This is a genomic window from Ruegeria sp. CJ2, assembly GCF_056536745.1.
Map to the genome: position 1 here is coordinate 171,716 of NZ_JBQFQF010000002.1, position 56,447 is coordinate 228,162.

Consider the following 56,447-nt stretch of genomic DNA (forward strand, 5'->3'; position numbering starts at 1 on the left):
GTCGGACGCTCGCAACCTGCTCGCTGATCGTTTGGACCGGGCCCAACGTCAGGTTCGCGGCTTGTGCCAGCTGTTCGGCCTTGGCGGTCGCTTCGGCCACGGCCTTGGCCCGCGCTTCGGCCTCAAGGGGTTTCGGGTCTTTGACACCGAAACTGAGGCCGCCAAAGTCGTTGGCCCCATCCTGTATGACGGCATCCATAAGCGACCCAAGCTGCGACAGGTCCTGAACCCGTACAATCACCCGGTTTGAGGCAACAAATCCCGTGATCTCAGGCTTGTCTGCGTTTTGATTGCCGCGTCCCGACCAAACCGGCGACAAAGAGATGTCGCGCGTTTGCACGTCCCGCGCTTCGACGCCCAGTTCTTCCAGACGTTTCAGGATTTGAGATACCGCGTCCGACGTGGCCTGCATCGCGGTTGACGCCTGCACATCCTCATTCGTGACACCCAGATTGATCGTCGCCATATCAGGGGCCGCATGAACGGTGCCAGCCGCAGCGACTGAGATGCGACGTTCTTCCGCATGGGCCAGACTCGTGGTGGTCATGGCCAGCACAGCGGCCAGAAAAGCAAGTTTCTTCAAGGTCTTCCCTCCAAATTCGTTTGTATCAAGATGGGGTGGCAACGGTCTGCCGAACAAGGGGAAGGATTGGCTTTTTCTTTCCCTCGGCGGGATCCTGCTTTAATGTCGGTCTGCGGACGAGACATCGCTCGCTTTGATGATGACAAATATGGTTCCTCCGGAATATGAAACCCGCCTTTGCGCTGTCTTTTTCTTCTGACGGAATATCTTTGCACCACTTCGCGGACGATGAATGGTTCTGCGTCGGTGAAGTTCCTGTCGATGCAGAGGACCTGAACGCGCAGATCGAAGACCTGCGTAACAAGGGTTTCGCGCTTGAAAACGACCTGAGCTGCAAGCTGATCCTTCCAACTGATCAGGTCAGATTCCTTTCGGTCGAAACCGATGTGTCCGATCCCACCGGGACGGAACAGCGCGTTCGAACAGCTTTGTCCGAGGCAACCCCTTACGAACTGGACGAATTGGCGTTCGACACCGTCAACAGCGGCTCAACGACTTATATCGCAGCGGTCGCCAAGCAGACGCTGAAAGAGGCACAGTCATTTGCCGCCGATCATGGGTTCATCCCGATAGCGTTCACAACGCCAGTGGACGGTCAGGACTACCCCGCTGACCCGCAGTTTTCCTTGGCAGACCAGCCGATTGCGCAACCTGCCGCCACCATTACTCCGAAGGAAACAGATGGCCCGCCGGTTCACGCCATAGCTGCATCGTCTACCCCGGCTGAGTTCCGCTCGGCCCCGTCGCAAGCGACCGGTGGGCAAGGTCCCGCTTCAGCAGTCGGATTGCCCCGAGGTCTTGCGATGCCAATGGCCGCCGCTGCGGTGATTGCCTTGGTTTTGATCGGTTGGGGCGTATTTGGATCCGACGACGACGCACCGCTCGAAGAGGATGTCACTGACGTTCAGGAAGAACTGGTCGAGCCTGCGCCGCTTCCTACGCAAACGGAAGCGCTGACAGATAGTGAAACGGACTCGGCCAGCGCCGCCCCTCCGGAACCCGGAGCCGCACAAACGGATGAAGGCCTAGAGGATGAGATTTCACCGACGGACGCCGCGATTCTTGAGGCGCTGAACAGCACGCCGACGGATGCCGCAATTCTGGAAGCACTAAAGATCGCTCCAACGGTCGTTGAAGATGTCGCAACAGACCCTGCTGAGCCGGAGCCCGTCGTGCAGACACATGCCGGTGCGCGGATCATTGTCCCGGCCCAATTGCCCGATCCCGATCCCGCCATAGCCGAGACGATCTATCTGACGTCTATCGACAAGTCCGACCTGTCGCGGGATGCCATCGCCCTGCCGGATGTCGGCAGCTTTGATACAGACAGTCCGTTTGACCAGATCGCCGACCCGAGCAAGCCCGGTACGCGTTTCGATCTGGATGACCGGGGGCTTGTGACGGCCACCGTGGACGGCACATTAAATCCCGATGGCGTGGTCATCTATCTAGGGCGTCCCGCAAAAGTGCCACCTGACGTTCCGGTGCGTTTTGAACAGGAACCCATAGTCGAAGACCCGGCCTCACGCTTGGCAGAGCTGCGCCCCAAACCCCGCCCCAGTGATTTGATCGAGCGTTTTGAGCGCCAGCAACTGGGCGGACGAACGCGCGAAGAACTGGCCAGCGTCAGGCCAAAGCTGCGGCCAAAATCCGTTCAAGAGCGACCACAGGTTGATCACACACCGACAGCGCTGGCGGTGGTACGCGTGCCGCGTCCCAAAACGCGCCCCGCAGGGCTTGCGCAGAAACCTGAGACCAAGACGGCCAACTTGGGGTCAGCCGCAGCCGTGCCGAAGAACAACAATGAACCCGGTTCTTTCCAGGCGCGGGCCGTTGCACCGAAGATTCCGTCCTCTGCATCGGTTGCGCGTCAGGCGACAATCGACAATGCGATTAACCTACGCAAACTCAATCTGATAGGCGTGTATGGCTCCCCGGCAAACAGGCGCGCGCTGGTGCGGCTTCCCAGTGGCCGCTACAAAAAGCTGAAGGTCGGTGATCGGCTGGATGGTGGAAATGTCATCGCGATCAGTGACAGCGAGTTGCGCTATCAAAAACGCGGTCAGAACGTGACCCTTCGAATGCCACGAAGCTGACGAAAAGGCTCAGAGGCTGGGTTACACCCTCTGAGCCTTACGTTAGCCAGTCCTTTTAAGCCGCGGAAATCTCGCCGCTTTCGATCTGCTCACGCTCGATGGATTCGAACAGGGCCTGGAAATTGCCTTCGCCAAATCCGTCGTCGCCTTTGCGCTGAATGAACTCGAAGAAGATCGGACCGATGACGGTTTTTGAGAATATCTGAAGCAGAATGCGGGTCTCGCCCCCGTCCAGAACACCCTCACCGTCGATCAGGATTCCGTGTTTCATCATCCGGTCCAACGGTTCTTCGTGATCAGCGACCCGATCCGTAGACATCTTATAATAGGCTTCGTTCGGACCGGGCATGAATTTCAAACCCTTTTCCGCGATCGCGTCAGTCGATGCGTAGATATCTTCGCTGCCCACGGCGATATGCTGAATGCCTTCGCCCTTGTACTTTTTCAGGTACGACACGATCTGGCCGGTTTCCCCGCGATCTTCATTGATCGGAATACGAATGCGTCCGCAGGGCGACGTCAATGCGCGGCTGAAAAGGCCCGTGAACTTGCCCTGAATGTCAAAGAAACGAATTTCGCGAAAGTTGAACAGGTCACCGTAGAACTTGAACCATTTGTCCATGTTGCCCTTGTAGACATTGTGCGTCAGGTGATCGAGGTAATAAAACCCGTCGCCGCGTGGCTTTGATTGCTTGGTCCAGGTGAATTCCTCGTTATAGGGCGAGGTATCGTAATACTGATCAATGAAATAGATCAGCGACCCGCCAATTCCCTTGATGGCCGGGACGTTCATTGTCTTGTCGTCGGCGTCATAAGGCTCTGCCCCTTTGGACACAGCGTGCTCATACGCTTTTTGGGCATCCACCACTCGCCACCCCATCGAAGGGGCGCAAGGGCCGTGCTCGGCGACAAATTTTGCGGCAAAGCTATTTTCGTCTGCGTTCAGGATATATGTCACATCCCCCTGCTGCCACAATTCAACCGCTGGACTGTCCTTGTGATGCCCAACCAGTTCGAACCCCATTTTGCCAAACAGATCACGCAGCTCCTGAGGATCAGGATGTGCGAACTCAACAAATTCGAACCCGTCGGTTCCGGCGGGATTTTCAGAGCTGATGACAGATTTCGGGGCGTTGTGCGGGAAAGGACCCATGGCGCGTCTCCGTAAATGACAGGAATTTCTTTGCTGATTCCAAAATACGCCTTATCCAATGCTTTTTCTGCGCATTGTTTTCGTGTAACCTAACAGAGAACGCGCGATTTGCGCATCATTTAGGAATATTTTAGAGATTTTCCGCATATGCTGGACTCCACCGACACACGCCTATTGTCCGAGCTGCAGAAAAACGCCCATCTGACTGCGCATCAGCTGGGGGAAATGTTGAACCTGTCGCCCAGTCAGGCAGGGCGGCGACGGCAAAGGCTTGAGGCAGAAGGCTACATCACAGGCTATGCTGCCCGGCTGGATCCACTGAAATTAGGGCTTCAGGTGCAGGGGTTCATTCAGGTCCATCTCGGCACCCACGGCCCCGAGCAATCCGATAGCTTTTCCCGCATGGTCGACACCCGGCCTGAGATCACCAGCGCGTGGACGATGACTGGAGAAGCGGATTATCTGCTCCATGTTTATTGCGACGATCTTTCTGCCCTGAACCGCTTGCTTCACCAGGTGATACTGCCGCATCCTGCGGTGGCCAGAGTGCAAAGTCAGATTGTAATGGACCAGCTCAAGCGCGACGCGCCTCTGCCCACCTGACCCGAACGAAAGGACCAACATGGACGACTTCCTTTATCAGGCGACAATCTATCTGGCCGCCGCGGTGATTGCCGTGCCTTTGTCGGCCCGTCTGGGTTTGGGATCTGTTCTTGGATATCTTGCGGCCGGCATTGTGATCGGCCCCATGTTCGGCCTTGTCGGGGCCGAAACAGAAAGCCTGCAGCACGTTGCAGAATTCGGTGTCGTCATGATGCTGTTCTTGATCGGGCTAGAGCTTGAGCCGCGCGCCCTTTGGGATATGCGGGACAGGTTGTTGGGTTTGGGTGGCTTGCAGGTCCTGTTATCGACAGCCGTAATCGCAGGCGTTGCTATCTATGCAAACCATCCGTGGTCTGTCGCCCTGGCCGTTGGGTTGACCTTGTCTTTGTCTTCAACGGCGATCGTCTTGCAAACCCTTTCGGAAAAGGGGCTGATGCAAACAAACGGGGGGCGTGCCACCTTCTCGGTGCTGTTGACGCAGGATATCGCGGTTATCCCGATTTTGGCGTTACTGCCGCTCTTGGCAATGCCTGCCACACCTCATTTCGAAGATGACGGCTCTATCGACCGTGGCGTGAAGGACCTTCACGATACCGCGCATCACAGTTTGTCGCTGGTTGAAGGGCTGCCGGGTTGGGCCGTGACGCTTGTCACCATCGGCGCGGTTGCATTTGTCATTCTTGCCGGGATCTACCTGACGCGCCCCTTGTTCCGCTTTATCCACGCGACCCGCCTGCGCGAAATGTACACGGCGCTTGCGCTCATGATCGTTGTCGGCATTTCCTTCCTGATGACCCTTGTGGGCCTGTCCCCTGCCCTTGGTGCGTTTCTGGCCGGCGTGGTTCTGGCCAGCTCGGAATTCCGTCACGAGATGGAAAGCGATCTGGAGCCCTTCAAAGGCCTGTTTCTTGGCCTGTTCTTCATCACGGTCGGCGCGGGAATTGATATCGCCTATTTCTTCAATGACCCGTTTGATCTGATCGGGCTGGCTTTGCTGGTCATCCTGGCCAAGGGGATCATCCTGTTTCTGGTTGGCCGCGCCTTCAAGCTGCGGGGACGGGATCACTGGCTGTTCACTCTGGGTCTGGCGCAAGCTGGAGAATTTGGCTTTGTACTTCTGGCCTTCTCGACCCAACAGAACGTGATACCCCCGGACCTGTCGCAAAAGCTGTTGATGATCATCGCGTTGACGATGTTGATTACACCGCTCTTGTTTATCATTTTCGACCTGCTCTCGCGGCATATCGGCGAGGGCACACCAACCCCGGAACCGGATGAGATCGACGAGAAAGGCCCTGTGATCATTGCTGGTATCGGGCGCTTTGGTCAGATCGTGAACCGTTTGGTGCGCGCCAGCGGCTTCAAGACGATCGTTTTGGACCACGACATCGAAACGATCCAGCTTATGCGCCGCTTCGGGGTCAAGGGGTTCCTGGGCGATCCCACCCGGCCAGAGCTTCTGCGGGCTGCGGGGCTTGAGAAAGCAGCAGTTCTGGTTGCGGCGATGGACGATGCAAGGACGGTTACGCGACTTGTCAGTTTTGCACGCCGCCAGCGCCCCGACCTGCACATCATCGCGCGCGCGCATGATCGCACCCATGTGTACGAACTGTATCAGGCCGGCGCGAACGATATTGTGCGCGAGATGTTCGACGGATCACTGCGCGCGGGCCGCTATGTGCTCGAAAATATCGGGCTCAGCGAGTATGAGGCGGCTCAGGCCGAGCAAACCTTTTATCACCACGATCGGATGTCCGTCCGTGAGCTTGCCGAACTTTGGGTTCCCGGAATGCCAACGGCAGAAAACAAGAAATACATCGAACGCGCACAGCAACTGGAAAAAGACCTTGAGACCGAGCTGCTGGAGCTTTCGGAAAAGCACGCGAAAAAGTCTGCCTGATCCGTCATGGATCAGGCTGCTTTGATCACCCGTCCGACACGCCGGCCTCGGCAAATGTCGCCATTCCCGAATGGCAGGCCACGGCGCTTTTCAGAATATTGATTGCCAGAGCGCCCCCAGAGCCTTCGCCAAGGCGCAAGCCAAGGTTCAAGAGCGGCTCTTTACCCAGCTTTGCCAAAACAGCCCCATGCGCGCCTTCGGCACTTTGATGACCTGCCACGGTATGGTCCAAGGCGCCTTTGACCGTCTCAGCCAGACATGCTGCGGCGGAAGAGCAGATGAACCCATCCAAAATGACAGGAATGCGCAATACACGGGCGGCAGCGATCGCTCCGGCCATGGCCGCGATTTCCCGCCCCCCAAGGCGGCGCAGAATTTCCAGACCATCGCCCGTGCCTGCGTGCAGGGACACACCTTCGGCAACGACCCGCGTCTTGTTTGCCAGACCCGCATCGTCGACGCCCGTTCCACGCCCGGTCCAATCGGAGGCCTCGCCACCGAACAACGCACACGCAATCGCAGCCGCCGGAGTGGTATTGCCGATCCCCATCTCCCCCACGACTAACAGGTCGGCCCCGGGGTTCACAGAGCTCCACCCGGTCTGCAACGCCTGCAGCAGCTCATCTTCGGACATGGCTGGTCCGGTTGTGAAATCCGTTGTGGGCACATCCAGATTCAGCGCGTGCACATCCATGGTCGCACCTGCGGCCTTAGCCAATTGGTTGATCGCCGCGCCGCCATGTTCAAAATTCGCAACCATCTGAACGGTCACTTCGGGCGGAAAAGCTGATACACCCTGCGCGGTGACCCCGTGATTGCCAGCAAATACGATGACCTGAGGCGCCACGATCTGAGGGCGCGCGTCCTGGCGCCAACCGGCATACCAGATCGCCAGATCTTCCAACCGACCCAACGCTCCCGGAGGTTTTGTCAATTGGCCATTGCGATCAGCCGCACCTTGCGCGGCGTCGCCGTCAGGACCGGGTGCCGCGTTAAGGGCTTGGCGGAAGGAATTCAGGTCGCTCAGTTCGGGCAGCATTCAAAGCCTCGTTGCATCAGAGTGGTCCTGTGTGTTTAACCAAAGCGATCAATCCGGCAAGACCCAGAAAGGCGTGGGAGTGCAAAAAACCGACACCAACCTTATTTCCAGATGGGATATTCCTGTGGCGCTGGTTCTTTTGTCACGGCTGCCACTTCCGCGACTACCTGAACATGTCTTTGGACGTCAGGCAGGTGCGGCATGGGCCTTCCCGGTTGTTGGGCTGGTCGTTGGCCTAATTGCCTGCGCTGTCGGGTGGGCCTGCGTTGCCATGAACCTACCGGCCCTGGCTGGTGGGATACTCGTCGTTGCCGCTCTGATACTCTGCACAGGCGCGATGCACGAAGACGGCCTTGCGGACACGGCCGATGGGTTCTGGGGCGGTTTCACGCCTGAGCGCCGACTTGAAATCATGAAGGACAGTCAGATCGGAACCTACGGAGTTCTGGCTCTGTTGACGTCGCAAAGCTTGCGCGTCGTATTGGTGGCCGCGCTTCTGTCCCAGAACGGCTTTGCAGACATCCTGGCGGCATGCGTCGTATCGCGCGCCGCGATGCCGGTCTTGATGGCTGCACTTCCAAATGCACGGCACGCGGGCCTCAGCCACTCGGTCGGGGCACCAGGTGCCGCTACGGTTGCCTTGGGCCTATGTGCCGCATTGGTGCTTGCACTGCTATTGATCGGCACCCCAGCTTTGATCGCAATGCTCATCACCACCATGTGCCTGTTCATTATTGCCGCAGTCGCGAAAGCCAAGATCGGCGGCCAGACCGGAGACGTTCTGGGCGCAACCCAGCAAATGTCCGAGATCGCCTTTCTATTGGTCCTGGTCGCGATGACTTAGGAGGCACCTCCGGTTTCGATCTTAAGAACCTCGCCGCAATGCTTGCAATGCACGGCGTCGGGATCATGGCGGAACAGACCGCAACTTGGGCATTTGTGGCGTACTTTCTGCGGCATGAAGATCGCTTGCGCCAATCGAACGAACAGCGCAACGCCAACGACCATGATGAACACGGAAAACAGCTTCCCTCCCGGTGTGGCCAAGGTGATATCGCCGAACCCGGTGGTCGTCAGCGTTGCCATCGTAAAGTACAGCGCGTCGATATAGGCCGTCTGACTGTCTTCGGGGATAAAAAAGACCAGAACTGCGGTCGAGGTGACGAAGACGAACACCAACAGGTTAATGGCCGCGATCACGGCGTCTTCGTGGGTTCGGAAGAACTCGCTGTCCCGGCGCAAGTCCCTGAGCAGGTGATACGAGTGGATCAGCCGCAACGCGCGCAGAATACGCAGAAACGCCAGATTGCCGGAGATGAACGGATCCAGCATCAACGAAATGATCACGACCAGATCGGCAAGCGTGTAGACCTTGAAAAATAGCTTCCAGCGGTCCTTTGAGATCCACAGCCGCGCCGAGAAATCGAACAGGATCAACAGCCCAATGAACATGCTCAGAAGTGTCAGACCCGGCCCGTGCGGAATATGTGCGGTGGCGACAAAGAACACGATCGTCACCAGATCAAACAGGATCAGCCCATAGCGGAACCAGACAGAAACCGGGTCATGCCCTATATATAAATACTTGAGGGTCTGCTTTACCTTGGCCATGTACCCGCCTCTGTTTACAGGGAAATTACCCGCAATCGGGCAATTCACCAAGCACTCGGCCACGAAAAAGGCCGCCCTGTCACCAGATCGGCCTCAAATCGGTATTCTGCGGTATCAGGCGGCGGCAGCGGCGCGAGAGGTCAGAACTTCGTCCACTTGCTTGGCGGCAGACACTTCTCCGGCACCGGAAACGGCAGCAACTTCACGGGTCAGACGCTCTAGCGCGGCTTCGTAAAGCTGACGCTCGGAATAGCTCTGCTCACGCTGGTCGTCCGTGCGGTGCAGGTCACGAACCACCTCGGCGATCGAGATCAGATCGCCCGAGTTGATCTTTTGTTCGTATTCCTGCGCGCGACGCGACCACATGGCCCGCTTTACCTTGGCCTTGCCCTTGAGGGTTTTCATCGCCTGACTGATGACATCCGGCGAACTCAGCGACCGCAGACCGGATTCGTTAACCTTGTTGGTCGGGACCCGCAGGGTCATCTTGTCTTTTTCAAAAGAGATGACGAACAGCTCAAGCGAGTATCCCGCGACTTCCTGCTCTTCGATCGAGATGATCTGACCCACGCCATGCGCGGGGTAAACAACGTAATCGTTCGGGCGGAACTCAAGCTTTTTCGACTTAGACATACAGGTTCATCCTTGTTTTCAGAGCGAAGGACAGACAAAACAACACACCAGCCCGCGCCATATTCGGCCCGGTCAGGCGGTGAATTTGTCAATAAATCAGAACTCCAAAGCGTACATACTTACGGAGCACATCCCCAACTCAGTCATCATTCAGTTACCTAGTATATCACAAAACTGAGACATACGAAAGCAGAACGGTGCAAATGCCTGACAAAACTCTTTGCACGCAATGACTTAGTCAATATTTTTGCTTTTGACCGACCGATTAATAAAACCGAATCGGTTAGCCACCCTCGCCCGGTGCTTCGGAGAAATATTTCTCCATTTTGCCCTCTTCACCGTCGCGTTCTTCAGCTTCGGGCAGCGGGTCTTTCTTGGTCACGATCACCGGCCACATTTCGGAATATTTCCGGTTGAATTCGACCCATTCATCCATGCCCGGCTCGGTATCGGGGCGGATCGCGTCGGCGGGGCATTCGGGTTCACACACGCCGCAGTCGATGCATTCATCGGGGTGGATGACCAACGTGTTCTCACCTTCGTAGAAACAATCCACCGGGCACACTTCGACACAGTCGGTGTATTTGCAGCCAATGCAGTTTTCAGTGACAACGTAGGTCATGGTCGGATTCCCGTTTGCGCTTTGGACGTCTAGCTAAATCAGTCTGGCGTCGGCTTCAAGATAGGATCAGCTATCTTGGTTGCGAGAAAGATCAAGCGCGCGCCGATCTTTCTTGGTTGGACGACCTTTTCCCTCGAACCCGGGATTTCGCGGAGGCGCGTCCTGTTTTTTGGTCAAATCCGTAAATAGCGTTTGGGCTTCGGTCGCTGGTCCGCGCCGTTCGCCCAGTTTTTCGACCTTCACAACACGCACGATGCGGCCCTGAGGGAAGGTCAGAACGTCGCCGCGGCTGATGGCTGTCGCCGGTTTCAGCACCCGGTTGCCGTTCACGCGCACGTGGCCGCCGCTGACCTGTTTGGCCGACAGGCTGCGGGTCTTGAAGAACCGCGCCTGCCACAGCCATTTGTCGATCCGCAGCTTGGCCTCGGACATCCGCGCTTAGTTGCCGTCCTTCAGCCCCATCAGCGCAGCGGCGAAGGGGTTATCGGGATCAATGGCTTTTTCTTTCTTGGGCGGACGGGCCGAGAAGGATTTTGTGCCCTGCGGCTTGCCACCCTTTTTACCCTGCGGCTTACCACGACCGTCCTGAGGCTTGCCACGCGGCTTGCCCTTGCCCTGCCCCTGCTCGCGGCGCGGGCCACGGTTCTGCTGACGCTGACGGCCCCATGTGAAGGTATAGAAGACCTCAACTTCGGGTTCGTCAGTGACGGGTTCCGCAGCCGGGGCCTCGGCTGCCGCCTCGGTGCTGTCGGTGGCCTCGGCTGGCGCCTCGGCGGGTGCGGTCACATCGTCTGTCGCTACTGCGTCAGCCGGAGTGTCTTCGGCGGCAGGTTGCTCTGGCGCTTCTGCCGCAGGCTGTTCCGCAGGTGCGGCTTTGACCTTTTCACGCTCCCCACGCTCGGCCTTGTAGCCCAAGCCCTGCATCAGGTCGGCGAATTGTTCCAGCGTCATACCGGTGATCGAGAGCATGTCGGGCTTGGCTTCAAACCCGCCCCGGCTGTCCTCGGACCGCAGCATGTCGGCCAGACGTTCCAGCATGTCGATACGGATCGACCGCTCACCCGCATCGCGGTAGCCGCACATGGTGTCATAGCCGTGCGGCGCGTCCTTGGCGACAGGCACCGTGACCAGACCCGGAGGCGGTGCCTCGGGGAATTCCTGCAAACCGCTGGACAATGCCCACAGAACCAGACGCAGGCGCGTGGGTGCGGGCTTCAGCAGCAGCGGCATGAAGATGGTGAACTGGCCAAACCGGATGCCATGCTTGCGCAGCGCGCCGCGGGCGTCCTGATCCAGATCCTTGACCTCTTGCGCGACCTGCGCGCGGGGCAGCACGCCCAATGCCTCGACCATGCGGAAGGCAAAGCCCTTGGCGAGGCCGCTGAGTTCTTCGTCCCGCGACAGGTTCAGCAGCGGTTCAAACAGCGCGGCCACCTTGCGGTCGATGAAGTGCTGCAACCGGCGCTGCACCTTTTGTTCAACGTCGGGGCCTGCGGCTTCGTCCACGAAAACCTCGACCATCGGTTTGAGCGGTTCTGCACCGGCAACCAGCTTGCCGACGGCATATTCGCCCCACATCAGGCCACCTTGTTCGGTGAAATCAATTTCGGTATCGGGCGCGTTGTAGAAGCGGTCGGCACGCAGATGGAATTGCGGCGCGAGAGCCTGCAAGGACGCCGATTTCAAAGCTTTCGCCTCGGTCCCTTGCGCGGCTTTGTCCGGGATAAACCGGAACCCTTCCAGACGACCGACGAATTCGCCTTCGACGGTCACTTCACCCTTGTCATTTACTTCGGCCAAAAGGGCCTCCTTCTGTTTGAGCCGGCGGAGCAATACAGAAGTACGCCGGTCCACAAATCGTTGGGTCAGACGGTCATGCAGAGCGTCCGACAGCCTGTCTTCTACAGTGCGCGTTTCGCCGCGCCAATGGGATTCGTCACGAACCCACCCGTTTCGTTGCGCAACATATGTCCAGGTGCGAATATATGCCAGCCGTTTGGACAGCGCATCAATATCCCCGTCTGTGCGGTCAATCCGGCGGATTTGCCGCGCCATGAAGTCATCAGGGATCGACTGGCGTTCGTGCAGATGGCCGTAGATCACCTCAAGCAGGCTGGCATGTTCAGCGTGGCTGATACCGCGAAAATCGGGGATTCGGCACACATCCCACAGCAGACGGATGGATTGCGGATCGCTGGCGCGGGCCATGACCTCAGTCACTTGCGAGAGCGATTTCAGCACGTTCAGGTCGTCGGCGGGCCGCGCTTTGAGCAGGTTTTCATTGTCGGGGCTTACTTCAAGCGACGTGATCAGCGCCTCGATCGAGCCGAACCGCAAAGCGGCATTCCGCCAGTTCAACTTTTTCATCGGCGTGAAGCGGCTGTCCATGATGGCCTGTGCCACACCGTCATCCAGCGGTGGGGCCTCGCCTGTGACGCCAAACGTGCCATCCGACATGCCGCGCCCGGCCCGGCCAGCGATCTGGGCCAGTTCATTTGGCGCAAGGGGCCGCATCCGCCGACCGTCAAACTTGGTCAGCGATGAAAACGCGACATGGTTCACATCAAGGTTCAGACCCATGCCGATGGCATCGGTGGCGACCAGATAGTCGACCTCACCATTCTGATAGAGGTCCACTTGCGCGTTCCGCGTGCGCGGACTGAGCGCCCCCATGACGACCGCCGCCCCGCCCTTTTGACGGCGCAGCAGTTCTGCGATGGCATAGACATTATCCACCGAGAACCCGACGATGGCGCTGCGCGGGGGCATCCGGCTGATCTTTTTCGACCCGGCATAGACCAGTTGAGACATACGTTCGCGTCGCACGAACTGCGCCTCGGGCACCAGCGCCGCGATGGGGCCGCGCATGGTGTCCGAGCCCAGAAACAGTGTCTCGCTGGTGCCGCGCGACCGCAGCAGACGGTCAGTAAACACGTGGCCGCGCTCGGGGTCGGTACAGAGCTGAATTTCGTCGATGGCCACGAAGTCGGCCCCCATGCCTTCGGGCATCGCCTCGACCGTGCAGACCCAGTATTGGGTGCGCGGCGGAACGATCCGTTCCTCGCCCGTAACAAGCGCCACGACGGACGGCCCGCGAATAGCGACGATCTTGTCATAAACCTCGCGCGCCAGCAGACGCAGCGGCAGGCCGATGACGCCGGTGCGGTAGCCCAGCATCCGCTCGATCGCGTAGTGGGTTTTGCCTGTATTCGTCGGGCCCAGTACGGCCACGATTCGGGATGACCCGCTCACTCTTGCCCCCTGCCCCTTAGAGGGCCGACCCCTCGACTTGGGGTTTCAGTCGATTCACCGCATTGGTTACTTCTTCGTGATGGGGATGTATAGCCAGCGCGCGCTCGTAAGCGGCAAGCGCCTTGTCGGGCTGGCCGACGACCTCGAATATCAGGCCCAAACCATAAATGGCCTCGTAGTTGTTTGGGTTCAAAGCGAGGGCTTGCTCCAGATCGGCTGCCGCCATGCCAAAGCGTTCGATACCGAAGAACGCCGACGCGCGAACATGCCAGCCCTCTGCGAAATCAGGCGCGTGGTCGGTTAGGGCCGTCAAATGGTCAATCGCGGCCTTTGTATCACCGTCGTTCAACGCCTCGCGTCCGCGTTCCAACAACAGGTCCGCCGACGCAGACCCAGACAAAGCCCACAACGCCTTGAGTTGGCGGTCCAGTCCCAACGCCTGTTCCGGCGTGGATATCGCCAGTTGCGCAAGCAATTCGGTTTCGTCCCTGGAATCTGCGGTCTGCGCGACACAAGGAATGGAAAACGTGACTAGCATTGCGGTTGCCGCAACGATACCTTTGAGATTTGTGTACGTAGTGCCCATAACAACGTTCAGTGTAGCGTAGCGCAGAAGGATGTCCATTCCTCGCGCTCAAATCAAAGTGAGGAGAATCATGAGCGACACTCTGGAGAAAGCCGCAGCAGCGCTGAACGAAAAACTGGCCGACAGCGGTTTTGGCGCATCGGCCAAATTTGCCATCGAAGACCTTGGTTCGATTGTTCTGGACGGCAGCGGCGCACGCGTCAGCGATGAAGATGCCGACGTCACCATGAGCGCGGATGCCGAGACGTTCGAACAAATTCTCAGCGGCGAGCTGAACCCGACCGGCGCATTCATGTCCGGCAAGCTTACGGTAGACGGCGACATGGGGATCGCCATGCAGTTGGCATCGGCCTTGGCCTGATGAAAATGTCGCCGGCCCCCTTGTTTGAAGATGTGGCCGGCGCACCTTCCGGCGGTCAGGCCCACTGGCTGGACACCAAAGATGGCGTGCGCATTCGCGCCGCCCATTGGATGCCCGAAGGCGAGGCCTGCGGAACAGTGCTGATGTTTCCGGGCCGCACCGAATATATCGAAAAATATGGCGATGCCGCGTCCGAGTTCGTGGGACGTGGGTTTGCTTTTCTGTCGGTCGACTGGCGTGGTCAGGGGCTGGCGGATCGTCTGCTGGACGACCCTCGGGTTGGCCATGTCGACAAGTTTACCGATTATCAACACGACGTAAGGGCCGTTCTTGATCTTGCACAGCGTCAGAACCTGCCAGAGCCTTGGCATGTCATCGGTCATTCGATGGGCGGCGCCATTGGTCTGCGGGCTGTGCTGGAAAATGACTGCTTTGCCGCCTGTGCGTTTACCGGGCCGATGTGGGGAATTTTCTTTACACCCCTGATGAAGCCTCTCAGCCGATTGACGGCCTATTGGGGGCCGCGTTTTGGCCTTGGGGAAAAGACGCCTCCAACCACGTCGTTGGAAAGCTATGTTCTGTCCCAACCCTTTGACGGCAATGTTCTGACCCGCGATCCTGACATGTACAAGATGATGCAGGATCAACTGGTCGCGCATCCTGAGCTGACCTTGGGCGCGCCTTCGACCATCTGGCTGCGTGAGGCGCTGGATGAGTGTTCTTGGCTGATGGCGCAGACCGCTCCAGCCACGCCATGCCTGACCTTCCTTGGCAGCCATGAGCAGATCGTCGACCGCAAGGCGATCCGTGCGCGTATGGCGAACTGGCCGAGTGGCACTCTGGTCGAAATTCCAGACGGTGAGCACGAAGTGATGATGGAAGCACCCGATGTCCGGGGGCCCGTGTTTGAACATCTCGCAGCCCATTTCAGCGCGGCCAGCGCCGACCCTGAACCAAAAGCGGCCCTGTCGAGCTAAGACCCCGCTTGTGATCCTTGAGCGTCGCGCCTAGATGTTTGCAGATGCAGATTTTCGAGGTGAACCATGCGCGACCTTCCCTTTCCCGTCCGTGATGCAAATGCAGTCGGAGGTGCCGACAATCTTGGCGACCTGCCGGAATGGGACCTGACGGACCTTTACAGCTCTGAGGACGCGCCTGAACTGGCTGCCGATCTGGAATGGCTGGAAGGGGAATGTGCCTCTTTTGCCGCCGATTACGAAGGCAAGCTGGCCGATTTGGATGCCGACGGCTTGCTGCACTGTGTGTTGCGCAACGAAAAGATCAACGCGATTGCCGGGCGGATCATGTCCTTTGCCGGTCTGCGCTATTACCAACTGACCACGGATGCCGAGCGCGCAAAGTTCCTGTCGGACATGCAGGAAAAGATCACGATCTTTACCACCCCGCTGGTTTTCTTCACGCTGGAAATCAACCGGATCGACGACGATGTGCTGAAGACGCATTTTGGATCGAACGCTGATCTGGCCCGGTACGAGCCCGTCTTCCGCCGTATCCGCGCGATGAAACCCTACCAACTGTCTGATGAACTGGAAAAATTCCTGCATGACCTCGGTGTCGTCGGCGACGCGTGGGAACGTCTTTTCGACGAAACCATCGCCGGATTGACCTTTACGGTCGATGGCGAAGAACTGAACATCGAAGGCACCCTGAACTTCCTGACCGAGCAGGACCGCAGCAAGCGCGAAGCCGCCGCACGTGAACTAGCCTCGGTCTTTCAGGACAACATCAAGACCTTTGCCCGCGTCCACAACACGCAGGCTAAGGAAAAAGAGATCGTGGACCGCTGGCGCAACATGCCAACCGCCCAGACCGGCCGCCACCTGTCGAATGATGTCGAGCCCGAGGTGGTCGAAGCGCTGCGCGAGGCGGTCGTGACCGCCTATCCCAAGCTGAGCCATCGCTATTACGAGCTAAAACGCAAATGGCTGGGGCTGGACGTGATGCAGGTCTGGGACCGCAACGCGCCGCTGCCAATGGAAGACACCCGTGTCGTGGGCTGGGACGAAGCCGAGAAAACGGTGATGGATGCCTACAACGCCTTCGATCCGCGCATGGGCGAGATCGCAGCGCCCTTCTTCTCGAAAGGCTGGATTGATGCGGCGGTGAAACCGGGCAAAGCGCCGGGCGCGTTCGCGCATCCCACCGTGACCGACGTCCACCCCTACGTGATGCTGAACTATCTGGGCAAACCGCGCGACGTGATGACGCTTGCGCATGAGTTGGGCCACGGCGTGCATCAGGTACTGGCCGCAGATCAGGGTGAGATGCTGTCTTCGACCCCGCTGACCCTGGCCGAGACAGCGTCGGTGTTTGGCGAAATGCTGACCTTCCGCAAAATGCTGGATCAGGCCGAAACGCCGGAACAGCGCAAGGTTCTGCTGGCCGGAAAAGTCGAGGACATGATCAACACGGTCGTCCGCCAGATCGCGTTTTACGATTTTGAATGCAAACTCCACGCAGCCCGCCGCGAAGGTGAGCTAACGCCCGACGACATCAACGCCCTATGGATGAGCGTTCAGGCCGAAAGCCTTGGGCCCGCGTTTGAATTCATGGACGGGTATGAAACCTTCTGGGCCTATATCCCGCACTTCGTCCACTCGCCCTTCTATGTCTATGCCTATGCGTTTGGCGACGGTTTGGTAAACGCGCTCTATTCGGTCTACGAAAGCGGCTTGGACGGGTTCGAGGACAAGTATTTTGAGATGCTGCGCGCAGGCGGGTCAAAGCATCACAAAGACTTGCTGGCCCCGTTCGGTCTGGACGCAAGCGATCCCAAGTTCTGGGACAAAGGGCTCAGCATGATCTCGGGCTTCATCGACGAATTGGAGGCGATGGAAGGCTGATCACGTCTGATTCTTAGTGGTCAAAAAGACGGCTACCACGATCAGCACAGCACCTGCGGCCGCGATTGGAGTAATCGCGGCCCCCAGAAAAATCGCCGCATTGATGAAGGTGAACACGACCGAGGCCGCAAACATGAGTGTCGCGGTCAGGGTCGAAACGCGTGCTGCGGCCTCGTACCAAAGGTAATAAGCCAACGCCGTTGGCAGAACGCCAAGAAGGATCAGGAACAGCAGGTCCGTCGCTGTCGGCACTTGCAATGACAAAGCCGCCAAAGGCAGCAACAGAACACCCGAGCACAGGAAAATCCCGAACAGAAAGTTCAGACGCTCGCCTGTTGATTTCGAGTTTCGCATTGCCCGGCTGCTTGCGATCAGGAATACCGCCCAGCTCAGGCCCGCGCCGATTTCAAGGATATCCCCGAACAAGGGTTCCCCACCGCCCTGGAAATCCCGAAAGACGGTCAGAAACACACCCAAAATCGCCAAGCACGTTGCCAGAACATCGGTTCGGGTAACAGGTGTTTCGGCGAAAAAATACAGAAAAACCAAAACGAAGAATGGTGCCGTGTTCTCGAGCACCATGGCATTTGCGGCCCCGGTATGCTCTAGCCCGATGTGAAAGAGGATGTAGTTGATAACGGTCGACAAAACTGCAAGCAGAAAATAGCGGTCACGCCATCGAACCGACACCGGGACTTTCAAAACACGAAGCAGGCCGTAGATCGCCAGCGCCGCAATAAACAGGCGCGACACCGCGATCTGCATTCCGCCAAGATCGTTGGTCAGAAACCGTACGATGACACTGTGCGTGCCCCACAGGAACGCCGCCATGAACCCCAGAACCAGCCCGTTTTGCCATATAGACTGCTGCGTACGGGTGTTGGTCAAACTACTGCTCCGGAACTATTTAAGTTGGCTGTCTTTCGACCCGCGCCGATTGATCCCGGCGCGCGATTTGTAAGACCCGTCACGCTCCTGCTGACAATCCAGACACAGTTTCACGCCCGGTAAGGCGACCCGCCGCTTTTCAGGGATCGGCTCTTCGCACTCGGCGCAATGGGTCAGGCTTTGTCCCACAGGGCGCTTTTGGGCCTGCATGCGGGCAAGCTCGTCTGAAATCGACGCCTCGATCTGTTCACTCACCGCGCCATCGCGCGCCCAGCCGCCAGCCATTTGCACTCTCCTGATCCGGTATCCGGCAGGTTAGTCCAGTTGGGCGGCGGCGTGCAAGTCAGAGGGGTTCCGCACCTGCGAAAACGCGGTCGATAACCTCTTGCGTGCCGCGCGAGAATTCAAGTGGGCATGGGTAATCGGCGCCGTCACGGACTGATCGGCAGAACGCTTCGACCTGCAGCTTGTAGTGATCATCGCCGGGAAAACGCGTGACCTGCACTTCAAGACCGGGGCGATGCAATTCCAAACGCGCCTCGCCAAACACCCGCGCATTGAAGGGGGCGGTCAGGCGGATTACACCCCCTTCGCCGTGAAATACCATCTCTTGGTGTGGGTGCATTCGGATGGAGACATAGCTGGAATAAGTGAAATCCGGGAACTGCGCCCGAATTTCGGTAAAGGCATCAATGCCGTCTTCCCAGCGGATCGCGGACTTAACTGAAACGGGTTCCTGCCCCGTTGCAAACCGCGCACTTCCAATCACGTAAACGCCGATATCACGCAGTCCACCCCCGCCTGTCTCTGCCCGATTTCGGATATTTCCAGTGTCGGTGCGATTGTCGAAACTGAATGCGCCAGTCACATGCGCCAGCTTCCCGATTGCGCCCTCCGCAATGAGCTTTCGCGTGAACTGCCACTGGGGGTGGTGCACGATCATATACGCCTCTGCCGCCAGCAGCCCAGTTTGGTCACGCTTGGCGATCAACCTATCGAATTCAGCGGCCTGCATCGTCATCGGCTTTTCACACAGCACGTGCTTACCAGCCTCAAGCGCCTTCAGGCTCCATTCCACGTGCAGATGATTGGGCAGCGGGATATAGACAGCCTCGATGTCAGGGTCCCCCAACAACGCCTCATAGTCGTCATAGACCTTCAGATCGGGGCAAAACGCCTGAAACGGTTCGGCCTTTTCCGCGCTGGACGTGGCAAGCCCCGCCAAACGCGAGCCATCCGCTGCATGGATCGCCGGAGCCATATAACGACGCGCGAAGTTGGCGGCGCCCAGAACGCCCCATTGAACAGGTTTTTGCATATGTCTCCTCCCAACCCAGTCTCTGCCGGCCAGTGCCGCCCTGACCTCTTTATCAACCAGTGGACGCTAAGTCAGGCTTTTCTCTGCAGGCATTCTCCGTAACCTAGCCGCCAATAAGGAGAGGGAGAGCAAATGCGCGGTTTTTTGAAATGGGTCGGTATCCTGATCGCCGTCACGGTGGTCGTGGGGGCATTGGTTTTCTTCGTGTTCCTGCCACCTTACATCGAAGCGGAACGCAACAACGTCATCGCGCACGCCCCTTACGATGTGACGGATGATGCCGCCGCGTTGCACGAGACCCTCATCGTCGGTGACCTTCACGCCGACCCCTTGCTGTGGAGCCGGGACCTGACCGAGCGTGGCACGCGCGGACAGGTCGACATCCCGCGCCTTATTGAAGGAAACGTGGCCTTGCAGGTTTTCACCGCTGTGACGAAATCTCCGGCAGGTCAGAATTACGATGCCAATTCTGCGGACTCGTTTGACAACATCACCCTTCTGGCCGTCGGTCAGTTGTGGCCGCTGCGCACCTGGAACAGTCTGAAAGAACGCGCGATTTATCAGGCAGAAAAGCTCCACCAGTTCGAGGCCGCGTCCGACGGCCGGCTCAAAGTCGTCAAAACTCGCGATGATCTGGAAGGCGTCCTTGCGGCGCGTGCCAACGGTGAACCGATCGTGGGCGGCATTCTGGGCATCGAAGGCGGTCACCCATTGGAAGGTGACCTGACCAATCTGGCAGAGATTTTTGACGCCGGGCATCGGGTGTTCGGGCTTCACCACTTTTTCGATAACGAACTGGGCGCCTCGCTTCACGGTCAGACAAATACCGGGTTGTCAGATTTCGGGCGCGAGGTCGTGGCAGAATTGGCGGCGATGCCCGTGGTGATCGACCTTGCCCATTCCAGCCCACAGGTCGCGCGGGACGTGATCGCAATGACGGACGTCCCCCTGATCGTCAGCCACGGCGGGTTGCACGGGTTCTGCCCCGTCAAACGGAACTATCCTGACGATCTGATGCTGGACATTGCCGCAACCGGGGGTGTCATTGGTATGGGATATTGGGCGGACGTCACCTGTGGGGACATCACACCAACCGGGATCGCCAAGATGATCAAAGCCGCCGTTGAAACGGTTGGCGAAGACCATGTTTCACTTGGGTCAGATTACGACGGATCGGTCGAGACCGCATTTGACACATCCGAACTGGCGGCCCTGACCTCGGCGCTTTTGACCGAGGGGTTGACCGAGGATCAAATCCGCAAGGTGATGGGCGGGAACATGGTGCGCGTGTTCAGGCAGCAGCTTGCCCAGTAACGAAAAAATCCCGCCAAATTCGGCGGGCTTTTCAATAATTTGGGTGGTTTAAACCGTTCCCAACATTCCCTTTTCACGCGCGAGATCGCGCATCTTTTTCTGCAGCTTTTCAAACGCGCGCACCTCAATCTGACGAATGCGTTCGCGGCTGACATTGTACTGCGTGCTCAGCTCTTCCAGCGTGACAACCTGATCCATCAGACGGCGCTGGGTCAGAATGTCCTTCTCACGGTCATTCAGAACTTCCAAGGCAGCGGCCAGCAGTTCACGGCGCGCGTCCAGCTCATCCCGCGCCTCATAGTCGCCAGCTTGGTCGGCGTCTTCGTCCTCAAGCCAGTCCTGCCACTGCATGGTACCTTCGCCTTCGGACCCGACGGTCGCATTCAGCGAGGCATCGCCACCGGACATCCGGCGGTTCATGCTGATCACTTCCTCTTCGGTCACGCCCAGATCATTGGCGATCTGCGTTACGTTTTCGGGACGCAAGTCGCCCTCTTCCAACGCGCCAATGCGGGCTTTGGCCTTGCGCAGGTTAAAGAACAACTTTTTCTGCGCCGAGGTCGTGCCCAGTTTCACCAGCGACCATGACCGCAGGATATATTCCTGGATCGAAGCGCGGATCCACCACATCGCATAGGTCGCCAGACGGAAGCCCTTTTCAGGGTCAAACCGCTTGACCGCCTGCATCAGACCCACATTCGCCTCTGAGATCACCTCAGCCTGCGGCAAGCCATAGCCGCGATAACCCATGGCGATCTTGGCCGCCAGACGCAAGTGCGACGTGACCATTTTATGTGCAGATTCAGTATCTTGCTCTTCCACCCAACGCTTGGCGAGCATGTATTCTTCTTCCGGCTCCAGCAGGGGAAACTTGCGAATTTCCTGCATATAGCGGTTCAGTCCGCCTTCCGGCGTCGGCGCGGGGAGATTTGCGTAATTTGCCATGATTCATGTCCCTCCGACAAATGTTTAGTTCGTTAACATAGGATATGGGAGGTCATCCCGATCCATTCAAGAGGTACCGTTAACAGTTTGGAATTAACGATCGATAAAGGAAAGATAAGAACGCGTTACTCACAATGGTTTGCACATTATGACAGTGGCGCGCGAAGTCGATCAATCAGATTCTCCATGTCTTCGGGCAAATTTGCCTCAAACCGCATGGATTCGCCTGTGACCGGGTGCTCAAAACCCAAAACAGCAGCGTGAAGCGCCTGTCTGGGAAAGGCGCGCACTGCTTCAGCGGTTTCCGGAAGAAAGGCTTTTGCAGCCAGCTTGCGCTTGCCTCCGTAGACCGGGTCGCCGACCAGACCGTGCCCCGCATGCGCCATATGGACCCGGATTTGATGCGTGCGCCCCGTTTCCAGCCAGCATTCGATCAAGGCCAACCCCACAGGAGTGCCAAAGGTTTCAACGACGCGCGCCCGTGTCACCGCATGCCGGCCACCATGAAACAACACGGCCTGCCTTTGGCGATCCGTCTTGTGGCGGGCGAGTTGCGTGGTCAGGCGCATGACGTTTCCGGGCTCAAAACTGACCCCTTTGACCCCGCGCAATCTAGGGTCATTCGCGTCTGGCACACCGTAACAGATGGCGCGATAATACCTTTCGACCGTATGCGCCTCAAACTGGGCGGCCAAACCGTGATGCGCCGCATCTGATTTAGCAACGACCAGCAAGCCACTGGTTTCTTTATCTATTCGGTGAACAATACCGGGGCGCTTCACACCGCCGACGCCAGACAGATCCGATCCGCAATGATGCAGCAGCGCGTTCACAAGCGTCCCGTTCGGAGACCCCGGCGCCGGATGGACCACCATCCCTGCCGGTTTATTGATGACGATCAGATCGTCGTCCTCATACACAACATCCAAGGGAATATCTTCGGGTCCGATATGGCTGTCCTCGCCTTCTGCAACGGTGACTACGACCATGGCTCCTTCTGTGACCCTCGCCTTTGGGTCCGTGACCCGAGTACCGTCCACCAGAACAGCGCCGTCTTCGATCAAACGCCCCAATCGGGTACGCGAAAGGCTTTCCTCGGCTGGCACATCACGCGAAAGCGCCTTATCAAGGCGTGACGGCGGATCAGCCGCAATGTGAAATTCAATCTGGCGAGTGCCCATGACTGTCCCTTCCGACCCCCAAGAACCGCTGGAAACGCCGCAGATCAGATTGCTGCGGCGGATGGTCATGCTGCTGACCGCGGTGATGATTGGCGGCGTTCTAGTGACATTCGCCCTGATTGTCATCCGGCTATCGGACCGGACGCCCACCCTGCCCGATCAGGTTGAACTGCCGGACGGTGCAAAAGCGCAAGCGGTGACGATTGGCAATAACTGGTATGCGGTCGTGACCGACGACAATCGTATCCTTATCTTTGACAAAACAACCGGCAAACTGCGCAGCGAGGTTCAAGTCGAGTAACGCCTTAGATAGACGGGATGTGTTCTGCTTGGTCCGGCGTCACCAGATCGACCAATTGGGCATCCTTTCCAGTATGCGGTGCAGCTTGAACCATCAGCTTCCTTTTGGAAGTTCAAAAATATCCGTTCCGTCCCGAATGTGGAATTTAACTTGCACATTGAATTTGCTACAAAATGTCCGTGACCTTCACCATGCCCGAAATGCCTCGAACGTCCTGGATTGCGGAAATCCCTTGTAAGACCTGACAATCGCCGAAACAAAAGGCGCGGAGACCTAATGCCCAAACACCGTTTCACGATCATGTCCATGATGAAGGACGAAGGTCATTCATTGGTGGAATGGGTCGCCTACCACAAGCACATAGGTTTCGATAATATCGTCGTTTACACAAACGACTGCACCGACGGCACAGACGACATGCTGATCCGCCTGCAAGAGCTGGGTTGGGTACAACACTTCCGCAACGACGTCCCCGAGGGGCGTAAACCGCAGCCAAATGCCCTTGCGCTTGGAACCAGAAATCCGGAAGTGACCGACAGCGAGTGGATACTCACGATGGACGCGGATGAGTTCCTCTCCATCAAGGTGGGACGCGGCTGGATAACCGATCTTGTTGAAAACATTGACCCCAAGGCAGACGGTATTGCCATAACCTGGCGCTTTTTCGGATCGAATGACCTGACGCGATGGGATCCGGGGTTGGCAATCGAAGCCTACACCCGGTCCGCGCCGAATAAGTTCCCGAAAGGCTGGGGGGTGAAAACCCTCTTCAAGCCGTATCGGGACATGAAACTTGGTATACATCGGCCGCACATAAAGAAAGCCAAGAAAGTTCCCGCCAACGCCAAACTGCTGTTGGATCAGTTCTGGCTGAACGGATCAGGCGATCCCATGCCGCATGAGTTTTCTTTGTCAGGCTGGCGATCCACGAAACCGACCTTGGGGTATGACTTGGTTGAGATGAACCACTATGCGGTCAAGTCCTACGAGTCATATTTGCTCAGGCGTATTCGGGGCAATGTGAACAACAAACCTGACAAGTATAACGCGGCCTATTTCGCGCTGTTTGACAGAAACGAGTCCGAAGCCACCAACGTGAAGCGCCATGTTCGTGCAACCAAACGTAAAATCGAAGCGATCCTGGCCGACCCAATCATGCGAGAGCTGCAAGAAAAGGCGATCTTGCACCACGAAAACCGCGTTCGGCAACTGCGCGAAACCGAAGAATATGAAGGATGGCTGGAAGAGTTGAAGAAAGCGGGTCAGGTTCCGCTGAACAAGCTTGACGAAGTTCTTTTTGTTCAACACCTGCCAAAAGAATGGCAGTTGAAGGTCAAGGAACTGCAAGCACAAGGTGTATCTGACAGCGAGATTGCCAAAATGATCGCTCAGACCCAGACGGCGAAAAAAGGTCAAACACGCAAAAAGTTGCTTGAGCTTTCCGGACAGGCGCAGGCAAACGAAGGTGACGGAGAAAAAGCGGTTGAACCACAGCAGATGGATGACGAAAGCGGTCCTGAAAACCCATTTATGAATACTGAGGCCGCCGCAGGCTTGGGCGTACCTTTGTCCAAGGACCGGACCCTTAAAATGGCATTGGCTGCTCAAGCCGCAGATGAGACCGACAGCCGTGTCGCTGACGTGATCGGCAAGGCCCAATCCGTGAAACACGCGGTTGGTAGAAACCGTGCCAAAGGCGCACTGAGACGACCGACCAGCGGAGGTGAGGATGAAAACTGAAGCCACGCCCCCAAACGCCGGCCGCAAACTGTTGCTTTCGACCGTCAAGAACGAGGGAATATACCTGCTGGAATGGTTGGCCTATCACAAGTCAATAGGCATCGACGATTTCTGCATCTTTTCCAACGACTGTAGCGACGGCACCAATTTGATGCTAAACCGTCTTGATCAGTTGGGGGTGGTCCGTCACTTCGACAACCCCATCGGCCCGAGGATGGACCCGCAGCGCGCCGCCTACTCCAGAGCGAACCGAATGGACTGGGTGCGGGATGCAGATTGGGTACTCATTCTGGACGCAGATGAGTTCCTGAACGTCCACGTCGGTGATCGCAGCATAGATGCGTTGATCGACAATTGTGGCGCGCCAGACGCGATATCCATCAACTGGCGCCTTATGGGGTCATGTGGGCTGGAACATTGGGACCCGGAAGCCTTGGTCACGGAACGCTTCACGCGCGGATCAACCTTCGAGGTCCCTGAAAACGGTTTGGTCTGGGGTTTCAAAACGCTGTTCCGCCCTGCGACGTTCGACTATTTCGGAGTGCATCGCCCCCGCTTTTTCAAACACCGCGAGATCGAACCAGACATGGCGCGTTGGACAAACGCGGACGGGAATCCGATGGGGGGAAATATTCTTCAAAAAGGGTGGCGGGGAAGCAAAGACAACGTCACCGGCAAATCGGCGCAAGTGAATCACTATGCGGTCAAAAGCCGGGAAGAGTTTTTACTCAAGCGGTTGCGGGGAACCGCAAATTCCAAAAACAAAGACCGCATCGACATGGAGTATTTTGGAAAATACGACATCAACACCAACCATGACGAGACAATCGACACGACCGCCGTTCGGTCTATTGTATCGGATTGGCTGAAAGATGGAGATCTGGCGGCTCTGCTTCGATCCTGCCACGACTGCGCGCGCCGTGTTCTGGATTATCAACTTGAGGCGCCAGAGTTTCGAGAGTTTGTGGACACCGGGTATTTCCCAAATCCGGAAACTGAAGCTTCATGAAGCGTGGATCTTCACAACCTTGAGCAGCCCAAAGTCGGGACCCATTTGAAAGCGCCTAACGAAACCGCAACGCGCCAGGCCGCGCAGTTTTCCGGTTTTCGTCGGTTTCTATGCGAAAATCTGACGGCTTGGCAGGCAAGACTTCACCCAATCCGGATCGGATTCATAGCCAAGTTTCCTGAGCGCCCCACCATAGCGTTCTTCATAAATCTCGGCGATTTCCCGCGGCAGTTTGGTTTGCCACTGCGCTTTCGCTCCGGACCCTATGTGCAACGATATCCGTTCCGCTCGGTCAGCTTTCTTTTTCAAGCCGCCAAATAAAGAGTGCCTCCAATAGGACTGCACGGCTTTGTCGATATCCAATCCTTCAATGTCAAAGTTGCCAAGGATTTCTCGGAACAAATCACACGTCGAATCTTCGATCAGATCCTCATATTTAACATCAATCGCGTTCTCATGACCATATGGCCAAGCCATCATCTCGGTCAGAGTTTGATGGTGCTTGTTTTCCATTTCAAACAAAAGCTTGTCGAGCTCAGTGGGTAGGCTGGAAATATACTCTTTGTAAGTCTTGCCATCCCATTCAGCTCTTGCCTCTCGCAGAAACTTCTCATTACCCGACGGTGCTATCTGGTGATAGCGGGCGCCGGACAGCAGCACATCACGCGGGTCTCGGATGACGTGCAGAAATCTGGCGTGCCCCAGCTCCAAGAGCTCTCTAGGAAATTTAGACGACCAATTCACAATAATCTGTGGGCCTGTCTCAGCCGCGTCAGCAAGCCTTTTTGCTCTGTAGCATTGCATGAACGGGATGGATTGATCTTGATGGATTTCACGAAAAACCTTTCGCATCCAAATTGTGCCAGTCTTGTGATGGGTACCGACGCACAAAAATCTAGGCTTCATCGCAGAAAGTTCTCTTGAGTTGATGTTCTGAACACGACAAGTCGCATTTGCCTTGAGCCTAGCGCCTGACACGACATTTCCTGGAAACTATGTTCAGATACCAAAAGCATTGAAGAGACTAATATTAAAGACGCGTGACCGCCTCAACCAATTCGTTATGCACGGCGTGCTTAATGGTGTCTTATAAACAATCAGCGCCATTCACGGTGCGAAAAGGGTGGCAAGAGAACGGCTTATGCCAGCCAAGACACGCATGGCATGAATATCTATGGGAACCGGAAGGGTTGTCTTGGTGCGGTCGAGAAGACTCGAACTTCCACGGGTGTTACCCCACAGCGACCTCAACGCTGCGCGTCTACCAATTCCGCCACGACCGCACTGTATGTGACTTGGTAGAGGCGCATATAGACGGTGCGGAACGGGATGTGAAGAGGCAAAAACAAGCCGGATTGAATTCCTTTTCGACCTTCATATCTGTATCACAGATTTCACCCTACCCCCCCGTTCCGGAGATGCATCATGACTTCAACAGATTCACGCCCGATCATTCAGATCGACATAGTCTCGGACGTGGTATGCCCTTGGTGTATCGTCGGGTTCCAGCAACTTGACCTGGCTTTGCGGGAAGAAAACGTGCTGGCGCAGCTCAGATGGCATCCGTTTGAACTGAACCCCACTATGGCGGCCGAAGGGCAAAACCTGCGCGATCACATGATGGAGAAATACGGGTCTACCGCCGAACAAAGCCAACAAGCGCGTGATCGGTTGACGAAAATTGGGGCCGAGCTGGATTTCTCGTTCAATTTCAACGATGAGTCCCGGATCGTGAATACCTTTGTCGCGCATCAGCTTTTGGACTGGGCCGAAGCCTAAGGCCGACAACATCCGCTGAAGATGGCACTGTTTCAGGCCTATTTCACCGATCAAAAGGATGTTTCCGACCCGGAGGTTCTTCTCGACGCTGTTGAATCCATCGGTCTGGACAGGGCCGCCGGACAGCAGGCTCTTGCCTCTGGTGCCCATGTTCAGCCAGTGCGCGAGAAACAGACATTTTGGACCAGCAGGGGAATCTCGGGGGTTCCTTCGATGGTATTTGGCGGAAAGTACCTTGTGACGGGGGCTCAGGGTTCGGAAACCTATGCGCAGATCCTGAAGCGCTGTTTGGCAGAGGCCGCGTAACCCCTTTTCCTGCCTGATAGCGCGCGGTAATAGACCTCATGGAATGGAAAATCACTGACGGTTTGACCGACTATGACGACGCCGTCGCCTTTATGGAGGCGCGTGTCGCCGCGATTGCGGCCGGTAAAGCCGATGAATGCGTCTGGCTGCTCGAGCACCCTCCTCTCTATACCGCAGGAACGTCGGCCCGGATCGAAGACCTGACCGATCCCGACCGGTTCCCCGTTTACGACAGCAAGCGCGGTGGTGAATACACCTATCACGGCCCCGGTCAGCGGGTTGCCTATGTCATGCTTGACCTGAACAAACGTGGGAAAGATGTCCGGCGCTTTGTAAAACAGTTGGAAGCCTGGGTGATCGCGTCGCTTGCGGAATTCAATGTCAAAGGGGAAATCCGGGATGGTCGCGTTGGCGTCTGGGTACGCCGGGATGACAAGCCGTTGACTGCGTCTGGTGCCCCTGCCGAAGACAAGGTCGCAGCCATCGGATTGCGCCTGCGCAAATGGATCAGTTTTCATGGCATTTCGATCAACGTCGAACCGGACCTTGATCACTTCACGGGGATCGTGCCATGCGGGATATCAGAACATGGTGTAACGTCGCTGGTCGATCTTGGGCTGCCCGTCACGATGGCAGATATGGACGCCGCGTTACAGAAAACCTTTTCCGAAGTCTTTGAAACGGTCAGCGCTTGAAGTTGAAAACCGAATCATTTTGCGACTCCAAGTGGTTAACAATCCACATGTCGAAACACCCTCTGTTTCCAAACTAAGCCCAAAACTCGCGCAGAAGCCGAGTGAATCAAGGCAATTTCCGGTTCAAGCCCACTCAAAGGAATACAGACCTGAGATTTGCGGGTAGACTGATTTCACCGTTCTAGAGTGAGTGGTGTGTTAAACCGGTAATCGTAGGTTTCCTGCGAAAACGGAAAAGTTCTTTTTTACGAGTCTGCCGTTCCGACCCCCAAATCGGAACGGCAATTTCTTTTTCGGACTGCGCTCATCGTCTTCGATCCTCAGACCAGGCGCGCGACAAACAGCAATCGCGATCAGCCAACGGCGGCTTTGATCTTTTCGGCATGTTCCGCGATCACCTCAAAATCCCCCATTGTTCCGGGCGCACGCAAGGAAACATCTTCGTGGCGGGGCAGAACGTGGAAATGCAGATGGAACACTTCCTGCCCTCCGGCCGTTTCGTTGAACTGCTGGATCGTCACTCCGTCCGCGTCGAAGGCCGTTACAACAGCCTTGGCCAATTTCTGAACCGTGGCCATCACCGATGCGAGCTGCTGCGGGGATGCGTCCAGAATATTGCGGCACGGCGTTTTGGGTATCACCAACAGGTGCCCGTCGGATCGGGGCATGATGTCCATGAACGCAAGTGTATCGTCATCCTCGTAAACGCGGGACGCGGGGATTTCCCCCTTCAGGATCTTGGCAAAGATGTTTTCTGAATCGTAGGCGGTCATGTCAAATCTCCGATTTCGGCGTTACGCCAGTTCTGCGTCCCGCCCACACTTGGGTCAAGCGAAGAAACCTCTGACACGCGCAGAGCTTGAAATTTGGCCGCCAATCCCCAGATCACAGACGATTTTAGCCGACAATGCGTGTTTCGGGCCGCTACCCGCGACAATTAATCTTGATCCAGATCAAACTCGACCATTGAAGGCGCCCTCTTCGCATTCTAAAACCAGCAGGAATCCCGCGCGCCGGAGAGGTCCGGCTGCGCGGTAGAATTGTAACAGGAGGCACCTAATGGCAGACGCAGCCATTCATGGTCACGATCATGAAGACCAGCGTGGGTTCTTTACCCGCTGGTTCATGTCGACCAACCACAAGGACATCGGGATTCTCTACCTGATCTTCTCGGCGCTGGCCGGGTTTATCTCGGTGGCAATGACCGTCTACATGCGGCTCGAGCTGATGCACCCCGGTGTGCAGTATATGTGCCTCGAAGGGTTCATGGCCGACCCATGTACACCGAACGGTCACCTGTGGAACGTGATGATCACCTATCACGGTGTTCTGATGATGTTCTTCGTGGTCATCCCTGCCCTGTTTGGCGGATTTGGCAACTATTTCATGCCGTTGCAGATCGGCGCGCCGGACATGGCCTTCCCACGGATGAACAACCTGTCTCTCTGGCTGTATGTCGCTGGTACCTCGCTGGGTGTGGCCTCGCTGCTGAGCCCGGGTGGTAACGACCAGCTCGGCTCGGGTGTGGGTTGGGTTCTTTACCCGCCGCTGTCGACGACCGAGGGCGGCATGTCCATGGACCTTGCGATCTTCGCCGTGCACGTATCGGGCGCCTCCTCGATCCTCGGCGCAATCAACATGATCACCACCTTCCTGAACATGCGTGCCCCTGGCATGACCTTGTTCAAGGTGCCGCTGTTCAGCTGGTCGATCTTCGTCACCTCGTGGCTGATTCTGCTGTCTCTGCCGGTTCTGGCGGGCGCGATCACCATGCTGCTGATGGACCGCAACTTTGGCTTTACCTTCTTTGATCCGGCCGGTGGCGGTGATCCGATCCTGTATCAGCACATCCTGTGGTTCTTTGGCCACCCGGAAGTGTACATCGTGATCCTGCCCGGTTTCGGCATCATCAGCCACGTGATCGCCACCTTCTCGCGCAAACCGATCTTCGGTTACCTGCCGATGGTCTGGGCGATCATCGCAATCGGTGTGCTGGGCTTCGTCGTGTGGGCACACCACATGTACACCGTTGGCATGTCGCTGCGTCAGCAGGCCTACTTCATGCTGGCCACGATGGTCATCGCGGTTCCGACCGGGGTTAAGGTCTTCTCGTGGATTGCGACCATGTGGGGCGGCTCCATCGAGTTCAAAACTCCGATGCTGTTCGCCTTCGGCTTCCTGTTCCTGTTCACCGTTGGTGGTGTGACCGGTGTGGTTCTGTCGCAGGCGGGCGTCGACCGCGCCTATCACGACACCTACTATGTCGTGGCGCACTTCCACTATGTGATGAGCTTGGGTGCGGTCTTTGCGATCTTCGCTGGTGTGTACTTCTACTTCTCGAAGATGACGGGCCGTCAGTACTCCGAGTTCTGGGGCAAGGTTCACTTCTGGCTGTTCTTCATCGGCGCCAACCTGACCTTCTTCCCGCAGCACTTCCTGGGTCGTCAGGGCATGCCGCGCCGCTACATCGACTATCCCGAGGCGTTTGCTCAGTGGAACTTTGTCTCGTCGATTGGTGCGTTCATCTCGTTCGCTTCGTTCCTGCTGTTCTTCGGCATCGTGATCTACGCCCTGCTGCGCGGCGCGAAAGAAACACGTCCGAACCCGTGGAACGAATACGCAGACACGCTGGAATGGACCCTGCCCACACCGCCGCCCGAGCACACGTTCGAGCAGCTGCCCAAGCAGGAAGACTGGGACAAAGGCCACGCGCACTGATCCCGTCCATCAAGGAACAAAGAAAGCCCCGCGCCCTGTGCGGGGCTTTTTCTTTGCCTCCTTGCGACACTCCTCTGGGGTCCATGGACAGGTGCGCCAAGATGCCGATACAGTTCACAAATTGAATTTCATGACGTTTCAGCGGAAACACAAAACCCATGTTACTTCACGACAGCATCTCAGTCCGCAAACTGCTCAGGGGATCGGTCGGCTTTATCTCAATTGTCCTTGCCTGGATATTACTGGTTCAGGTGGTGGATGAACTTACACCGGTCGATCTGATTTCAAACCCCAGCCCACCGGTGGCAATGCTAGGGATCGCAGTTGCGTTCTTTCTCGGATTCAAAAACACCGCGGCCTATGGACGTTGGACCGAGGCAAGACGTGTCTGGGGGGATATTGCCAACGCAAGTCGGGACTGGGGAAACACCGTTGCCACGCTGGTTCAGCCCAACGGCGCCCCGCTCGACGACGACTTGCGCACCGAACTGATTGAACGACACATCGCTTGGGTGACCCTGCTTGCTTATCAGTTGCGTCAGCCTTCGGCCAATGGGCGTTCGATCAGACCGTGGATGTTTGGGCACTCGCTCACGCCAACTCAGACGCACATATCGCCGGGGGACTGGAAGACCAGCCAGTTGGCGGCAGACCTGCCCCGGCTTGAAGGAAAAGCGAACAAGGCCGCGTATCTATTGAACCTACAGGCGCATAAGCTGTCCGAGATGGCCCAACAGGGCAAGATCGACCCTTTCTGGCATGTCGCCCTGATGGACAGGTTGGCCCGTCTGACGACGGCGCAAGGCCAGTGCGAGCGGATCAAGAACACGCCGTTCCCGCGTCAGGTGGCCGAGGTTGGTCGCCTGTTCAGCTGGATTTTCATTTTCATGTTGCCGCTTGCCTTCAATGATGAGCGTTCGATCGTGGCGGGGACCAACACTGCAATGATCCAAACGGTCCTGACGGATTGGCTGACCTTCGCTCCGGTCGGGGCGCTGGTCTGCTGGATTTTCTTCGTGACCGAGCGGGTTAGCGCTTCGATGGAAGATCCTTTCGAAGGGGATGTCACCGACGTACCGATCTCGGCGCTGTGCAGAACGATTGAAATCGATATGCGTCAGGCGACCGGTTGCGGGGCCGTGCCCGACCCCGTGCGACCGGTGAACAAGACCCTGTTCTGACCCCGCCGACGCGCCGCCAAACGGCAGAGATCGAAAAATTCGCAAAATTAGGCTATTATGGAAACTGAAACTCTGAAATCGGGGTGATCCAATGCCCGAAATTGATTTTTGGTATTCCATTGGCAGTACGTACAGCTTCCTGACGATTATGCGCCTGGACGACTGGTGCGCTGAAAATGACGTTGCAGTCGCGTGGCGCCCGTTCAATGTGCGCAGCGTCATGTCCGAGCAGAAAAACATCCCGTTTGCCGGTAAGCCCGTTAAAGCGGCCTATATGTGGCGCGATATCGAACGGCGCGCCGCTAAGTATCATATCCACGCCCATCTGCCGGCGCCCTACCCGATTTCCGACCTCGAACTAGCCAATCAAGTTGCTTTGTTGGGAATGCAGGAAGGATGGGGCAAGAGTTTTACGCAAAACCTATACCGGATCTGGTTCGAAGACGGCGTTGAAGCTGGCAGCGAATCTGCAATTTCCGAAGCCCTTCTGAGATGCCAGCAGGACCCCCGCCTGACTCTGGCGCGTGCACGCAGTCCGGATGCCGTTTCTGCGCTGGAATTCGAGACCGACCGCGCAACCCGGCTTGGCGTTTTCGGCGCGCCCAGCCTTGTCGTGCGGGGCGAGGTTTTCTGGGGTGATGACCGTCTGGACGATGCTTTGTCATGGTCGCGCGTCGGCCACGTTGTGTGATCATTTGACGTCGACTTTGCACCGCGAAACGCTATTTTTTGACCATGCCGTACCGATGGAATCAAACCTCTGGATCAGATCTGGAATTGCGCCTGTGGCCGCATAACTCGCTGCCTCCCAAATGGGCCATGCGTGTCGTTCTGGCGGTTTTCCTGTTCGGCCTCATCCCTCTGATGGCGGTTCTGGGTTCCGTACTGCTATGGGGGTTGCTGCCATTCCTGCTGCTGACCGTGGTCGGCTTGTGGTTGGCGATTCAGTCGAATTACCGCGCCCGGAGTGTATTCGAGGTTTTCACCCTGACAGGGACGCAAGCCAGACTTGTCCATCACCATCCCGGCCAAGGGTCACAAGAATGGACCTGCAACCGATATTGGGCGCGCCCCGAGATGCACAAGCATGGCGGCCCCGTACCCAACTATGTCACGTTAAAGGGCGACGGGCGCGAAGTGGAAATCGGGTCTTTTCTGACCGAAGAAGAGCGGATCGCCCTGTATGACGATCTGACACGAAAACTGCGCGAACCTGTCGCGCAGTGACGTCGTGTTAAAGGTGAAAGCGTTCAGCAGCCGCCGCTTGCAGCCGCGCAGAGCTGATCTTTGACCATGGGTCCGACTTTGCCGAAATCCATTTGGCCAGTGTAGCGCGACTTCAGCTCGCCCATCACTTTGCCCATATCCCGGATCGAACCAGCGCCCGTTGACGAGATGGCCGTCTGAATGGCCTGAGAAACCTCATCTTCGTCCAGTTGTTTGGGCAAAAATTCCTCGATCACTTCGACTTCGCGAAGCTCCCGCTCGGCAAGATCCAACCGCCCGCCCTCTTCATAGGCGCGCGCGCTTTCCTTGCGCTGCTTGGTCATTTTTCCAAGGATTTCAAGAACCTCGGCATCGCCGCAGCCCTTCGCCTCTTCGTTGTCAGAGGCACGTGACGCGATGTCACGATCCTTGATCGCGGCATTGATCAGCCGCAGCGTCGACAGACGCTCGGCTTCCTTATCTTTCATTGCTTGCTTCAGGGCTGAGTTCACCCTTGATCGCATATCCATATGATCTGTCCATCCCCATGGAAAAGGAACCACGACCATATCTAAACAAAAAGCGTGACACAACAGGGAAGCAATATGGCTAAACTATTGATTTTTAACAATAGCACAAAATTTGAACAGACTTGACCCAAGCGCTCAAGCCCCTTAGGTATGCGCCGATTTACCCTGCAGGAGAGTCGCCCCATGTCGCAGAACGCCCCGACCAAGCCCACCGCATGTCTGGCATTGGCCGACGGCACATTGTTCTACGGGATGGGCTTTGGCGCCACCGGACAGACCGTGGCCGAACTGTGCTTTAACACCGCCATGACCGGCTATCAGGAAATCATGACCGATCCGTCCTACGCTGGTCAGATCGTCACCTTCACCTTCCCTCATATCGGCAATGTCGGGGTGAACCCCGAGGATGACGAAACCACTGACCCTGTTGCAGCGGGAATGGTCGTCAAGTGGGACCCGACCGAGCCATCGAACTGGCGTGCGGCGGAAGAGCTGAAAACCTGGCTGGCCCGTCGCGGACGCATTGCCATTGGTGGCGTGGACACCCGCCGCCTGACCCGCGCCATTCGTCAGCAAGGGGCGCCCCATGTCGCGCTGGCTCATGACCCCGAGGGGAATTTCGACATCGAAGCGCTGGTCGCTGCCGCGCGCGGCTTTGCCGGGCTGGAAGGCATGGACCTGGCAAAGGAAGTGACCTGCGCCCAGAGCTATCGGTGGGACGAGATGCGTTGGGCCTGGCCCGATGGCTATGCCCGTCAGAACGCCCCGGCGCACAAGGTTGTTGCCCTCGACTTCGGTGCCAAGCGCAACATCCTGCGCTGCCTCGCCACCGCAGGGTGCGACGTCACGGTGTTACCGGCCACCGCAACAGCCGCCGAAGTGCTTGCGCACGAACCCGACGGGGTGTTCCTGTCGAACGGTCCCGGCGATCCTGCGGCGACCGGTGAATATGCCGTCCCCATGATCAAAGAGGTTCTGGACACCACCGACCTGCCTGTCTTTGGTATCTGCCTCGGCCATCAGATGCTGGCGCTGGCGCTAGGTGGCCAGACCGTCAAGATGAATCACGGCCACCATGGTGCGAACCACCCGGTCAAGGACCTTGAGACTGGCAAGGTCGAGATCACCTCGATGAACCATGGTTTTGCCGTTGACGCGCAATCGCTGCCCGAAGGCGTTGTGGAAACCCATCGCTCGCTTTTTGACGGGTCGAACTGCGGTATTCGCATGAAGGACCGCCCGGTTTATTCGGTGCAATACCACCCCGAAGCATCACCCGGCCCGCAGGACAGTTTCTACCTGTTCGAGCGGTTCGCTGAGGCGATGGCCGCCCAAAAAGCACAGGTTTAACGGCTGCTTCGTTCAGCATTAACGTGCTGTTAACCTTAATAGAACAACCCTGACACCGGTTTTACGTGTCAGGGTTTTTTTATGGTCGAACTGAACCTGCAACACTTTGCGCGCGCGGCGCCAATTCCTGTGCAGGTCAGAAAACCTTTGGGCATCTGCCTGCTTGAGGGTGGCCTGATCACCCCCGCTCAGTTGGAAAAAGCGTTGCAACTTAGATCCCGGCAGGACGTACCGCTAGGTGAAATCCTTGTGGCCGAAGGCTGGGTCAGCCGCCGCGACGTCATGAATGCCGTTGCAGATCAAAACCATCTTCAATTTGCCGATTTGATCACGTCCCCGCCTTCGGTGGACCTTTGCCAGATTAAACCGGTTCGCTTCTGGCTTGAGCACAACGTGATCCCCTGGAAACGAGTTGGGCCTTTTCTTTTGGTGGCCACTGCCCGGCCAGATTGCTTTAAACCGGTTCGAGAGCATCTGGATGAGGTTGGCCTTACGGCCCTTCCCGTTCTTGCCCCGCCCGAAGAAATAGACAACGCGATTGCCGCAACTTTTGCGTCGCGGTTGGCGGCTGACGCTGAGGCGCGCGTGGACGTAAAGCAAAGTTGCCGATCCTGGACGCCTCGGGCGCGGATCAAGCCAATTGCGGCTCTGATCGCTCTGGCGGTGATTTTCGCGGCTTTGCCGAATATTGGACTGATGGTTTTCCTAACCTTGGCGGTCTGTTCGCTGGTCCTGTTCTTTTCATTGCGGGTAAGCGGCTTGCTAAGTTTTCTGCGCCAACGGCTTCAAGCACCCGCAAGCCCCGGAAAATCTTTGCCGCAGCCCCTGCCCCGCGTGTCGATATTGGTGCCGCTGTATAAGGAAGAGGAAATAGCCGATGCCCTGATACGACGGTTGCAACGCCTGACCTATCCCAAGGCCCTGCTGGACGTCATTTTGGTTCTTGAGGCATCTGACGATGTCACGCGCACGGCTCTGACACGTGTCGATCTGCCGTCGTGGATAAGATCCATCGAGGTTCCGGCGTCTAATGGGCTAACAACAAAACCTCGGGCGATGAACTATGCGCTCGACTTTTGCCGGGGCGACGTTCTTGGCGTCTGGGACGCCGAGGATGCACCACAACCCGACCAGATCGAACGGGTGGTCACGCATTTCGCGAATGCAGACGAAAACGTCGTCTGTCTGCAAGGGGGGCTGGACTATTACAATCCGCGCACCAACTGGAGGTCGCGCTGTTTCACCATCGAATACAACAGTTGGTTTCGCGTTCTGTTGCAGGGCATTGCACGTCTGGGCCTTGTTGTCCCGCTGGGCGGGACGACGTTCTTTTTCCGCCGGGACAAGCTTTTGGAACTGGGCGGATGGGACGCCCACAATGTCACTGAAGATGCCGACCTGGGTGTGAGGCTAAGCCGCGCGGGTTATCGAACCGAGATGGTCGATACCACCACCTTTGAAGAGGCGAATTTCCGCGCCTGGCCATGGATCAAACAGCGTTCACGCTGGCTCAAGGGGTTCATGGTCACGTATCTCGTTCACATGCGCGAGCCTGTCCAACTCTGGAAAGACCTCGGGATGTTGAAATTTCTGGGGTTTCAAGCGTTTTTTCTGGGAACGGTTGGGCAATTTCTGTTGGCTCCCGCGCTTTGGATGTTCTGGCTGACCGCGCTGGGGATTCCAAGCCCGATGGACACACTGGTGCCCGGTTGGGCAATGTTCTGGCTGTTCGCCCTATTCATTGCGGCAGAGGCCACAAACCTCTTTGCCGGGCTCCTGTCGGTCTGGGCGCGGGAACGAAGGTTTCTTGTGCCTTGGGTGCCAACAATGCCCCTGTACTTTCCGCTTGGGGTTGTCGCCGCTTACAAGGCGTTGTGGGAACTGATCGGGAACCCGTTTTTCTGGGATAAAACCCAGCACGGGCAAGCCAGCGAAGAGATTCAGCCGGGGTAACGGTCAGTTTTCGCGTCGCACTGCATCCTGTTTCAGGCGTGTCATGAAGGCGACGGAAATATGCTCTTTAAGCGCGCGGGCGGCGGCGGCTTCGTCACGGGCGGCGATGGCCTCGACAATGCCCTTGTGTTCACTCTGGGCAATTTCTCCTCGGCCCTGCACCGCCAACGAGGTAGTTGCCATCAAAGCCATGGTTCTGTGCACCAGATCCAGTTGCTGAACCAGATAGCGGTTGTGCGAGGCCAGATGGATCTGTTCGTGAAACCGTCGGTTGGCCCGGGACAACGCGGTCGGGTCATCGACCAGCGCGTCGTCGGCGGCAACCATGTCTTGCAGCACCTTTATCTCTTCCTCGGTCGCGTGCTTGGCCGCCAGGCTTGCCGCCAGCCCCTCCAACTCGCGCCGCACCACGTAAAGCTCGGCCATCTGGTTGTGATCCAGCGAGGCCACGATCAACGACCGCCCGTCCCGTTCCAGCAGCGATTGCGTCTCAAGCCGCTGCAACGCCTCGCGGATGGGGGTGCGCGACACGCCAAAGCGCTCGGCCAGCTCGCTCTCGACCAGGCGGTCGCCGGGCTTGTAGACGCCCACGTCAATCGCTTCGAGTATCAGGCTGTAGGCGTCCTTGTTGGACTGTTTGGACTGGGGCATGGGGTGGTTCGTCTCCTCGTTCGGACCTGTCTATCCGGCTCATGCCCTCGCAATCAAGTCCGGCATTGAAAACCGGGGCGCAGCGGCCTAAACCCAAGCCATGGTCAAACCTGCATTCGCTCACGTCACCCAATGGGTGTTCGACCTCGACAATACACTGTACCCGCCCCATATGCGCCTGTTCGATCAGATCGAGGTGTTGATGACGGACTACGTGGTTCAGGCGATCGGTGTCGACCGGGCCGAGGCGGATCGGCTGCGCGGCCACTACTGGCGCGAATACGGCACCACACTGGCCGGGCTCATGGCCGAGCATGACCTTGACCCGGACCCCTATCTTCACGCCGTTCATCAGGTCGACATGAGCCACATGGACCCCGATGCCGACCTAGCCGATCACATCCGCGCCCTGCCGGGCCGCCGGATCGTCTACACCAACGGCAGCGCGCCTTATGCCGAGCGCGTTTTGCAAGCGCGTGGCCTCAGCGGATTGTTCGACGCAATTTACGGCATTGAACATGCAGAGTATCGTCCCAAGCCACAGAAAGCTGCGTTCGAGACAATCTTTGAACGGGACGGAATTGACACGGAAAAGGCCGCGATGTTCGAGGATGACCCGCGCAATCTGGCCGCTCCGCACGCGATGGGAATGCGCACGGTTCACGTGGCGCCTGAACCGCTTGAGGCAGACCATATTCACCATCATACAGATGACCTGACGTTCTTTTTGTCGCGCCTGCGATAGGCTGTCACACTGCGACGTTCTGCACATTTTGCGGGTGCAGCATCGCCCCTATATGCGCCTCAGCGACGAACAGAATCGGAGATATCCATGAGCGCGATCGAGGCCCCTCGGCGCCTGCCTATCTGGCAGCGCCTGTTGTTTGCAATTCCCCTGTTTGGCTGGATGGCCAAAGACGCTGCCCATGGCGAGGCCGAGGATTGGGGTTACACAGCCATTGCGATCTTCAGCATGTGGGGGTGTTCCACTCTGTTGTTCGGTTTGCCGGGCCTCTACATCCCTGCCGTGATGATGGTGCCGGTGATGTTCCTGATCCTCATCCTGATTTCACGAGGCTGAGACACGGGACAGGATGTCACTTGGCGCGCGCCGTGGAACCGCACTAGGGTCTGCCCAAGATACGGAGACCAAGGCCATGACTGACAGCTGTGACATCCTGATTTCCGGCGGCGGGATCGCCGGTTTGACTGCTGCGGCAGCCTTTGGGACCGCTGGATTCCACGTCGTATGCGTCGACCCTGCCCCTCCCATTACCGAGCGCGATGTCGACGGCTCGGACATGCGGACCACGGCGTTTCTGCAACCTGCACGCGGGTTGCTTGAACAATGCGGGCTTTGGGAAAAGCTGGCCCCGCATGCGGCCCCTCTGCAAATCATGCGTATCGTGGATGCAGGCGGCGATGTGCCCGAACCGCGCGTTGTGCGGGACTTTGACGCCGCCGACATTTCGGATCAGCCCTTTGGCTGGAACCTGCCGAACTGGTTGCTTCGCCGCGAAATGGTGAACCGTCTGACTGAACTTCCCAATGTCGATTTCCGTCCCGGCACAGGAACCATCAGCCTGTTTACCCGCACCGCCCACGCCCGCGTCGGGCTAAGTGATGGCAGCCGCGTTTCCTGCAAACTTGTTGTGGCCGCCGATGGGCGCAGTTCCCCGATGCGCGAAGCTGCTGGAATTTCTGTGCAAACAACGCGTTACGGGCAAAAGGCGTTGGCCTTTGCAGTTACGCACCCCATTCCGCATGACAATGTTTCGACCGAGATTCACCGATCCGGTGGCCCTTTCACTCTGGTCCCGCTTCCGGACTGGCAGGGGCAACCGTCCTCTGCAGTCGTGTGGATGGAGCGTGGACCGCGCGCAGTCGAGTTGCTGAACACCGAACCACAGGCGTTTGAGGCCGCCATGACCGAACGCTCTTGCGGGTTGTTCGGACCGCTGAAACTTGCCTCGCGGCGAACCATATGGCCGATCATCAGCCAGTCGGCGGAACGCCTGTCCGGGGAAAGGATCGCATTGATGGCAGAGGCCGCGCATGTTGTTCCGCCCATTGGCGCGCAGGGCCTGAATATGTCCCTCGGTGATCTTCGCAGCCTGCTGGACCTGGCCACTGCGCGGCCCGAGGACCTTGGCGACGCGCAGATGCTGGATGCCTATCACAAAGCCCGACACACCGAGCTCGCGATGAGGGTCAAGGGCATCGACCTTCTCAACCGCGCCTCGATGATCGAAACGCGGGCGCTGCGCGACGCACGGGCGATGGGTCTGAACGCCCTCTACTCGCTTCCGACGGTGCGAAAGACATTGATGCAGATGGGTCTTGGCGTGCGCTGAAAGCTGACGCTCAAAGAACCTGATCCAGGACGCGTTTCAGCCGAGCGATGGTGCCGTCTACATCATACAGCTTGTCCAGCCCGAACAATCCCAGCCGGAACGTGCTGAACCCTTCCGGTTCATCACACTGTAGGGGCACACCGGCCGCGATCTGCATACCCAAAGCTGCAAATTTCTTGCCGTTCTGAACATCCGGGTCCGAGGTATAGCTGACCACCACCCCCGGCGCGCCAAAGCCATCGGCCGCGACAGAGATTACGCCCTTTTCCTTCAACATCGCGCGAACACCGTCACCCAGCGCCCATTGCGCACGGCGCAGCCGGTCAAACCCGTAGTCACGGGTTTCTACCATCGTGTCACGAAAACCACGCAAGGCATCCGTCGGCATCGTCGCATGATAGGCATGGCCGCCATTTTCGTATGCCGCCATGATCTGACGCCATTTTTTCAGGTCGATCGCAAAACTGTCCGAGGTGGTTTCCTCCAACCGCTTTTCGGCGTGCTCGGACAACATGACCAAACCGGCACAGGGCGACGCGCTCCACCCTTTCTGCGGGGCCGAAATCAGGACATCGACACCTGTGGCCTTCATATCGACCCACGCGCATCCGGACGCGATGCAATCCAGCACCATCAGCGCATCAACCTCATGAGCGGCCCTAGCCATTTCCGTCACGTAGTCATCCGGCAGAATGACACCTGCCGATGTTTCCACATGCGGCGCGAACACAACTTCCGGGCGCTGATCTCGAATGGCCGCGACAACGTCCTCGATCGGGGCTGGTTCAAAAGGCGAAGGGCTGGAATTTCCGACCTGCCGCGCCTTGAGCACCGTTGTCGAGGCTGTCAGCCCCCCGGTTTCGATAATCTGGCTCCAACGATAAGAAAACCATCCGTTGCGAACGACCAGAACATTTCTGTTCCGGGCAAACTGACGCGCGACGGCTTCCATGCCATAGGTGCCGCCCCCGGGGATAACCGCGACGCCATCTGCATTGTAGACGTCCCTCAGCATCGTCGAAATGTCCCGCATGACCTGCTGAAACTGCGCTGACATGTGATTCAAAGAACGGTCGGTGAAGACGACCGAAAATTCTTCAAGCCCATTCGGGTCAACAGTATCCAATAGCGCTGGCATGACACGTCCTTTCACTGTGCATCGACGCCCCCAATTTCGGGCGCTTCACGGCAGGTCAGACCCTGCCGCCTGCAATTGACGTCAGGGAAGCTAATAATTTCAATAGAAAATTTAAAAAATTTATCGAGAAACACTCGAAATTGTGACGCCAATCAGTGTCAGCGCCCTTTACACCGTTACGTGTTTCTGACCAGATACGCTCACTTTATGGAAGAAAGGTATTTCCGCACGTGACGGCGCAAAAACGGATAAGTTTTCAAGTTGTTCGGGACGAGGTTAAAAGGCGGATCGAAACTCGAATTTGGCCACAGGGATCTTTGCTGCCGACGGAAACGCAACTCGCTAAAGAGTTCAATTGCGCTCGTGCGACGGTGAACCGGGCCTTACGTGAACTGGCCGAACAAGGCTTTGTCGAGCGAAAGCGCAAAAGCGGCACGCGCGTCAAAAAAGAACCCAGCAAGCACGCAAAACTTGAGTTCTCGCTGGCGCGTCAGTCGGTTGAAAGCCAAAATTCCACCTACCGCTATTCTCTGGTCGAACGGAACGTGGTCGCAAGCCCGGGTTGGCTGGCATCGCAGCTTAGCGTTTCGCCGGACGTTCGGGTGCTGCATGTGATCTGCATGCATTACGCCGACAACCGCCCCTTCCAACTGGAAGAGCGTTGGATCAACATTGATGCTGTCCCCGAAGTTGAGCATGCCGATCTGAACGCACATGGACCGCATGAGTGGCTGTTGAATGCAGCGCCATTCACCGAGGCCGAGGTCGCATTTTGCGCGGTATCTGCGGATGGTCGACTGGCTGAGTTCATGGGAACCACAGCCGGGGCATCCATGATTCAACTTGAACGCACCACATGGAAGAACGGTCAGCCCATGACCTTTGCGCGGATGACCCATCATCCGGGGTACTGTATCCGCACCAAATACTGACTCAGCCGATTGGCCCGGGCAATCGCTCTTCGCTGAGCAGAACATTGGCCTCTACATCTCCGGCTCCGGGCAAGGTCATGATCCGCCGTCGCAGGACACGTTCAAAATCGGCCAAATCGCGTGCAACGACGCGTAGCCGATAGTCGTACAGCCCTAAAACGTGCTCGACGGTTTGCACCTCGGGGATTGCACTGACGGCACGCTCGAAATCCTCAAGGCTCACCTGCCCTTTGCGGGCCAGTTTGACGCCAAGAAAGACCGTCACGCCAAATCCCAGCGCTTCGGCGTTCAATCGCAGACGGCGCCCCTTTATCACCCCGGCATCTTCCAGCCTTCGGATACGGCGCCAGGTGGCGGGTTGCGACAATCCCAGCTTGCGCCCCAACGCCCCTGCGCTTTGCGATGCTTCCTGTACCAAAGCGCGGAGGATATTGCGGTCGATCTCATCCAACTCGATCATACTGGAAGAACCACTTCGCTTTTGACCCGCGCGATGTGCATCAGGGCCTCGATATCCGCAATATGCGGCAGGGTCAGAATCTGATCGCGATAGAGCTGTTGATAATGGGACATATCCCGCGCCAAGACCGACAGGCGAACATCCACACGGCCAAGAAAAGTCTGAATCTCTATGACCTCGGCGACCTGACGCGCGGCCGCTGTGAACTCGTCGAACGCGCGGGGTTGTGTTTTATCCAGCGTGACCCGAAGCGACACTTCCACTGCATATCCCAGCGCGGCCCAGTCGATGACGGCCTCCTGCCCCTCGATCACACCGGCTTCCTGCATCTTCTCTATGCGACGCCAACACAGGCTTGCGCTGATGCGGCTGCGTTCAGCCAATTCCGCAGTGGACAAGCTGGGATCGGCCTGAAAGTGGCGCAGGATTCGTCGATCTACATCGTCGAGCATGATTTATCCCAAATTTGGCAACAGGAAGAATAATTTCTCACAATCTAGGCGTAATAACAAGGAAAACGCTATCGCCATCCCGAAGGATCACAAGTAGAACCGTCGCCAAGTCAAACAGAAAGGACCAGCGACATGCGCGTCTATTACGATCGCGATTGCGATATCAACCTGATCAAAGACAAGAAAGTGGCCATCCTGGGCTACGGCAGCCAAGGCCACGCCCACGCACTGAACCTGCGTGACTCGGGTGCCAAGAACCTGGTCGTCGCGCTGCGCGAAGGCTCGGCCTCGGCCAAGAAAGCCGAAGCCGAAGGTCTGACCGTGATGGGCATCGCCGAAGCAGCCGCTTGGTGTGACCTGATCATGTTCACCATGCCCGATGAATTGCAGGCCGAAACCTACAAGAAATACGTGCATGACAACATCAAGCCCGGCTCGGCCATCGCCTTTGCCCACGGCCTGAACGTGCATTTCGGCCTGATTGAGCCGAAAGAAGGCGTTGACGTCATCATGATGGCCCCCAAAGGCCCCGGCCACACCGTGCGTGGCGAATATGTCAAAGGTGGCGGCGTGCCCTGCCTGGTGGCCGTGGACAATGACGCAACCGGCAAGGCGCTGGAAATCGGTCTGTCCTATTGCTCGGCCATCGGTGGCGGTCGTTCGGGCATCATCGAGACCAACTTCCGCGAAGAGTGTGAAACCGACCTGTTCGGCGAGCAGGCCGTTCTGTGCGGCGGTCTGGTCGAGCTGATCCGCTGCGGCTTTGAAACACTGGTCGAAGCCGGTTATGCGCCCGAGATGGCCTATTTCGAGTGTCTGCACGAAGTGAAGTTGATCGTGGACCTGATCTATGAAGGCGGCATCGCCAACATGGATTACTCGATCTCGAACACGGCTGAGTACGGCCAGTACGTCACCGGCCCGCGTATCCTGAAATACGACGAGACCAAAGCGCGTATGAAAGAGGTTCTGAACGACATCCAGCAGGGTAAATTCGTTCGCGACTTCATGCTGGAAAACGCTGTTGGTCAGCCGACCATCAAAGCGTCGCGCCGCGCCAATGACGAGCACATGATCGAGGAAACCGGCGCGAAACTGCGTGCCATGATGCCTTGGATTTCGGCCGGTAAAATGGTCGACAAGGAAAAGAACTAATCCCTTTGGGATAGTGCGAAAGGGCGGCCCACGGGTCGCCTTTTTTGTCCGGGCCGGAGAGCGCAAATGGTCGATCAACCTACATCCCGCGACTGGAGCGGCGTATTCGCCCTCGGCCTGATCTGGGGCGGCACATTCATGGTCGTCGCCATGGCGCTTGAAGGGTATGGACCGATCACTGTCGCGACGGCCCGCACCACGTTGGGCGCGGTGACATTGCTGGGGCTGATGGCCGTCACAAAACGTCGGATGCCGAGGTTTTCGTTGGCGCTTTGGTGGTCGATTGTGATCATCGGCATCCTATCCTCGGCCCTGCCCTTCCTGTTGCTGAGTTGGGGTCAGCAATTTGTCCCCTCGGCCTTCGCTGGCCTGTCGATGGCCGCAATTCCCCTGATGGTTCTGCCACTGGCGCATTTCTTCTCAGACGAGCCCATGAATGCACGTCGCCTCTTGGGTGTTTGCTTGGGATTTTCCGGCGCGCTGGTGCTCATCGGGCCGGGATTGGCGCAAATCGGACAAGGCACGGAACCTCTGGCGCAACTGGCCTGCGTCAGCGCCGCGCTGTGCTACGCCTGCGCGTCCATCTTCACACGACGGTGCCCACCGATTGACCCTGTGGTTCTGGCCGCCCTGACCCTATTGGTCGGCGCGATCATCTTGCTCCCCATCATGCTGGTGACCGAAGGGCTACCAGCTTGGGAAGGTACTCGGCCAAGCCTTGCCATCATCGCACTGGGTCTTGTGCCAACGGCCCTTGCCACGTTGCTGCGCATTTCGATCATTCGCAGCGCGGGATCGGTTTTTCTAACGCTTGTGAATTACCAAGTGCCAATCTGGTCAATGGTTTTTGGCGCGTGGATTTTGTCCGAAGCGTTGCCCCTTCGGTTCTTCGTCGCCCTAGCCATGATCCTGACCGGACTGGCGATCAGCCAATGGTTCAGCCTGCGCAAGATGCTGTTCGGTTATTAACCGGTTACGGCTTCGACCTCGGCCACGATACCATCGACGACCTGCCCCAACAGGGCATCGTCCTCGCATTCTGCCATGACACGGATCAGCGGCTCGGTTCCGGACTTGCGGATGAGAAGACGCCCCTGCCCGTTCAAACGCGCCTCGGCATCTGCAATTGCGGCCTGAACGCTTGCAGATTCCAGCGGCATCTGCCCGTCTGCGTACCGCACGTTTTTCAAGAGTTGGGGAACGGTTTCAAACTGCATCGAAAGCTCGGATGCCTTGCGGCCGGTATGAACCATCTCGGCCAGGAAATGCAGCCCCGCCATAAGGCCGTCACCGGTTGTCGCGAAATCGCTCATGACGATGTGGCCGGATTGCTCGCCACCCAGGTTGAAGCCGCCTTCACGCATCCGCTCAACCACATAACGGTCACCGACCGCTGTTCTCTCCAACCGCAAACCCTGAGCCGTGAGATGCCGCTCCAACCCGAGGTTGGACATGACAGTGGCAACCAAAGCGCCGCCCTTCAGCCTGTCGGCCTTGGCCCACGAGGTTGCCAGCAATGCCATCAACTGGTCACCATCGGCCACTTGCCCGTGTTCGTCGATCATGACGACACGATCAGCGTCCCCGTCGAGGCATATCCCAACGTCCGCACCATGCGCCACGACAGTTTCGGCTGCGAGTTGCGGTTTGGTCGACCCACAATTCAGATTGATGTTCTTGCCGTTGGGCGAAATGCCAACCGGGACGACCTCGGCCCCCAACTCCCAAAGGACTTCGGGCGCGGTCCGGTGCGCCGCGCCATTTGCGCAATCAACCACAACTTTCAACCCATCCAGACGCAAATCGCGGGACAAGGAGGATTTGATACGCTCACCATAGCGGAAACGCGCGTCGTCCACCCGTCGGGCGCGTCCGATATTCTGTGCTTGGGCTGGTCGCACACCTTCTTCGATCAGTGCCTCAATCTCAATCTCTGCCTGATCGGAAAGCTTATAGCCGTCAGGACCAAAGAACTTGATTCCGTTATCTTCGGCCGGATTGTGGCTGGCTGAGATCATTACCCCCAGATCAGCGCGCATCGACCGGGTCATCAGGCCCACCGCCGGAGTTGGCACCGGCCCAAGCAACAGCACGTTCATGCCGGTCGACGTCAAGCCAGCCGTCAGCGCGCTTTCCAGCATATAGCCGGACAGTCGCGTATCCTTACCGATGACAACCCGGTGTGCGCCGGATTGATCGCGGCGAAAATACCGCCCAACCGCGGCACCGATGCGAAGGGCCATCTCTGCCGTTATCGGATGCGTATTCGCGGTGCCCCGCACCCCGTCGGTTCCGAACAGCTTGCGCATAGATGTCACTCCGTAATGTCTTGCCTGTGGATGGCTTACCGGACGGCGGCCCAAAGACGCAAGGCTTGAGCCGTCTCAGCGACGTCATGTACCCGCAGGATCTGCACCCCTTGTGCCAGACCAGCCAACCCAACCGCAATCGAACCCGGTGCTCGGGCATCCTTGCGCGTCTCTTTGCCGATCTGACCGATAATGCCTTTGCGCGATACGCCCAACAGAATCGGGCAACCAAGCCCGTGAAACAGGCTGAGGTTTTGAAGCAGCGTTAGATTATGAGCCTCGGATTTGCCAAAGCCGATCCCCGGATCAACCAAAACCTTGCTTCGATCCAGCCCTAAACCTTCCAGATAAGCCACTTGGCTTTCCAGAAAATCATAGACGTCCAGCAAAACGTCGTCATAGGTGGGATTGTCCTGCATCGTGGCCGGGTCGCCCTGCATATGCATCACGCAGACCGGCGCGCCGACTTCGGCGCAGAACGGTGCCAGTTGGGGATCAAAAGTGAAGCCCGAGACATCGTTGATCAGCCCCGCGCCTGCCTCCCACGCGGCCTTTGCAACAGCAGATTTGCGCGTGTCGATGGAAATCAGCGCGCTCGTTTCAGCCCGAATTGCCCTGATCAGGGGTTCAGTCCGCGCGATTTCTTCGGCTTCAGGCACAAAAGTGGCTCCGGGTCGCGTCGATTCACCCCCGATATCCAGAATGCTTGCGCCATGGGCGACCATGGCACGGGCAGCCGCCTGCGCCGCATGGACCGAATTATGAACCCCGCCGTCCGAAAAGCTGTCGGGCGTGGCGTTCAGGATGCCCATGATCTGCGGGCGGTCCATCGCCAGACCAGCAACCGGTTGGCGTCGCCTCGTCAGACGATCCAAGACCTGATCCGGTACTTCCGCTGCGGCAAGGACCAAAGGCGCGTCCGTGCGGCGTAGCCGTTCCACATGAGAAAACCAATGCTGCTGCCCGGCCAAAGCCACTGCCCCATCGGGACGAGCCGGGCCGTGCTGAACCAGTGGTCGGTAGTACGCTGTCACAGTCGGGCCTGATCCACGGGCACTGCACGCAACGGGGTTTTTGGCGCCTCGGGTAATTCTCCGCCAATCACCATCATCTCGCTTGCCTCAAAGGTCGCGGCGAACCACGCGGCCAATGCAACCGCATCAGACGGGGCCGCAGATGGTCCATCCACCGCATCCAAAACAATCTTGGACGGTGCCCAAACGCAAATCTGGCCGTTCTTCATCGCCCAATCCAACTCGGTTCGGGTCGACACGACGACGCAGCGGTAATCCCGCGCAGCCAGCACCCACGCATTCTGTTCGATGGCAAGCAGATCAATCCGGCGCTGAGTCATCGCGTGCCCTGTTTGCGAGACCGCCATATCTGCGGCACCGACACACAGGATCAAAGGGCGTTTGCGGTTTTCCAGCTGATCAATCCAACCGGTCAGGTTGTCCGACGCAATGGCCTCGTTCGACAGGAAGACCAACCGGGGGTGCGGGCGTTCTTCCTCGACCAGATCATGGTGAACCATATCCCGCCCACGCACGATTTCGACACCCAAAGCTCCGGGTCCGCGATCAAGTTTTTCTATTCTAACAAAAGCCCTTACAGCCTGAGGTTCAAGCAAGATCCGTTCCGCAATTCGATCAGCCAATGTCTCCAACAAGTTCAAACGCTCGGCGGCCAGTTCGTAAGCGATCGCCTCGGTCACACGGTCATAGGACAGAATCCGGTCAACATCATCGTCGATAGGATCGGTCAGAGGGCGCACTTCGACCACGATGTTAAAGCAGATGCGCTGCGTCGTACCGCGCTCTGCCTGAAACGCGCCGATCTCAACTTCGACGATATGGTCGCGCAGAGAAATGCGGTCCAACGGCCCCAGAGTGGCAGTCGCCTCGGACCGCTCAGAGGGGTGCGCAAAGGCAAGACGGATTTCGGAACTCATGCAACGGACCTTTTCGGGCTTTTGGGACGGATTTACCCAAACTAAATGATGCCGGCGCGTATAACACTGCAACAAACGCCTTTCTAGTCGTCGAATGCGGCGTCAGGTGACGCGGAACCAGCTCATCATACCCGAAGCCGCATGCCCAAGCATATGGCAATGCAACAGCCAGTCGCCCGGATTGTCTGCGACAAGTGCAATTTGGCGGGTTTGCCCGCGCTCAACCAAAACAGTATCGCGCCACGGGCCCAAAGTTCCGTCCTGAAGGATCAGGCGAAAATGGTGACCGTGCAGGTGCATGGCGTGCGGAAAGGCAGTCTCGTTGACGAATTCGATCCTATGAGTTGTCCCCTTTTGGGCATCCAGAAACGGTTCTGCCGGTCGTTCAGCATCACCGTTTAACGCCCAAAACCGTCCGAGTTGTGCCAATTCCTGCCCCGTAAGCTCTGTCTCACCGATCCTTGCCGAGTCCAGCCAACGCATCGCGCCGCCCTGCATCTCCATTCGGTGCAGAGGAGTATCCTCAACCAAGACGTCGGGCATCTGGTTCGGTACCAATGGGGTAATTCCGGTTCGCGCAGTCTTTGACGGGCCAGACACGTCGAACCGAACCAGCCCATAGCTACCGTCCCTTTCAAAACTCACGAGGTTTGCAACGGCGGAGGACTCGGCCCGGACGTCAACGATCAGGTCCGCCCTCTGCGCCGGAGCCAAGGGAAACCGGTCGCTGACCGCTAACGGAACCTCTAACGGCATTCCATCCAGCGCAACGATCCAACCACTCAGACCATCCAGCCCAAGATCAAATATTCGGGCATTGGAGGCGTTGATCAGGCGCAAACGCAGCCTTTCACCACCCTCTACCGAATAGGCCGGATCAAACCGGCCATTGACGGAAACCAGATTGCCCAGCCGTCCCGCATGGCTCAGGTCGTGACCATTCCCAAAATCGTCCATGATCTGCGCGGTTTCAGGGTCCAGCCGCCAATCATCCAACATCAAGGTCAGATCACGGTCGACATCCGGCGCGACCGCCTCATCAACGATCAGCGGCCCGTAAAGCCCCCGCGCGACCTGCTCCATCGAGCGATTATGTGCATGATACCAATATGTTCCGGCATCCGGCACCTTGAAATCATAATCAAAGTGAGAGCCGGTTGGAACGACATCCTGAGTCAGGCCCGGCACACCGTCCATTGCGTTGTCGATGCGAATCCCGTGCCAATGCACGGTTGTTGGCTGCGGCAGAGTGTTCGACAATCTTCGCTGAACGCGCGCGCCTTGAGGCACACGAATTTCCGGGCCGGGCACCTGACCGCCATATGTCCAGACGCGGGTCTCAGAAAACCCGTCCGGGGCAATCTGTTGCGCTGCTTCCTGGGCGACAAGCGCAGGATATGAAGCCCACCCAAGCTTGGGCAGAGCGACCGCCGCTGCTGTCGTTTGCATGAATTGTCTGCGGTTCAAAGTCATTGCGGGCCTCCCGGCCCGCAACATAAGGCAAAAAACATCCCGCGCCAGCAAGCTTCCAGCGCGGGTGCGTCAGTTAGTTGCTCGCCGTCCGATAGTTGTGGCGGTAGAAAATGTGCACGCCGATACGTGCCGTTTCCTTGTACACGCGCGACCAGGACGGGCGAACCGCAGTGGTGTGGTAATGCGTGGCACCTTCGGTCATGTCGTTGACAACACCGTCGATGGCCGCCCGCGCAACTTTCGATACGCGTTCATACGCCTTTTTCTCGTGGATCACTTCCTTGAGGCCGTCACAGGTGTAAGTGAACTGGCATTGGTACTTCTTGCCCGTCCCCTGCTTGATCACGCCGCACAACGAATCCGGAAACCGGCTGCTTTTGACACGATTCAGGATGACTTCGGCCACAGCAAACTGGCCGCGAACGCTTTCGCCGCGCGCCTCAAAGTACAAAGCCTCGGCCAAACACTTAAAGTGCTCATCCCCCGTAGCAGCAGGCTGTTGGTCCAGCCACGACTTTGAATAGGACATTTTTTGTGGTTCAACCGTTTTGCGCGGTTTGAACAAGTTCAGATATTCACGGAAATTCTGGCCGGGCAATTCGCTCCGGCTCACAAGTTCACGTTTGGCAGTATCAGTGGTTTCCCTCTCAGCGACGGAAACACTTGGCAGCATGGTTGCTGCCAACGTGGCAACAGCCAGTATGTATCGTAGCATCAGATAACCTCGCACAGGCACATTACGCGCCAAACCCTCCCCCGGCGGGCGCGACGAGGCTCATACCGAATTGAAACGGAAACGTCCAGTTTTGACGGAAAAGCAAGTGGAAAATCGCCGTAACGTCAAAAATGGTCGACGACGGCGCTCTTTGTTTCCTACTAATCCTAGCGGAAGGGGTGAGTGTCAACCCCCAAGTCTGGACGAAATCGCTAATTGTGCGGCAGCCAGCCGAGCGACCGGTACGCGGAACGGCGAACACGACACATAATCGAATCCAAGCTCTCGGCAGATGGCTATTGATTCGGGGTTGCCCCCGTGTTCGCCGCAGACCGACAAAGTCACGTTGGGCTGGGCTTGCCTGCCCCGCTCTGACCCCAATCTCAGCAGCTCCCCGACGCCATCCGGGTCAAGCACGTGGAACGGGTCTTCGGCAAAGACGCCCTGCCGGACGTAAGCAGACATAAAGCGCCCTGCGTCGTCTCGGGAAAGACCGTAGGTCATCTGGGTCAGGTCATTTGTCCCGAAGCTGAGGAACGAGGTTTGCGGCGCGATCTCATCGGCCCGCAGGCACGCGCGCGGAGTTTCGACCATAACACCCAGACGGTATTCGAACTCCTGCCCTTGTTCAGACGCGACCGACGCCGCGACAGAGTCGATACGGGATTTCACAAGCTCGACCTCACGCTTGGCTGAAACCAGCGGGATCATCACTTCGGGCACAACGGGGGCACCGTTTTTGCTGGCCTCGAGCGTTGCTTCGAAGATCGCGCGCGCCTGCATGTCATAGATTTCGGGAACCGTGACACCCAGTCGAACCCCGCGCAGCCCCAGCATCGGGTTATACTCGGTCATGGCGGCAACGCGGCGCTCGACATCCGAAACCGGAAGGTCCAGCGCCTCGGCCAGTTCGCGTTGACCGCTGCGCGTGGTGGGCAGAAACTCGTGCAGAGGCGGATCGAACAGGCGGATACAGACAGGCTGTCCTTCCATGATCCGGAAAAGCTGGACGAAGTCTTCGCGCTGCATCGGCAACAACCGTTCCAGCACCGCCTCGCGGCCTGAAGAGGTTTGCGCAAAGATCATTTCGCGCATCACGATCAGACGGCCCGGGTCAAAGAACATATGTTCGGTCCGGCACAGGCCGATCCCCTGCGCCAGAAAGTTTCGCGCCGTTTGCGCGTCGGCGGGTGTATCGGCGTTTGCGCGGATGGCGATGTCGCGTTCGGCGTCAGCCCAGCTCATCAGCGTTTGGAAACAGTCATCCAGCGCCGCTTCCAGCATCGCGGGCTGTCCGGCCAGAACCTGACCGGAGGTCCCATCAATGGTCAGCGTGTCGCCTGTCTTGAACACACGCCCGTCCGAGGCTGTCAGCAATCTCTTTTTCGTCTGAAACCGCATCTCGGACGCGCCGACGATACAAGGCAGGCCCAGACCGCGCCCAATAACGGCCGCATGGCTGGTCATCCCGCCCTTCTCGGTCAAAACTGCGACGGCCGCATGCATTCCGCGTACATCTTCCGGCGAGGTTTCGCGGCGGACCAGAATACACGGCTCGCCGCGGGCGGCACTAGCCTGCGCTTCGGCCGCAGTGAACACGATTTTGCCGGTAGCGGCGCCGGGGCTGGCTGCGATCCCCGTGGTCAGCACATCCCGGCGCGCTTCGGGATGTACCTGCCGGTGCAACAGCTCATTCAGAGAATGCGGATCAACCCGCATGACGGCCTCTTGCGGTGGGATGATACCATCTTCGGCCAGTCGCACGGCAATCCGCATAGATGCCCTTGCGCTGCGCTGAACGCGGACACCGTCCAGAATATGGACATGGCCGTTTTCAATGACAAACTCGACCTGCATTTCCTCGCGTAGTTTGATACGCATCAGAGCAGCATGTGACTTGAGTTCGGCAAAAGCTTCGGGCGCGACATCTTCCAAAGACGTCCCGCGCGGGTCCTTTTCAAGATACAGCGCAGACACGCCCTCGCCCAAAGCATCGCGGCCCTGACTTTGACTGAGATAGCGGCCCGTTAGCTGAGGCATTCCAGTCGTAGGATCAACAAGCTGCAGCACACCCGACCCGCATTCGCCCTGCCCAACACCGGGTATCATTTCCTGAATGACCAGACCCAGCCCGGCATCCGCTGGTGCGCCCTTGGCCTGCCGCAGCAGGCGCGCAGACGTCCCGTCCCAAGCCCGCGCCATCGAGCGGAGAACGGCAATCAGTTGCTCTCCGCGATCCTGGGGAAAGGCTTCGTCCGTCTCATCCTCATAGGCGCGCAGCGAAAGCTTCAGACCTTCGCGCCCGTCAGCGTCGATATCGTCAAATACGTCGGCGTCCAAACGTGCCACATGCACCGCAAAGCTTTGCACGAACCGCAAGTAAAGCGCCGCCGCTGCTTCGACGCCCATTGAATCGGACAGGTCCACATAGCGTGCATCATTCATCCCGATATTCAGGATCGCGCCGGGTCCGCCCCAATCGGGGTCCTCAGAGCTTGGCCGGACACATAGCAACGCAGCCTGTTCAAACTGTTCGAGAATTGCGTCAATGTCGGGAACCTGACCGCTTGCAATCTTCTGCACGGCGTCAAATGACAAGGCCACCGTGCGTGGCACTGGCAGGTCCAGACGGACTAGACGTTGCAGACATTTCGCCCGGCCACCATGGGATGTGGTCGCAACGGGCGCTGTCGAAGTTATAAGCGTGGTATGCGGGTTATTCTGCACTGCGGCACCTTTTGAACTGCCCGCAGCATAAGCCCCTGCATTGTTGACGCAAGCGCGTTATGCGTCAGCCTTCAATCTTGCTCAGGTCCGCGACACTAGAACACACCTGCCTGATTTGGCTTAGCAGGTTCAGACGGTTGCGCCGCAAAATATCATTGTCGGTATTGACCTGAACGTCCTCAAAGAACGCGTCCACCGGCCCCCGCAGCGACGCCATCGTAGACATGGCCGCCGGGAAATCCTCGGCCTGCAAAGCGGAATTGATCGCGGTTTGGGTCGTGTCCAGAGCGGCAAACAGGTCCTTTTCGCTGTCGGTTTCCGCGAATTTCACATCCGCACCGTAGGAATATTCGACGCCGTCCTTTTCCTCGGCCTGGGTCAGGATATTGTTGGCGCGCTTGAAGCCTTGAACAAGGTTCTCGCCATCCTCGGTCGCGATCACCGCGTTCAGAGCACGGGCGCGTTTGACCAGCAGGTTGAGGTCATCATTGCCCTCCATCGCGATGCAGGCGTCGATAATGTCGTGACGGATCCCCTCATCGCGCAGGAAAACCTTGAGGCGGTCGTGGAAGAAAGACAGCAGGTCCGCAGGTGCGTTGGTGACAATCGCATTGGCCGCTTCGACCTGATGCGCCAGACCGTGAACCTGCTGTGCAGCGGCATCTGCATCTTCGGCCGTGGCTTGCTTTGCCTTGGCCTCCAACAATGCCGCCTGCCATTCGGTCAGCTTCAGCAGGGTTTTCAACGCAGTCGCAAAGGTGTCACTCAGGGACAGACGCAGGTCGTTGGTCAGGATCAACCGAATAACGCCCAATGCCGCACGGCGCAGCGCAAACGGGTCCTTTGACCCGGTGGGTTTTTCGTCAATCGCCCAGAACCCTGTCAGCGTGTCCAACTTGTCAGACAGGGCAACGGCGACCGAGACCGGCGCGGTCGGCACATCGTCGGACGGGCCAAGAGGAGAATAATGCTCCTCGCTTGCCTGCCCCACTTCGGCGGGCAATTCGGCGGCCTCAGCGTAATAGCGGCCCATCAATCCCTGGAGTTCCGGGAATTCAAACACCATTTCCGAGGACAGATCAGCCTTGCACGCCTGCGCCGCCATCATCGCCAAAGCCGGGGTCGCTCCTGTCGTGGTCGCAAGCTCGTGCGCCAGCGCTGCGATGCGGTCGACCCGTTCACCCTGTGAGCCAAGTTCTGCGTGGAATGTAACGGAATTCAGCTTTTCCACCCACGGCTCAAACCCATCCGATTTGACGATCCGCAAGTCATTTTCCCAGAAGAACTTTGCGTCTGCCAGACGCGCCGACAGCACCTTTTGGTTCCCCGCCAGAATGGTCGCGCCATTATCTGCGGTTTCGCGGTTGGCGACGGTGATGAACCGTTCGATCCGGCCAGTTTTTGGGTTCTTCACGGAAAAGAACTTCTGGTGCTCTTTCATCGAGGTCTGAAGAACCTCGGGTGGCAGATCCAGGAATTCATCGTCGATCTGCCCCATCAGCACCACGGGCCATTCGACCAGACCGGCGACCTCGGCCAGCAGGCCCTTGTCCTCGACCACTTCCAGACCGGCGGCAAAAGCCATGTTCTGAGCGTCGTTCCAGATATGCTCGGCCCGCTCCGCAGGGTTCAGGACAACGAACGCGCGTTTCAGCTTGGCGGCATAGTCATCGAAGGATGTAACCGCAAAGCGGGTTGGCGCCATAAAACGGTGACCGGCCGTTGTGTCACCGGATTTGATGCCCTCGACCTCTAACGGAACGACGGTCGCGCCGGCTTCGTCGCTGAGAACGCACAGGATCGAATGCAGTGGCCGCACCCAGCGCAGCGGACCACTGCCCCAGCGCATCGACTTAGGCCACGGGAAATTGCGGATGGTCGCCTCAAGCACTTCGGCCACGATCTCAGCTGCGGGGCGACCCGCTTTTTCGATGGTGGCAAAATAAACCGCGCCCTTGGGGGTATCGCGCTCCTCAAGCTGATCACGGGTCAGACCTGCTCCGCGCAAAAAACCTTCGATGGCTTTGTCGGGCGCGCCAACCTTGGGGCCTTTGCGTTCTTCACGAATGGTGGGGCTTTCCGCCAACAACCCCTCGATCGCCAGCGTCAGACGGCGCGGTGTGGTCAGGGCGGCGGCCCCTGCATAGGTCAGACCGGCCTCGACCAGACCGTCGGTGATCCGCTTTTTCAGGTCCTCACCGGCGCGGGTCTGCATACGCGCGGGGATCTCTTCAGAGAACAGTTCGATCAGCAGGTCGGGCATTGTCAGTCCTTAGAAATTGACGATCGTCTGGATGACGATGGCATTAGCGATATCCACAAAGAAGGCGGATACAAGGGGCAGCACGATAAAGGCAATAGGTGACGGGCCATATCTCTTGGTCACTGCGGTCATATTGGCAATAGCAGTGGG

At 57.8% G+C, this 56,447-nt stretch carries 53 protein-coding genes, 1 tRNA gene and 1 pseudogene (2 of these 55 running past the window's edge); 25 read left to right on the plus strand and 30 right to left on the minus strand.

The window, feature by feature from the left end:
• Positions 1-583: the 5' portion of an SIMPL domain-containing protein gene (locus tag ACR0MS_RS03200; RefSeq protein WP_480569304.1), read on the minus strand. Its footprint begins 113 nt before the window's first position; only the first 583 of its 696 coding nucleotides appear in the window; it begins with the start codon at positions 581-583; its stop codon lies off the left edge, out of view.
• 164 nt (positions 584-747) lie between these two features.
• Here ACR0MS_RS03200 and ACR0MS_RS03205 point away from each other — a divergent pair, with 164 nt between their 5' ends.
• Positions 748-2,679, plus strand: a complete 1,932-nt coding sequence (locus ACR0MS_RS03205) for a hypothetical protein (RefSeq protein WP_480569301.1) — start codon at positions 748-750, stop codon at positions 2,677-2,679.
• Between the two features lie 55 nt (positions 2,680-2,734).
• On the opposite strand, the gene hppD is transcribed toward ACR0MS_RS03205, so the two are convergent.
• On the minus strand, positions 2,735-3,832 hold the full coding sequence (gene hppD, locus ACR0MS_RS03210; RefSeq protein ID WP_480569298.1) for a 4-hydroxyphenylpyruvate dioxygenase: 1,098 nt from the start codon (positions 3,830-3,832) through the stop codon (positions 2,735-2,737).
• Between the two features lie 147 nt (positions 3,833-3,979).
• Between hppD and ACR0MS_RS03215 the strand changes: the two genes are divergently transcribed.
• Both ACR0MS_RS03215 and ACR0MS_RS03220 read left to right on the plus strand, forming a co-directional pair.
• Complete coding sequence (locus ACR0MS_RS03215; RefSeq protein ID WP_480569295.1) at positions 3,980-4,435, plus strand: Lrp/AsnC family transcriptional regulator; 456 nt, start codon at positions 3,980-3,982, stop codon at positions 4,433-4,435.
• Between the two features lie 19 nt (positions 4,436-4,454).
• Positions 4,455-6,335, plus strand: a complete 1,881-nt coding sequence (locus tag ACR0MS_RS03220) for a monovalent cation:proton antiporter-2 (CPA2) family protein (RefSeq protein ID WP_480569292.1) — start codon at positions 4,455-4,457, stop codon at positions 6,333-6,335.
• A gap of 25 nt (positions 6,336-6,360) precedes the next feature.
• Here the strand turns inward: ACR0MS_RS03220 and cobT are convergent, their stop codons facing one another.
• Positions 6,361-7,374 carry a nicotinate-nucleotide--dimethylbenzimidazole phosphoribosyltransferase gene (gene cobT / locus ACR0MS_RS03225; protein ID WP_480569288.1) on the minus strand — a complete coding sequence of 338 codons (1,014 nt, stop codon included), beginning with the start codon at positions 7,372-7,374 and terminating at the stop codon, positions 6,361-6,363.
• Positions 7,375-7,453: 79 nt separating this feature from the next.
• Here cobT and cobS point away from each other — a divergent pair, with 79 nt between their 5' ends.
• Positions 7,454-8,218, plus strand: a complete 765-nt coding sequence (gene cobS, locus ACR0MS_RS03230) for an adenosylcobinamide-GDP ribazoletransferase (protein ID WP_480569285.1) — start codon at positions 7,454-7,456, stop codon at positions 8,216-8,218.
• On the opposite strand, the gene ACR0MS_RS03235 is transcribed toward cobS, so the two are convergent.
• From ACR0MS_RS03235 to ACR0MS_RS03260, 6 genes are all read right to left on the minus strand, one after another.
• A complete protein-coding gene (locus ACR0MS_RS03235) occupies positions 8,215-8,985 on the minus strand; it encodes an ion channel (RefSeq protein WP_480569282.1) in 771 nt (256 codons plus the stop codon). The genes cobS and ACR0MS_RS03235 overlap by 4 nt on opposite strands.
• A 114-nt stretch (positions 8,986-9,099) precedes the next feature.
• On the minus strand, positions 9,100-9,618 hold the full coding sequence (locus ACR0MS_RS03240; protein ID WP_480569279.1) for a CarD family transcriptional regulator: 519 nt from the start codon (positions 9,616-9,618) through the stop codon (positions 9,100-9,102).
• A 283-nt stretch (positions 9,619-9,901) separates the two neighbouring features.
• Positions 9,902-10,240 (minus strand): ferredoxin FdxA, encoded by a 339-nt coding sequence (fdxA, locus tag ACR0MS_RS03245; RefSeq protein WP_170769449.1) that lies wholly within the window; start codon positions 10,238-10,240, stop codon positions 9,902-9,904.
• 66 nt (positions 10,241-10,306) lie between these two features.
• Entirely contained in the window at positions 10,307-10,672 is a 366-nt protein-coding gene (locus ACR0MS_RS03250; RefSeq protein ID WP_480569276.1) for an RNA-binding S4 domain-containing protein, read from the minus strand.
• Positions 10,673-10,678: 6 nt separating this feature from the next.
• Positions 10,679-13,492, minus strand: coding sequence for a helicase-related protein (locus ACR0MS_RS03255; protein ID WP_480569273.1), 2,814 nt, complete (start codon positions 13,490-13,492; stop codon positions 10,679-10,681).
• A 16-nt stretch (positions 13,493-13,508) separates the two neighbouring features.
• Complete coding sequence (locus ACR0MS_RS03260; RefSeq protein WP_480569270.1) at positions 13,509-14,117, minus strand: tetratricopeptide repeat protein; 609 nt, start codon at positions 14,115-14,117, stop codon at positions 13,509-13,511.
• Positions 14,118-14,148: 31 nt separating this feature from the next.
• Here ACR0MS_RS03260 and ACR0MS_RS03265 point away from each other — a divergent pair, with 31 nt between their 5' ends.
• From ACR0MS_RS03265 to ACR0MS_RS03275, 3 genes are all read left to right on the plus strand, one after another.
• Entirely contained in the window at positions 14,149-14,439 is a 291-nt protein-coding gene (locus ACR0MS_RS03265; protein ID WP_480569267.1) for an SCP2 sterol-binding domain-containing protein, read from the plus strand.
• Positions 14,439-15,416, plus strand: a complete 978-nt coding sequence (locus ACR0MS_RS03270) for an alpha/beta fold hydrolase (RefSeq protein ID WP_480569265.1) — start codon at positions 14,439-14,441, stop codon at positions 15,414-15,416. The genes ACR0MS_RS03265 and ACR0MS_RS03270 overlap by 1 nt, the downstream gene beginning before the upstream one ends.
• Before the next feature lie 66 nt (positions 15,417-15,482).
• Complete coding sequence (locus tag ACR0MS_RS03275) at positions 15,483-17,303, plus strand: M3 family oligoendopeptidase (protein ID WP_480569263.1); 1,821 nt, start codon at positions 15,483-15,485, stop codon at positions 17,301-17,303.
• On the opposite strand, the gene ACR0MS_RS03280 is transcribed toward ACR0MS_RS03275, so the two are convergent.
• From ACR0MS_RS03280 to ACR0MS_RS03290, 3 genes are read right to left on the minus strand one after another with little or no spacing between them, the layout of a single operon-like run.
• On the minus strand, positions 17,304-18,191 hold the full coding sequence (locus tag ACR0MS_RS03280) for a DMT family transporter (protein ID WP_480569260.1): 888 nt from the start codon (positions 18,189-18,191) through the stop codon (positions 17,304-17,306).
• Positions 18,192-18,206: 15 nt separating this feature from the next.
• Positions 18,207-18,476, minus strand: a complete 270-nt coding sequence (locus ACR0MS_RS03285; RefSeq protein WP_480569257.1) for a DksA/TraR family C4-type zinc finger protein — start codon at positions 18,474-18,476, stop codon at positions 18,207-18,209.
• 58 nt (positions 18,477-18,534) lie between these two features.
• On the minus strand, positions 18,535-19,509 hold the full coding sequence (locus tag ACR0MS_RS03290) for a Gfo/Idh/MocA family protein (protein WP_480569254.1): 975 nt from the start codon (positions 19,507-19,509) through the stop codon (positions 18,535-18,537).
• Between the two features lie 132 nt (positions 19,510-19,641).
• On the opposite strand from ACR0MS_RS03290, the gene ACR0MS_RS03295 reads away from it, so the two are divergent.
• A complete protein-coding gene (locus ACR0MS_RS03295) occupies positions 19,642-20,823 on the plus strand; it encodes a dipeptidase (RefSeq protein ID WP_480569251.1) in 1,182 nt (393 codons plus the stop codon).
• Positions 20,824-20,871: 48 nt separating this feature from the next.
• Here the strand turns inward: ACR0MS_RS03295 and rpoH are convergent, their stop codons facing one another.
• Both rpoH and ACR0MS_RS03305 read right to left on the minus strand, forming a co-directional pair.
• A complete protein-coding gene (rpoH, locus tag ACR0MS_RS03300) occupies positions 20,872-21,768 on the minus strand; it encodes an RNA polymerase sigma factor RpoH (RefSeq protein ID WP_170416859.1) in 897 nt (298 codons plus the stop codon).
• 146 nt (positions 21,769-21,914) lie between these two features.
• Positions 21,915-22,949 carry an RluA family pseudouridine synthase gene (locus ACR0MS_RS03305; RefSeq protein WP_480569247.1) on the minus strand — a complete coding sequence of 345 codons (1,035 nt, stop codon included), beginning with the start codon at positions 22,947-22,949 and terminating at the stop codon, positions 21,915-21,917.
• On the opposite strand from ACR0MS_RS03305, the gene ACR0MS_RS03310 reads away from it, so the two are divergent.
• The 3 genes from ACR0MS_RS03310 (at position 22,948) to ACR0MS_RS03320 (ending at position 25,999) form a co-directional block, all read left to right on the plus strand.
• Positions 22,948-23,250 (plus strand): DUF6476 family protein, encoded by a 303-nt coding sequence (locus tag ACR0MS_RS03310; protein WP_480569244.1) that lies wholly within the window; start codon positions 22,948-22,950, stop codon positions 23,248-23,250. The two genes, ACR0MS_RS03305 and ACR0MS_RS03310, sit on opposite strands and share 2 nt — an antisense overlap.
• 276 nt (positions 23,251-23,526) lie before the next feature.
• Positions 23,527-24,990 (plus strand): glycosyltransferase family 2 protein, encoded by a 1,464-nt coding sequence (locus ACR0MS_RS03315; RefSeq protein ID WP_480569241.1) that lies wholly within the window; start codon positions 23,527-23,529, stop codon positions 24,988-24,990.
• The gene (locus tag ACR0MS_RS03320; protein ID WP_480569238.1) at positions 24,980-25,999 is read left to right on the plus strand and encodes a glycosyltransferase family 2 protein; all 1,020 of its coding nucleotides are present in this window, start codon (positions 24,980-24,982) and stop codon (positions 25,997-25,999) included. The genes ACR0MS_RS03315 and ACR0MS_RS03320 overlap by 11 nt, the downstream gene beginning before the upstream one ends.
• A gap of 108 nt (positions 26,000-26,107) precedes the next feature.
• Here ACR0MS_RS03320 and ACR0MS_RS03325 read toward each other — a convergent pair whose 3' ends face one another.
• Both ACR0MS_RS03325 and ACR0MS_RS03330 read right to left on the minus strand, forming a co-directional pair.
• Positions 26,108-26,905 (minus strand): sulfotransferase domain-containing protein, encoded by a 798-nt coding sequence (locus tag ACR0MS_RS03325; RefSeq protein ID WP_480569235.1) that lies wholly within the window; start codon positions 26,903-26,905, stop codon positions 26,108-26,110.
• A gap of 290 nt (positions 26,906-27,195) precedes the next feature.
• Positions 27,196-27,282, minus strand: a tRNA-Leu gene (locus ACR0MS_RS03330).
• A 142-nt stretch (positions 27,283-27,424) separates the two neighbouring features.
• Here ACR0MS_RS03330 and ACR0MS_RS03335 point away from each other — a divergent pair.
• Together ACR0MS_RS03335 and lipB are read left to right on the plus strand one after the other, a co-directional pair.
• A pseudogene (locus tag ACR0MS_RS03335) lies at positions 27,425-28,084 on the plus strand (DsbA family oxidoreductase).
• A 38-nt stretch (positions 28,085-28,122) separates the two neighbouring features.
• Positions 28,123-28,779 (plus strand): lipoyl(octanoyl) transferase LipB, encoded by a 657-nt coding sequence (lipB, locus tag ACR0MS_RS03340; protein ID WP_480569232.1) that lies wholly within the window; start codon positions 28,123-28,125, stop codon positions 28,777-28,779.
• 353 nt (positions 28,780-29,132) lie between these two features.
• On the opposite strand, the gene ACR0MS_RS03345 is transcribed toward lipB, so the two are convergent.
• Positions 29,133-29,552 carry an HIT family protein gene (locus ACR0MS_RS03345; protein ID WP_480569229.1) on the minus strand — a complete coding sequence of 140 codons (420 nt, stop codon included), beginning with the start codon at positions 29,550-29,552 and terminating at the stop codon, positions 29,133-29,135.
• Between the two features lie 286 nt (positions 29,553-29,838).
• Between ACR0MS_RS03345 and ctaD the strand changes: the two genes are divergently transcribed.
• The 4 genes from ctaD to ACR0MS_RS03365 all read left to right on the plus strand — a co-directional run bounded on the left by ctaD (position 29,839) and on the right by ACR0MS_RS03365 (position 33,905).
• Positions 29,839-31,497 (plus strand): cytochrome c oxidase subunit I, encoded by a 1,659-nt coding sequence (gene ctaD / locus ACR0MS_RS03350; protein ID WP_480569227.1) that lies wholly within the window; start codon positions 29,839-29,841, stop codon positions 31,495-31,497.
• A 158-nt stretch (positions 31,498-31,655) separates the two neighbouring features.
• Entirely contained in the window at positions 31,656-32,678 is a 1,023-nt protein-coding gene (locus ACR0MS_RS03355; protein WP_480569224.1) for a bestrophin family protein, read from the plus strand.
• A gap of 91 nt (positions 32,679-32,769) precedes the next feature.
• The gene (locus ACR0MS_RS03360; RefSeq protein WP_480569221.1) at positions 32,770-33,369 is read left to right on the plus strand and encodes a DsbA family protein; all 600 of its coding nucleotides are present in this window, start codon (positions 32,770-32,772) and stop codon (positions 33,367-33,369) included.
• 44 nt (positions 33,370-33,413) lie between these two features.
• On the plus strand, positions 33,414-33,905 hold the full coding sequence (locus ACR0MS_RS03365; protein ID WP_480569218.1) for a DUF2244 domain-containing protein: 492 nt from the start codon (positions 33,414-33,416) through the stop codon (positions 33,903-33,905).
• Between the two features lie 23 nt (positions 33,906-33,928).
• Here ACR0MS_RS03365 and ACR0MS_RS03370 read toward each other — a convergent pair whose 3' ends face one another.
• Positions 33,929-34,414 carry a GatB/YqeY domain-containing protein gene (locus ACR0MS_RS03370; protein WP_171121103.1) on the minus strand — a complete coding sequence of 162 codons (486 nt, stop codon included), beginning with the start codon at positions 34,412-34,414 and terminating at the stop codon, positions 33,929-33,931.
• 183 nt (positions 34,415-34,597) lie between these two features.
• Between ACR0MS_RS03370 and carA the strand changes: the two genes are divergently transcribed.
• Together carA and ACR0MS_RS03380 are read left to right on the plus strand one after the other, a co-directional pair.
• A complete protein-coding gene (gene carA / locus ACR0MS_RS03375) occupies positions 34,598-35,764 on the plus strand; it encodes a glutamine-hydrolyzing carbamoyl-phosphate synthase small subunit (RefSeq protein ID WP_480569214.1) in 1,167 nt (388 codons plus the stop codon).
• Between the two features lie 81 nt (positions 35,765-35,845).
• Entirely contained in the window at positions 35,846-37,717 is a 1,872-nt protein-coding gene (locus ACR0MS_RS03380; protein WP_480569211.1) for a glycosyltransferase, read from the plus strand.
• Positions 37,718-37,720: 3 nt separating this feature from the next.
• On the opposite strand, the gene ACR0MS_RS03385 is transcribed toward ACR0MS_RS03380, so the two are convergent.
• Positions 37,721-38,368 (minus strand): GntR family transcriptional regulator, encoded by a 648-nt coding sequence (locus ACR0MS_RS03385; RefSeq protein WP_171121100.1) that lies wholly within the window; start codon positions 38,366-38,368, stop codon positions 37,721-37,723.
• Positions 38,369-38,468: 100 nt separating this feature from the next.
• On the opposite strand from ACR0MS_RS03385, the gene ACR0MS_RS03390 reads away from it, so the two are divergent.
• The 3 genes from ACR0MS_RS03390 (at position 38,469) to ACR0MS_RS03400 (ending at position 40,722) form a co-directional block, all read left to right on the plus strand.
• A complete protein-coding gene (locus ACR0MS_RS03390) occupies positions 38,469-39,113 on the plus strand; it encodes a pyrimidine 5'-nucleotidase (RefSeq protein WP_480569208.1) in 645 nt (214 codons plus the stop codon).
• A gap of 87 nt (positions 39,114-39,200) precedes the next feature.
• On the plus strand, positions 39,201-39,449 hold the full coding sequence (locus ACR0MS_RS03395) for a hypothetical protein (protein WP_480569205.1): 249 nt from the start codon (positions 39,201-39,203) through the stop codon (positions 39,447-39,449).
• A gap of 76 nt (positions 39,450-39,525) precedes the next feature.
• Complete coding sequence (locus ACR0MS_RS03400; RefSeq protein WP_480569202.1) at positions 39,526-40,722, plus strand: UbiH/UbiF family hydroxylase; 1,197 nt, start codon at positions 39,526-39,528, stop codon at positions 40,720-40,722.
• Positions 40,723-40,732: 10 nt separating this feature from the next.
• Here ACR0MS_RS03400 and ACR0MS_RS03405 read toward each other — a convergent pair whose 3' ends face one another.
• Positions 40,733-41,860 (minus strand): aminotransferase class V-fold PLP-dependent enzyme, encoded by a 1,128-nt coding sequence (locus ACR0MS_RS03405; protein WP_480569199.1) that lies wholly within the window; start codon positions 41,858-41,860, stop codon positions 40,733-40,735.
• A gap of 317 nt (positions 41,861-42,177) precedes the next feature.
• Between ACR0MS_RS03405 and ACR0MS_RS03410 the strand changes: the two genes are divergently transcribed.
• Entirely contained in the window at positions 42,178-42,792 is a 615-nt protein-coding gene (locus ACR0MS_RS03410) for a GntR family transcriptional regulator (RefSeq protein ID WP_480569196.1), read from the plus strand.
• A gap of 1 nt (position 42,793) precedes the next feature.
• On the opposite strand, the gene ACR0MS_RS03415 is transcribed toward ACR0MS_RS03410, so the two are convergent.
• Together ACR0MS_RS03415 and ACR0MS_RS03420 are read right to left on the minus strand one after the other, a co-directional pair.
• Positions 42,794-43,252: an Lrp/AsnC family transcriptional regulator gene (locus ACR0MS_RS03415; protein ID WP_171122861.1), complete on the minus strand. Its 459-nt coding sequence runs from the start codon at positions 43,250-43,252 to the stop codon at positions 42,794-42,796.
• Complete coding sequence (locus tag ACR0MS_RS03420; RefSeq protein WP_480569193.1) at positions 43,249-43,704, minus strand: Lrp/AsnC family transcriptional regulator; 456 nt, start codon at positions 43,702-43,704, stop codon at positions 43,249-43,251. Before ACR0MS_RS03420 ends, ACR0MS_RS03415 begins: the two co-directional genes overlap by 4 nt.
• Positions 43,705-43,836: 132 nt before the next feature.
• On the opposite strand from ACR0MS_RS03420, the gene ilvC reads away from it, so the two are divergent.
• Together ilvC and ACR0MS_RS03430 are read left to right on the plus strand one after the other, a co-directional pair.
• Positions 43,837-44,859 (plus strand): ketol-acid reductoisomerase, encoded by a 1,023-nt coding sequence (ilvC, locus tag ACR0MS_RS03425; RefSeq protein ID WP_480569190.1) that lies wholly within the window; start codon positions 43,837-43,839, stop codon positions 44,857-44,859.
• Between the two features lie 66 nt (positions 44,860-44,925).
• Complete coding sequence (locus tag ACR0MS_RS03430; protein WP_480569187.1) at positions 44,926-45,828, plus strand: DMT family transporter; 903 nt, start codon at positions 44,926-44,928, stop codon at positions 45,826-45,828.
• Here ACR0MS_RS03430 and glmM read toward each other — a convergent pair.
• The 8 genes from glmM to gltS all read right to left on the minus strand — a co-directional run.
• Entirely contained in the window at positions 45,825-47,168 is a 1,344-nt protein-coding gene (gene glmM, locus ACR0MS_RS03435) for a phosphoglucosamine mutase (protein WP_480569184.1), read from the minus strand. The two genes, ACR0MS_RS03430 and glmM, sit on opposite strands and share 4 nt — an antisense overlap.
• Positions 47,169-47,203: 35 nt before the next feature.
• Positions 47,204-48,202 (minus strand): dihydropteroate synthase, encoded by a 999-nt coding sequence (gene folP, locus ACR0MS_RS03440; protein WP_480569181.1) that lies wholly within the window; start codon positions 48,200-48,202, stop codon positions 47,204-47,206.
• The gene (locus ACR0MS_RS03445; RefSeq protein WP_480569178.1) at positions 48,199-49,119 is read right to left on the minus strand and encodes a dihydroneopterin aldolase; all 921 of its coding nucleotides are present in this window, start codon (positions 49,117-49,119) and stop codon (positions 48,199-48,201) included. The genes folP and ACR0MS_RS03445 overlap by 4 nt, the downstream gene beginning before the upstream one ends.
• A 102-nt stretch (positions 49,120-49,221) precedes the next feature.
• Positions 49,222-50,592 (minus strand): multicopper oxidase family protein, encoded by a 1,371-nt coding sequence (locus ACR0MS_RS03450; RefSeq protein ID WP_480569175.1) that lies wholly within the window; start codon positions 50,590-50,592, stop codon positions 49,222-49,224.
• A gap of 73 nt (positions 50,593-50,665) precedes the next feature.
• The gene (locus ACR0MS_RS03455; RefSeq protein WP_480569778.1) at positions 50,666-51,307 is read right to left on the minus strand and encodes a cell wall hydrolase; all 642 of its coding nucleotides are present in this window, start codon (positions 51,305-51,307) and stop codon (positions 50,666-50,668) included.
• 186 nt (positions 51,308-51,493) lie between these two features.
• The gene (locus ACR0MS_RS03460; RefSeq protein WP_480569172.1) at positions 51,494-54,034 is read right to left on the minus strand and encodes a putative PEP-binding protein; all 2,541 of its coding nucleotides are present in this window, start codon (positions 54,032-54,034) and stop codon (positions 51,494-51,496) included.
• A 64-nt stretch (positions 54,035-54,098) separates the two neighbouring features.
• Positions 54,099-56,297 carry a glycine--tRNA ligase subunit beta gene (glyS, locus tag ACR0MS_RS03465; protein ID WP_480569168.1) on the minus strand — a complete coding sequence of 733 codons (2,199 nt, stop codon included), beginning with the start codon at positions 56,295-56,297 and terminating at the stop codon, positions 54,099-54,101.
• A gap of 9 nt (positions 56,298-56,306) precedes the next feature.
• Positions 56,307-56,447 carry the final stretch of a sodium/glutamate symporter gene (gltS, locus tag ACR0MS_RS03470; RefSeq protein ID WP_480569165.1) on the minus strand. 1,074 nt of this gene lie beyond the right edge of the window, so only the last 141 of its 1,215 coding nucleotides appear in the window; its start codon lies off the right edge, out of view; it ends in the stop codon at positions 56,307-56,309.

What these genes read in the sequence shown, in the direction of transcription:
- lipB (WP_480569232.1), top strand. Translation starts at nt 28,123, where the DNA reads ATGGAATGGAAAATCACTGACGGTTTGACCGACTATGACGACGCCGTC.
- ACR0MS_RS03355 (WP_480569224.1), top strand. Translation starts at nt 31,656, where the DNA reads ATGTTACTTCACGACAGCATCTCAGTCCGCAAACTGCTCAGGGGATCG.
- ACR0MS_RS03345 (WP_480569229.1), bottom strand. Translation starts at nt 29,552, where the DNA reads ATGACCGCCTACGATTCAGAAAACATCTTTGCCAAGATCCTGAAGGGG.
- ACR0MS_RS03450 (WP_480569175.1), bottom strand. Translation starts at nt 50,592, where the DNA reads ATGACTTTGAACCGCAGACAATTCATGCAAACGACAGCAGCGGCGGTC.
- ACR0MS_RS03405 (WP_480569199.1), bottom strand. Translation starts at nt 41,860, where the DNA reads ATGCCAGCGCTATTGGATACTGTTGACCCGAATGGGCTTGAAGAATTT.
- ACR0MS_RS03390 (WP_480569208.1), top strand. Translation starts at nt 38,469, where the DNA reads ATGGTCAAACCTGCATTCGCTCACGTCACCCAATGGGTGTTCGACCTC.
- carA (WP_480569214.1), top strand. Translation starts at nt 34,598, where the DNA reads ATGTCGCAGAACGCCCCGACCAAGCCCACCGCATGTCTGGCATTGGCC.
- ACR0MS_RS03270 (WP_480569265.1), top strand. Translation starts at nt 14,439, where the DNA reads ATGAAAATGTCGCCGGCCCCCTTGTTTGAAGATGTGGCCGGCGCACCT.
- ACR0MS_RS03285 (WP_480569257.1), bottom strand. Translation starts at nt 18,476, where the DNA reads ATGGCTGGCGGCTGGGCGCGCGATGGCGCGGTGAGTGAACAGATCGAG.
- ACR0MS_RS03400 (WP_480569202.1), top strand. Translation starts at nt 39,526, where the DNA reads ATGACTGACAGCTGTGACATCCTGATTTCCGGCGGCGGGATCGCCGGT.
- ACR0MS_RS03310 (WP_480569244.1), top strand. Translation starts at nt 22,948, where the DNA reads ATGACTGTCCCTTCCGACCCCCAAGAACCGCTGGAAACGCCGCAGATC.
- ACR0MS_RS03290 (WP_480569254.1), bottom strand. Translation starts at nt 19,509, where the DNA reads ATGCAAAAACCTGTTCAATGGGGCGTTCTGGGCGCCGCCAACTTCGCG.
- ACR0MS_RS03455 (WP_480569778.1), bottom strand. Translation starts at nt 51,307, where the DNA reads ATGCTACGATACATACTGGCTGTTGCCACGTTGGCAGCAACCATGCTG.
- ilvC (WP_480569190.1), top strand. Translation starts at nt 43,837, where the DNA reads ATGCGCGTCTATTACGATCGCGATTGCGATATCAACCTGATCAAAGAC.
- ACR0MS_RS03220 (WP_480569292.1), top strand. Translation starts at nt 4,455, where the DNA reads ATGGACGACTTCCTTTATCAGGCGACAATCTATCTGGCCGCCGCGGTG.
- ACR0MS_RS03235 (WP_480569282.1), bottom strand. Translation starts at nt 8,985, where the DNA reads ATGGCCAAGGTAAAGCAGACCCTCAAGTATTTATATATAGGGCATGAC.
- ACR0MS_RS03265 (WP_480569267.1), top strand. Translation starts at nt 14,149, where the DNA reads ATGAGCGACACTCTGGAGAAAGCCGCAGCAGCGCTGAACGAAAAACTG.
- glmM (WP_480569184.1), bottom strand. Translation starts at nt 47,168, where the DNA reads ATGCGCAAGCTGTTCGGAACCGACGGGGTGCGGGGCACCGCGAATACG.
- ctaD (WP_480569227.1), top strand. Translation starts at nt 29,839, where the DNA reads ATGGCAGACGCAGCCATTCATGGTCACGATCATGAAGACCAGCGTGGG.
- ACR0MS_RS03430 (WP_480569187.1), top strand. Translation starts at nt 44,926, where the DNA reads ATGGTCGATCAACCTACATCCCGCGACTGGAGCGGCGTATTCGCCCTC.
- ACR0MS_RS03315 (WP_480569241.1), top strand. Translation starts at nt 23,527, where the DNA reads ATGCCCAAACACCGTTTCACGATCATGTCCATGATGAAGGACGAAGGT.
- ACR0MS_RS03385 (WP_171121100.1), bottom strand. Translation starts at nt 38,368, where the DNA reads ATGCCCCAGTCCAAACAGTCCAACAAGGACGCCTACAGCCTGATACTC.
- ACR0MS_RS03205 (WP_480569301.1), top strand. Translation starts at nt 748, where the DNA reads ATGAAACCCGCCTTTGCGCTGTCTTTTTCTTCTGACGGAATATCTTTG.
- ACR0MS_RS03370 (WP_171121103.1), bottom strand. Translation starts at nt 34,414, where the DNA reads ATGGATATGCGATCAAGGGTGAACTCAGCCCTGAAGCAAGCAATGAAA.
- ACR0MS_RS03215 (WP_480569295.1), top strand. Translation starts at nt 3,980, where the DNA reads ATGCTGGACTCCACCGACACACGCCTATTGTCCGAGCTGCAGAAAAAC.
- ACR0MS_RS03360 (WP_480569221.1), top strand. Translation starts at nt 32,770, where the DNA reads ATGCCCGAAATTGATTTTTGGTATTCCATTGGCAGTACGTACAGCTTC.
- ACR0MS_RS03260 (WP_480569270.1), bottom strand. Translation starts at nt 14,117, where the DNA reads ATGGACATCCTTCTGCGCTACGCTACACTGAACGTTGTTATGGGCACT.
- ACR0MS_RS03305 (WP_480569247.1), bottom strand. Translation starts at nt 22,949, where the DNA reads ATGGGCACTCGCCAGATTGAATTTCACATTGCGGCTGATCCGCCGTCA.
- ACR0MS_RS03250 (WP_480569276.1), bottom strand. Translation starts at nt 10,672, where the DNA reads ATGTCCGAGGCCAAGCTGCGGATCGACAAATGGCTGTGGCAGGCGCGG.
- ACR0MS_RS03395 (WP_480569205.1), top strand. Translation starts at nt 39,201, where the DNA reads ATGAGCGCGATCGAGGCCCCTCGGCGCCTGCCTATCTGGCAGCGCCTG.
- ACR0MS_RS03420 (WP_480569193.1), bottom strand. Translation starts at nt 43,704, where the DNA reads ATGCTCGACGATGTAGATCGACGAATCCTGCGCCACTTTCAGGCCGAT.
- ACR0MS_RS03415 (WP_171122861.1), bottom strand. Translation starts at nt 43,252, where the DNA reads ATGATCGAGTTGGATGAGATCGACCGCAATATCCTCCGCGCTTTGGTA.
- hppD (WP_480569298.1), bottom strand. Translation starts at nt 3,832, where the DNA reads ATGGGTCCTTTCCCGCACAACGCCCCGAAATCTGTCATCAGCTCTGAA.
- rpoH (WP_170416859.1), bottom strand. Translation starts at nt 21,768, where the DNA reads ATGGCAAATTACGCAAATCTCCCCGCGCCGACGCCGGAAGGCGGACTG.
- ACR0MS_RS03240 (WP_480569279.1), bottom strand. Translation starts at nt 9,618, where the DNA reads ATGTCTAAGTCGAAAAAGCTTGAGTTCCGCCCGAACGATTACGTTGTT.
- glyS (WP_480569168.1), bottom strand. Translation starts at nt 56,297, where the DNA reads ATGCCCGACCTGCTGATCGAACTGTTCTCTGAAGAGATCCCCGCGCGT.
- ACR0MS_RS03445 (WP_480569178.1), bottom strand. Translation starts at nt 49,119, where the DNA reads ATGAGTTCCGAAATCCGTCTTGCCTTTGCGCACCCCTCTGAGCGGTCC.
- ACR0MS_RS03275 (WP_480569263.1), top strand. Translation starts at nt 15,483, where the DNA reads ATGCGCGACCTTCCCTTTCCCGTCCGTGATGCAAATGCAGTCGGAGGT.
- fdxA (WP_170769449.1), bottom strand. Translation starts at nt 10,240, where the DNA reads ATGACCTACGTTGTCACTGAAAACTGCATTGGCTGCAAATACACCGAC.
- ACR0MS_RS03365 (WP_480569218.1), top strand. Translation starts at nt 33,414, where the DNA reads ATGCCGTACCGATGGAATCAAACCTCTGGATCAGATCTGGAATTGCGC.
- ACR0MS_RS03325 (WP_480569235.1), bottom strand. Translation starts at nt 26,905, where the DNA reads ATGAAGCCTAGATTTTTGTGCGTCGGTACCCATCACAAGACTGGCACA.
- ACR0MS_RS03320 (WP_480569238.1), top strand. Translation starts at nt 24,980, where the DNA reads ATGAAAACTGAAGCCACGCCCCCAAACGCCGGCCGCAAACTGTTGCTT.
- ACR0MS_RS03295 (WP_480569251.1), top strand. Translation starts at nt 19,642, where the DNA reads ATGCGCGGTTTTTTGAAATGGGTCGGTATCCTGATCGCCGTCACGGTG.
- cobT (WP_480569288.1), bottom strand. Translation starts at nt 7,374, where the DNA reads ATGCTGCCCGAACTGAGCGACCTGAATTCCTTCCGCCAAGCCCTTAAC.
- ACR0MS_RS03380 (WP_480569211.1), top strand. Translation starts at nt 35,846, where the DNA reads ATGGTCGAACTGAACCTGCAACACTTTGCGCGCGCGGCGCCAATTCCT.